Origin of the sequence: Bacillus sp. CD3-5, from assembly GCF_006349665.1 — a bacterium.
Classification (GTDB): domain Bacteria; phylum Bacillota; class Bacilli; order Bacillales; family Bacillaceae_G; genus Bacillus_A; species Bacillus_A paranthracis.
Genome location: NZ_VEPX01000001.1, coordinates 519,043 through 576,713, shown reverse-complemented (window position 1 = coordinate 576,713; position 57,671 = coordinate 519,043). Strand labels below are relative to the sequence as shown.

General features: G+C 35.3%; 47 protein-coding genes, 2 pseudogenes and 4 other annotated features (1 of these 53 running past the window's edge). Of the genes and pseudogenes, 15 read left to right on the top strand and 34 right to left on the bottom strand.

Annotated features, from left to right (window positions below; genetic code table 11):
* The first annotated feature begins 24 nt into the window (after positions 1–24).
* Both FH036_RS02910 and FH036_RS02905 read left to right on the top strand, forming a co-directional pair.
* Entirely contained in the window at positions 25–687 is a 663-nt protein-coding gene (locus tag FH036_RS02910) for a DUF3841 domain-containing protein (RefSeq protein ID WP_138321829.1), read from the top strand.
* Between the two features lie 110 nt (positions 688–797).
* Positions 798–1,472, top strand: a complete 675-nt coding sequence (locus FH036_RS02905) for a TerC family protein (RefSeq protein WP_000346926.1) — start codon at positions 798–800, stop codon at positions 1,470–1,472.
* A gap of 56 nt (positions 1,473–1,528) precedes the next feature.
* Here FH036_RS02905 and ltaS read toward each other — a convergent pair whose 3' ends face one another.
* From ltaS to FH036_RS02835, 12 genes and pseudogenes are all read right to left on the bottom strand, one after another.
* Positions 1,529–3,502: a lipoteichoic acid synthase gene (gene ltaS, locus FH036_RS02900; RefSeq protein ID WP_139895314.1), complete on the bottom strand. Its 1,974-nt coding sequence runs from the start codon at positions 3,500–3,502 to the stop codon at positions 1,529–1,531.
* A gap of 530 nt (positions 3,503–4,032) precedes the next feature.
* Complete coding sequence (locus FH036_RS02890; RefSeq protein ID WP_000633868.1) at positions 4,033–5,658, bottom strand: ABC-F family ATP-binding cassette domain-containing protein; 1,626 nt, start codon at positions 5,656–5,658, stop codon at positions 4,033–4,035.
* Between the two features lie 377 nt (positions 5,659–6,035).
* Positions 6,036–6,497, bottom strand: a pseudogene (locus FH036_RS02885) (P-loop NTPase family protein); the annotation flags it as partial.
* 86 nt (positions 6,498–6,583) lie between these two features.
* Positions 6,584–9,700 (bottom strand): MMPL family transporter, encoded by a 3,117-nt coding sequence (locus FH036_RS02880; RefSeq protein WP_139895313.1) that lies wholly within the window; start codon positions 9,698–9,700, stop codon positions 6,584–6,586.
* A 250-nt stretch (positions 9,701–9,950) separates the two neighbouring features.
* Positions 9,951–10,517, bottom strand: a complete 567-nt coding sequence (locus FH036_RS02875; protein ID WP_001107302.1) for a TetR/AcrR family transcriptional regulator — start codon at positions 10,515–10,517, stop codon at positions 9,951–9,953.
* Between the two features lie 299 nt (positions 10,518–10,816).
* Entirely contained in the window at positions 10,817–11,974 is a 1,158-nt protein-coding gene (locus tag FH036_RS02870) for a GNAT family N-acetyltransferase (RefSeq protein WP_044793567.1), read from the bottom strand.
* A gap of 287 nt (positions 11,975–12,261) precedes the next feature.
* Entirely contained in the window at positions 12,262–13,551 is a 1,290-nt protein-coding gene (gene aroA / locus FH036_RS02860) for a 3-phosphoshikimate 1-carboxyvinyltransferase (protein WP_139895312.1), read from the bottom strand.
* A gap of 16 nt (positions 13,552–13,567) precedes the next feature.
* The gene (gene tyrA / locus FH036_RS02855) at positions 13,568–14,668 is read right to left on the bottom strand and encodes a prephenate dehydrogenase (protein WP_001228143.1); all 1,101 of its coding nucleotides are present in this window, start codon (positions 14,666–14,668) and stop codon (positions 13,568–13,570) included.
* Positions 14,661–15,761 carry a histidinol-phosphate transaminase gene (gene hisC / locus FH036_RS02850; RefSeq protein ID WP_139895311.1) on the bottom strand — a complete coding sequence of 367 codons (1,101 nt, stop codon included), beginning with the start codon at positions 15,759–15,761 and terminating at the stop codon, positions 14,661–14,663. Before hisC ends, tyrA begins: the two co-directional genes overlap by 8 nt.
* A gap of 18 nt (positions 15,762–15,779) precedes the next feature.
* On the bottom strand, positions 15,780–16,952 hold the full coding sequence (gene aroC / locus FH036_RS02845; protein WP_001269400.1) for a chorismate synthase: 1,173 nt from the start codon (positions 16,950–16,952) through the stop codon (positions 15,780–15,782).
* 53 nt (positions 16,953–17,005) lie between these two features.
* Positions 17,006–17,225 (bottom strand) — a binding site (T-box leader).
* A 9-nt stretch (positions 17,226–17,234) separates the two neighbouring features.
* Positions 17,235–18,311 carry a bifunctional 3-deoxy-7-phosphoheptulonate synthase/chorismate mutase gene (locus tag FH036_RS02840; RefSeq protein ID WP_001273582.1) on the bottom strand — a complete coding sequence of 359 codons (1,077 nt, stop codon included), beginning with the start codon at positions 18,309–18,311 and terminating at the stop codon, positions 17,235–17,237.
* Between the two features lie 195 nt (positions 18,312–18,506).
* Positions 18,507–18,743 (bottom strand) — a binding site (T-box leader).
* 54 nt (positions 18,744–18,797) lie between these two features.
* Positions 18,798–19,034, bottom strand: a binding site (T-box leader).
* 108 nt (positions 19,035–19,142) lie between these two features.
* Positions 19,143–22,655 (bottom strand): DUF4020 domain-containing protein, encoded by a 3,513-nt coding sequence (locus tag FH036_RS02835; protein WP_139895310.1) that lies wholly within the window; start codon positions 22,653–22,655, stop codon positions 19,143–19,145.
* A 151-nt stretch (positions 22,656–22,806) separates the two neighbouring features.
* Here FH036_RS02835 and FH036_RS02830 point away from each other — a divergent pair, with 151 nt between their 5' ends.
* The gene (locus tag FH036_RS02830; protein WP_000997708.1) at positions 22,807–23,244 is read left to right on the top strand and encodes a YndM family protein; all 438 of its coding nucleotides are present in this window, start codon (positions 22,807–22,809) and stop codon (positions 23,242–23,244) included.
* Positions 23,245–23,433: 189 nt separating this feature from the next.
* Here FH036_RS02830 and FH036_RS02820 read toward each other — a convergent pair whose 3' ends face one another.
* Genes FH036_RS02820 through FH036_RS02805 form a run of 4 tightly spaced genes read right to left on the bottom strand, consistent with a single transcriptional unit; the run spans position 23,434 to position 25,382 of the window.
* Positions 23,434–23,964: a cysteine hydrolase family protein gene (locus FH036_RS02820; RefSeq protein ID WP_139895309.1), complete on the bottom strand. Its 531-nt coding sequence runs from the start codon at positions 23,962–23,964 to the stop codon at positions 23,434–23,436.
* Positions 23,961–24,509: an isochorismatase family protein gene (locus FH036_RS02815; RefSeq protein WP_139895308.1), complete on the bottom strand. Its 549-nt coding sequence runs from the start codon at positions 24,507–24,509 to the stop codon at positions 23,961–23,963. Before FH036_RS02815 ends, FH036_RS02820 begins: the two co-directional genes overlap by 4 nt.
* A gap of 5 nt (positions 24,510–24,514) precedes the next feature.
* On the bottom strand, positions 24,515–25,063 hold the full coding sequence (locus FH036_RS02810) for a GNAT family N-acetyltransferase (RefSeq protein ID WP_139895307.1): 549 nt from the start codon (positions 25,061–25,063) through the stop codon (positions 24,515–24,517).
* 13 nt (positions 25,064–25,076) lie between these two features.
* Positions 25,077–25,382, bottom strand: a complete 306-nt coding sequence (locus FH036_RS02805) for a YfzA family protein (RefSeq protein WP_139895306.1) — start codon at positions 25,380–25,382, stop codon at positions 25,077–25,079.
* Positions 25,383–25,482: 100 nt separating this feature from the next.
* Here FH036_RS02805 and FH036_RS02800 point away from each other — a divergent pair, with 100 nt between their 5' ends.
* A complete protein-coding gene (locus FH036_RS02800; protein WP_139895305.1) occupies positions 25,483–26,001 on the top strand; it encodes a kinase in 519 nt (172 codons plus the stop codon).
* A gap of 51 nt (positions 26,002–26,052) precedes the next feature.
* On the opposite strand, the gene entB is transcribed toward FH036_RS02800, so the two are convergent.
* Complete coding sequence (gene entB, locus FH036_RS02795; RefSeq protein ID WP_139895304.1) at positions 26,053–27,447, bottom strand: cell wall-binding protein EntB; 1,395 nt, start codon at positions 27,445–27,447, stop codon at positions 26,053–26,055.
* Positions 27,448–27,925: 478 nt separating this feature from the next.
* Between entB and FH036_RS02790 the strand changes: the two are divergent.
* Positions 27,926–28,024, top strand: a pseudogene (locus tag FH036_RS02790) (GNAT family N-acetyltransferase); the annotation flags it as partial.
* Positions 28,025–28,080: 56 nt separating this feature from the next.
* Here FH036_RS02790 and FH036_RS02785 read toward each other — a convergent pair.
* The 3 genes from FH036_RS02785 to FH036_RS02775 form a co-directional block, all read right to left on the bottom strand.
* Positions 28,081–29,616, bottom strand: coding sequence for an MFS transporter (locus tag FH036_RS02785; RefSeq protein ID WP_139895303.1), 1,536 nt, complete (start codon positions 29,614–29,616; stop codon positions 28,081–28,083).
* A 20-nt stretch (positions 29,617–29,636) separates the two neighbouring features.
* Entirely contained in the window at positions 29,637–30,212 is a 576-nt protein-coding gene (locus tag FH036_RS02780) for a TetR/AcrR family transcriptional regulator (protein ID WP_139895302.1), read from the bottom strand.
* Positions 30,213–30,346: 134 nt separating this feature from the next.
* Positions 30,347–31,393, bottom strand: a complete 1,047-nt coding sequence (locus FH036_RS02775; protein WP_139895301.1) for a DUF2332 domain-containing protein — start codon at positions 31,391–31,393, stop codon at positions 30,347–30,349.
* Between the two features lie 381 nt (positions 31,394–31,774).
* Here FH036_RS02775 and FH036_RS02765 point away from each other — a divergent pair, with 381 nt between their 5' ends.
* Positions 31,775–33,277 carry a malate:quinone oxidoreductase gene (locus FH036_RS02765; RefSeq protein WP_000069168.1) on the top strand — a complete coding sequence of 501 codons (1,503 nt, stop codon included), beginning with the start codon at positions 31,775–31,777 and terminating at the stop codon, positions 33,275–33,277.
* A 43-nt stretch (positions 33,278–33,320) separates the two neighbouring features.
* Here FH036_RS02765 and lsrB read toward each other — a convergent pair whose 3' ends face one another.
* From lsrB to FH036_RS02745, 4 genes are read right to left on the bottom strand one after another with little or no spacing between them, the layout of a single operon-like run.
* A complete protein-coding gene (gene lsrB / locus FH036_RS02760) occupies positions 33,321–34,364 on the bottom strand; it encodes an autoinducer 2 ABC transporter substrate-binding protein LsrB (protein ID WP_000823631.1) in 1,044 nt (347 codons plus the stop codon).
* The gene (locus FH036_RS02755) at positions 34,361–35,350 is read right to left on the bottom strand and encodes an ABC transporter permease (RefSeq protein ID WP_000878519.1); all 990 of its coding nucleotides are present in this window, start codon (positions 35,348–35,350) and stop codon (positions 34,361–34,363) included. Before FH036_RS02755 ends, lsrB begins: the two co-directional genes overlap by 4 nt.
* Complete coding sequence (locus FH036_RS02750) at positions 35,347–36,300, bottom strand: ABC transporter permease subunit (RefSeq protein ID WP_000827503.1); 954 nt, start codon at positions 36,298–36,300, stop codon at positions 35,347–35,349. Before FH036_RS02750 ends, FH036_RS02755 begins: the two co-directional genes overlap by 4 nt.
* Positions 36,297–37,778 (bottom strand): sugar ABC transporter ATP-binding protein, encoded by a 1,482-nt coding sequence (locus FH036_RS02745; protein WP_000426488.1) that lies wholly within the window; start codon positions 37,776–37,778, stop codon positions 36,297–36,299. Before FH036_RS02745 ends, FH036_RS02750 begins: the two co-directional genes overlap by 4 nt.
* Positions 37,779–37,975: 197 nt before the next feature.
* Here FH036_RS02745 and FH036_RS02740 point away from each other — a divergent pair, with 197 nt between their 5' ends.
* From FH036_RS02740 to lsrF, 4 genes are read left to right on the top strand one after another with little or no spacing between them, the layout of a single operon-like run.
* Positions 37,976–38,908 carry a sugar-binding transcriptional regulator gene (locus FH036_RS02740; RefSeq protein WP_000192724.1) on the top strand — a complete coding sequence of 311 codons (933 nt, stop codon included), beginning with the start codon at positions 37,976–37,978 and terminating at the stop codon, positions 38,906–38,908.
* On the top strand, positions 38,908–40,470 hold the full coding sequence (gene lsrK, locus FH036_RS02735) for an autoinducer-2 kinase (RefSeq protein WP_139895299.1): 1,563 nt from the start codon (positions 38,908–38,910) through the stop codon (positions 40,468–40,470). Before FH036_RS02740 ends, lsrK begins: the two co-directional genes overlap by 1 nt.
* Before the next feature lie 25 nt (positions 40,471–40,495).
* The gene (locus FH036_RS02730) at positions 40,496–40,858 is read left to right on the top strand and encodes a cupin domain-containing protein (protein WP_000909989.1); all 363 of its coding nucleotides are present in this window, start codon (positions 40,496–40,498) and stop codon (positions 40,856–40,858) included.
* Between the two features lie 6 nt (positions 40,859–40,864).
* The gene (gene lsrF, locus FH036_RS02725) at positions 40,865–41,647 is read left to right on the top strand and encodes a 3-hydroxy-5-phosphonooxypentane-2,4-dione thiolase (protein WP_139895298.1); all 783 of its coding nucleotides are present in this window, start codon (positions 40,865–40,867) and stop codon (positions 41,645–41,647) included.
* Positions 41,648–41,769: 122 nt separating this feature from the next.
* On the opposite strand, the gene FH036_RS02720 is transcribed toward lsrF, so the two are convergent.
* Positions 41,770–42,273, bottom strand: a complete 504-nt coding sequence (locus FH036_RS02720) for a GNAT family N-acetyltransferase (protein WP_139895297.1) — start codon at positions 42,271–42,273, stop codon at positions 41,770–41,772.
* A 255-nt stretch (positions 42,274–42,528) separates the two neighbouring features.
* Between FH036_RS02720 and FH036_RS02715 the strand changes: the two genes are divergently transcribed.
* Entirely contained in the window at positions 42,529–43,131 is a 603-nt protein-coding gene (locus tag FH036_RS02715) for a hypothetical protein (RefSeq protein WP_044792865.1), read from the top strand.
* A gap of 145 nt (positions 43,132–43,276) precedes the next feature.
* Here the strand turns inward: FH036_RS02715 and FH036_RS02710 are convergent, their stop codons facing one another.
* The 4 genes from FH036_RS02710 to FH036_RS02695 all read right to left on the bottom strand — a co-directional run bounded on the left by FH036_RS02710 (position 43,277) and on the right by FH036_RS02695 (position 46,857).
* Entirely contained in the window at positions 43,277–43,969 is a 693-nt protein-coding gene (locus FH036_RS02710) for a nucleotidyltransferase domain-containing protein (RefSeq protein WP_139895296.1), read from the bottom strand.
* Positions 43,970–44,118: 149 nt separating this feature from the next.
* The gene (hmoA, locus tag FH036_RS02705) at positions 44,119–44,445 is read right to left on the bottom strand and encodes a heme-degrading monooxygenase HmoA (protein ID WP_000469503.1); all 327 of its coding nucleotides are present in this window, start codon (positions 44,443–44,445) and stop codon (positions 44,119–44,121) included.
* Positions 44,446–44,541: 96 nt separating this feature from the next.
* Positions 44,542–45,756: an MFS transporter gene (locus tag FH036_RS02700; RefSeq protein WP_180358369.1), complete on the bottom strand. Its 1,215-nt coding sequence runs from the start codon at positions 45,754–45,756 to the stop codon at positions 44,542–44,544.
* Positions 45,757–45,813: 57 nt separating this feature from the next.
* A complete protein-coding gene (locus FH036_RS02695; RefSeq protein WP_138321798.1) occupies positions 45,814–46,857 on the bottom strand; it encodes an ArsR/SmtB family transcription factor in 1,044 nt (347 codons plus the stop codon).
* A gap of 273 nt (positions 46,858–47,130) precedes the next feature.
* Between FH036_RS02695 and FH036_RS02690 the strand changes: the two genes are divergently transcribed.
* The gene (locus tag FH036_RS02690) at positions 47,131–47,622 is read left to right on the top strand and encodes a DinB family protein (RefSeq protein WP_078418059.1); all 492 of its coding nucleotides are present in this window, start codon (positions 47,131–47,133) and stop codon (positions 47,620–47,622) included.
* Between the two features lie 213 nt (positions 47,623–47,835).
* On the top strand, positions 47,836–49,029 hold the full coding sequence (locus FH036_RS02685; protein ID WP_139895294.1) for a NupC/NupG family nucleoside CNT transporter: 1,194 nt from the start codon (positions 47,836–47,838) through the stop codon (positions 49,027–49,029).
* 49 nt (positions 49,030–49,078) lie between these two features.
* On the opposite strand, the gene proA is transcribed toward FH036_RS02685, so the two are convergent.
* Together proA and proB are read right to left on the bottom strand one after the other, a co-directional pair.
* Positions 49,079–50,326: a gamma-glutamyl phosphate reductase gene (gene proA, locus FH036_RS02680; protein ID WP_001006658.1), complete on the bottom strand. Its 1,248-nt coding sequence runs from the start codon at positions 50,324–50,326 to the stop codon at positions 49,079–49,081.
* A 31-nt stretch (positions 50,327–50,357) separates the two neighbouring features.
* Complete coding sequence (proB, locus tag FH036_RS02675; RefSeq protein WP_139895293.1) at positions 50,358–51,461, bottom strand: glutamate 5-kinase; 1,104 nt, start codon at positions 51,459–51,461, stop codon at positions 50,358–50,360.
* Positions 51,462–51,606: 145 nt separating this feature from the next.
* Positions 51,607–51,817: a binding site (T-box leader), on the bottom strand.
* A gap of 338 nt (positions 51,818–52,155) precedes the next feature.
* On the opposite strand from proB, the gene proC reads away from it, so the two are divergent.
* Positions 52,156–52,974 (top strand): pyrroline-5-carboxylate reductase, encoded by an 819-nt coding sequence (proC, locus tag FH036_RS02670; protein WP_139895292.1) that lies wholly within the window; start codon positions 52,156–52,158, stop codon positions 52,972–52,974.
* A 126-nt stretch (positions 52,975–53,100) separates the two neighbouring features.
* Here proC and FH036_RS02665 read toward each other — a convergent pair whose 3' ends face one another.
* Together FH036_RS02665 and FH036_RS02660 are read right to left on the bottom strand one after the other, a co-directional pair.
* Positions 53,101–54,741 (bottom strand): M20/M25/M40 family metallo-hydrolase, encoded by a 1,641-nt coding sequence (locus FH036_RS02665; protein WP_139895291.1) that lies wholly within the window; start codon positions 54,739–54,741, stop codon positions 53,101–53,103.
* 75 nt (positions 54,742–54,816) lie between these two features.
* Complete coding sequence (locus FH036_RS02660) at positions 54,817–55,566, bottom strand: IclR family transcriptional regulator (protein ID WP_139895290.1); 750 nt, start codon at positions 55,564–55,566, stop codon at positions 54,817–54,819.
* A gap of 267 nt (positions 55,567–55,833) precedes the next feature.
* Here FH036_RS02660 and FH036_RS02650 point away from each other — a divergent pair, with 267 nt between their 5' ends.
* Positions 55,834–57,258, top strand: a complete 1,425-nt coding sequence (locus tag FH036_RS02650) for an amino acid permease (RefSeq protein WP_139895289.1) — start codon at positions 55,834–55,836, stop codon at positions 57,256–57,258.
* Positions 57,259–57,318: 60 nt separating this feature from the next.
* On the opposite strand, the gene FH036_RS02645 is transcribed toward FH036_RS02650, so the two are convergent.
* A protein-coding gene (locus FH036_RS02645) for an RtcB family protein (RefSeq protein ID WP_139895288.1) crosses the window boundary here: on the bottom strand, positions 57,319–57,671 show its end. Its footprint extends 835 nt past the window's final position; the window shows 353 of its 1,188 coding nt (coding positions 836–1,188); its start codon lies off the right edge, out of view; its stop codon occupies positions 57,319–57,321.

The window sequence follows — 57,671 nt, the reverse complement described above, 5'->3', positions numbered from 1 at the left end:
CTATTTTAAATAAGTAGGTGTCATATGATCGTATATACAGTACAAACTGAAGAAGCTTGGAAACAATTTAAGAAACTTGGTTATTTAGAAGGTAATAAAGAATTCATCGATCTAGACAATTTATATTCATATAACTGGATGGTGCGCGCTGCTAAAACAAGGTTGCCTCATTACGATGGTAACTACCCTATTTGGGTCTGGGAAGCAAATAATTACCCAAATCGAAATCATAAAGCTTGGGGTAGAGAAAATTCAAAAATGGTAATTTTAACACTAGATGTACCGAAAGAATGGGTACTATGGAGCTACTTTGACTATTGGTGCTGCGCTATGACTGATGGATCAATATATTTACATACAAAAAACAAGTGTACTTTAGATGAATGGTATACCTATATGGATAAAGAATACGGGATAATATTCGATTTCGACTATTTATTATCTCATCCTGATTGGTGTCTAGGTAAAGAGGATTCGTTAGAAAAACAAGGTGTTATCGGCAAAATACCCCTTTCCTTCGTGAAAAAAGTAAGACGTTTTCGTGCTAAGACAGATAAGTCTATTAGTAAAATCAGAAGTGATAACTGGGATAATAAAAAAGAAAACCGCATTAAAAAGATGAATCGAAAATTAAGAAAGCGAAACGATAAACAAAAAAGAGTACAAAAGCGACTTATACGAAATTAAAACATATATCAAAATACAGTAAGAAATTATGGATTGAATATACAAATTCAATCCTATTTTTTATATTATCAACACTTTAGCACATATTACTCTTAAGGAGTGATGTGTATATGGATTTTCTTTCAGCCGAATATTTGTCCGCCCTACTTGCCATCATTGTAATTGATTTAGTGTTAGCCGGTGATAATGCCATTGTAATTGGATTAGCAGCAAGGCGATTACCGAAAGATCAGCAAAAGAAAGTTATTATATGGGGAACTATCGGGGCAATCGCGATTAGAGCCCTTGCTACCTTAGTTGTCGTTTGGTTGTTAAAAATACCAGGGCTACTTCTAATTGGTGGTGCACTCCTTATATGGATCGCTTACAAATTAATTGCTGAAGGCAAAGATCACGATATTAAGGCAGAAGAAGGTTTCTGGTCTGCTATTAAAACCATTATCATTGCTGATGCATTGATGGGAATTGATAACGTTCTCGCTGTTGCTGGAGCTGCGCATGGCAACTTTTCTTTAGTAATCATCGGGCTATTAGTTTCAATTCCAGTAGTAGTTTGGGGCAGTACATTAATTTTAAAATGGGTTGACCGTTATCCTATCATCATTACGATTGGAGCAGCTGTTTTAGCTTATACCGCTGCGAAAATGATTGTAGACGAGAAATGGTTCGCTGCATTTTTCGAAAGTAATCCTTTCATAAAATGGGCATTCATCATTATCATCATTGCCGGTGTAGTTTTCTTCGGAAAGGCAAAACAGAAAGCAACAGATGGTTCTATCTCATGATGATGTTTTATTTACAAACAAAAGGCACTATTCATAGGAATAGTGCCTTTTGTTATTTATTTAGCTTCCCCTTCCGGAGTCGTTTTTACTTTCGTTTTGTTTTTATCACGATTGTTATAGTTATACTTCGAACGATCTATCGGTGTAAATCCTTCCGGTGTGTAGAATCGTAATAAGTCACCATTTACGACTTGGTCAGAGTATTTTAACGAGTTTTGAACCATTTGTTCATTTTGTTTTATTTCATCTGTAAATTCTACTGGTTTTCCAGTCGTTGTATCATAGTATTTGCCGTTTAATGCAGTAACTGTTGGGCTTACGAAGTTGCCGTTACGGAACGCAACAACTTGTTTATGATCTGGTGATAATAAATCTGAACCAAATTGAACATAATTTTTTGTATCTGTTCCTAGTAAGTGTAAAAGAGTTGGAAGAACATCAATTTCACCACCATATTGATGTTGTACGCCACCTTTCACACCTGGTACACGAACGATAAATGGTACACGTTGTAACTGTGCATTTTCAAATGAGTTAATTTCTTTACCCATTACTTTTGACATTGCTGCATTATGATTATCTGAAATACCGTAATGGTCTCCGTACATAACGATAATAGAATTATCGTATAAACCAGATTGTTTCAAGTAATCGATGAAACCTTTTACAGATTCGTCTAAATAACGTGCTGTTTGGAAATACGTATCTACAGACGAGTCACCTGTGTTTGCTGGTTCAATTGTCGCTTCCTCTTTATCAATCGGATACGGGAAGTGATTCGATAACGTAATAAACTTCGTATAGAACGGTTGTTTCAATGTTTCTAATAACGGAATGGATTCATTGAAGAATGGTTTATCTTTTAATCCATAGTTTACTACATCTTTTTCGTTCATATCATAGTATGAAGCATCAAAGAATTTATTAAAACCAAATGATTTATAAATATCGTCACGGTTCCAAAATGTTTTATAGTTACCATGGAATACAGCTGATGTGTATCCTTGTTGTCCTAAAATTGCTGGTGCTGATTGATACGTATTATGAGATTTCGTTGTAAATACAGACCCTTGTGGTAAACCAAACATAGAATTCTCTAACATAAACTCCGCATCAGATGTTTTCCCTTGTCCTGTTTGATGGAAGAAGTTATCAAAATAAAGCGTATTCGCATCTTTTGTAAATGAGTTTAAGAACGGCGTAACTTCTTGACCGTTTAATTTATAATCAATTAAGAAGTTTTGGAATGACTCTAAATGAATATAAATTACGTTCATTCCCTTACCTTTACCGAAATACTCAGGATTCGGACTAGCATAAGTTGATGTTAAATAATTTCTTACTTCTGTCATATTATCTCCATCAGCTAACGCTCTTTCCGTTGATGCTTTCGCACTTTGAATTCCATCATAAATTGTGTAGTTATACGCCCCTAAATATTTCACAATATAATTCCGGTCAAACGTTCTTGTTAATAATTCAGGACGGTCAGATTCTGCAAGTCCTAAGTTAACACTGAATAATAAAATACCTGCTACAAATACTAGTGATACTTTATGCTTCGCAACACGAATTGATTTTGGATTTGCAAATTTCGTTGCAACTAACACAATTAAAATAATTGTATCTAAAAAGTATAGCGGATCATAAAGATGTAGCAACGCAACAATACTACCACCTAAATCTCCAAAGTTATTCGTTTGTGTCAACGTCGGGAACGTAATAAAGTCACTGAAAAAGCGATAGTATACGACGTTTGCATATAAAAGAATCGACAATAAGAAGTTGATAACAATTAACCAAATATAAGATCGTTTCCCTTTTGCAAATAATGCAAGTCCTAAAAATAGCACTGCTGAACTAAGCGGGTTGAAAAACAGCAAGAATTTTTGGATTGTATTTGAAATACCTAAATTAAATTCCGTTACATAAGCCGCATATGTTTTGAGCCAAAATAAAATAACGGCAAACAGAAAGAATCCAAAATGATTGCTTAGCACGCTTTTGCTCTTTAATAAGAATTGTTTCATTTCTCCACCTCTTTTGATCATCCAAGGCTTATTTTTTATAAGTCTGTCTCTCTATTCAATTTTTTATCTTCAAATAGATTCTATTTATTTAACTATATGAAGAATACTAGTAATTATAATTTGAAGCTAGTATTTATTCAACTATTTCTTTCTATACATTTTGACCTTGGTTTCTATTTAACAAAATAAATTTGTAACATTTTCTGTTTTCTCCCAAGATTCATCCACTAATTATGACATCACATACTATATACCTTTATTCCCTACTTCGCAAATAAATATGTCTCCAGTTCTGGAACATTAATGTAATATAATTAAATTCACAATAGATAGCATTAGTTTTTTTCAGTGTATATTACATCCTTTCATATATTTCAACTTTATTCATGCTGCAACCATTTCTCAATATGCAATATCAAAATATCAATTTCATCTCTAAAGTTATCCTTGTATAATTATTCATAACACATAAAATCATTGATTAAAAAAAAAACTCGCTCTCAAAACAAGAGCGAGGTTTTCATCATTTATTATTGACCTTTGTACATTGCATCTACTTGTTTTTGAAGTTCTTCATTTTCTAAGAACTCATCGTAAGTAGCCTCTTTATCGATTACACCGTTTGGCGTTACTTCGATAATGCGGTTTGCAATTGTTTGTACGAACTGATGGTCATGTGATGTGAATAAAATTGTACCTTTAAATGCAATTAAACCATTGTTTAATGCAGTGATAGACTCAAGGTCTAAGTGGTTCGTTGGGTCGTCAAGTGTAATAACGTTTGCACCACTTAACATCATTTTAGATAACATACAACGAACTTTTTCGCCTCCAGATAGTACAGAAACGTTCTTCTTAACTTCTTCGCCTGAGAATAACATACGGCCTAAGAAACCACGTAAGAAGCTTTCTGACTCATCTTGTGGAGAGAATTGACGTAACCATTCAACTAAATTGTAGTCACTGTTCTCAAAGTATTTAGAGTTATCTCTTGGGAAGTACGATTGAGATGTTGTAACGCCCCATTTAAATGAACCACTATCTGGCTCCATTTCACCCATAAGGATTTTAAATAATGTCGTCATTGCAATATCGTTACGACCGATAAATGCAACTTTATCACCTTTATTTAAAGTGAAGTACACATTATCTAACACTTTTTCACCATCAATTGTTTTAGAAAGACCTTCAACAGTTAATAAGTCATTTCCTACTTCACGTTCTGGTGTGAAGCCAACGAACGGGTAACGACGAGATGATGGCTTAATATCATCTAATGTAATTTTATCTAATAATTTTTTACGAGAAGTTGCTTGTTTCGCTTTAGATGCGTTTGAGCTAAAGCGCGCAATGAAGTTCTGTAACTCTTTTACTTTCTCTTCTTTTTTCTTATTAGCATCTTGTGTTAATTTTAAAGCTAATTGGCTTGACTCATACCAGAAGTCATAGTTACCAACATAAAGTTGAATTTTACCGAAATCAAGATCAGCCATGTGCGTACATACTTTATTTAAGAAGTGACGGTCATGGGATACAACGATAACTGTATTTTCAAAGTTCATTAAGAAGTTTTCTAACCATTGAATCGCTTTTAAGTCCAAGTGGTTGGTAGGCTCATCTAGTAATAGAATATCAGGTTGACCGAATAAAGCTTGAGCAAGTAATACTTTTACTTTCTCTGCACCAGTTAACTCAGACATTTTCTTATCATGAAGGTCTTCACCAATACCTAAACCTTTAAGAAGGATTGCAGCTTCTGACTCAGCTTCCCAACCGTTCAGCTCAGCAAACTCACCTTCAAGTTCTGCAGCACGCATACCATCTTCATCACTAAAGTCTTCTTTCATGTAAATGGCATTTTTCTCTTGCATTACTTTGTAAAGACGAGTATGACCCATAATTACAGTTTCTAATACCGGAAACTCTTCATATTCAAAGTGGTTCTGTTTTAATACTGCTAGACGCTCGCCTGGCGTAATATGTATGTCACCTGTTGATGGTTCGATTTCTCCAGATAAAATCTTTAGAAACGTTGATTTACCAGCACCGTTTGCTCCGATTAAACCGTAGCAGTTACCTGGCGTGAATTTTATGTTAACATCTTCAAACAATTTGCGATCCGCGAAACGCAAACTAACGTTACTTACTGTAATCATTTGTGTCCTCCTACTAATACCGCTTATTTCAGCGTTTTCTCACCGATTGTCTTAAAAAATCGCATATTACGACTCAATTATTGTAGACTATAGCTATTATATAGTAGAAGCTGGATGAATAGCAACGGTTGATTGCTATTCCTTTCTTTCCAAACTCGAATAAAACCTTTGTTTTTAATTATATTAAAGTTACATACACGTTTTAAAGAGGATTCATTTTGAAAAAACATTTATAATTGGAGCATTATGTTTATCAATTGAAATAATACAATAATTTGTATGCATTTCGCATTATAAATAGCAAACTAAAACGCTCAGAAAATATTCTGAGCGTTTTTATTTCTTTCTCCAACTAAAGCACCAGTTAGTGTAAAAAGCTATTTCACCATTTGTATTGTTAATTTATCTTTTAACATTGATCTATATGAGTCAATTTCATATTTTGTATTATTGATTTTTTCTTTTTTCATTTTTAACATATCGAATATTTCTAACTCTAAATTCCTTCTAGCTTCAAGAACTTTTATCGCTCCTTCTACCCCTGAATGGTTATGTTCTTTCCCATAGACCTGATTCGTGTAATAGTCGACAATTCCTGTGGACCATTCTGGATTTCTTTCTTTTAATGCCTTCCTAAATGAAAATTCAAGATCATCTTGTTCTACATAGAATAACATTGGATTTAGATTCTCTATGATTTTTGCAACTTTCATTACATAATTTATTATTTTTTCTTTTTGTTCACCGTATTTAATCATCCCAATCGTTAATGGATTTTGTATGAAACAACATTCAAAAATATAAACCTTATCATCTTCTAGAGCAATTTCAGCAAAATCATATGTGACTTTGCATCCCTAATTTGTGTGTTATTTTATATTTTCTATCCTATAACGGAACCAGTTACTTTTAAAAGTGGATTCTTTTATTTCCTTTCACTTAATTTCTTTGCATAATCCTTCATTTTACTCGTTACCCCTATTAAAGCAGGTAACAATATTGGCATTACAATAATAGCTAATAGTAACAGTGCAACACCAACAACGGATGCTACTTGTATAAGCGTTAATACACCTGAAGGGATCAATGCAGCAAATGTACCACCTAAAATTAGTGCTGCTGATAATACGACTCCTCCAATATGACGAGAAGCAGTTACAATTTTCGTCGCTGGGTCCCCTTCTAACTCATTGTATCTCATCATTACAAAAATACTATAATCCACTCCTAAAGCGACTATCATTATGAAACTAAAGAACGGAACATTCCAGCTTAATGAATCTACATGTAAAACATGCGTACTAATTTGTTCACTTATCCCTAATGATGCAAAGTACGCTAATAGTAACGATCCAATAATAAAGATGGTGTTTAATAATGAACGTGTAATGACGATTAGTACGATCGCAATTCCAATTAACATAATTGTAGCTGTACGTAAGAAATCTTGACCTGTTACTTCTTTTAGATCAACGTTTCTAGCTGTTGTACCTCCGATTGCTTTTTTCGCTGATTTTAATTCTGTACCATTTAACGTACCGTCTATCGTTTTATTAATTTCTTCAATAACTGGCATCGCTTCTTTTGAATACGGATTTACGTCTAAAATGATTGTCATTTTAGCAGTCTTTCTATCATGTGACATGTACGTATTCAAAGCTTTTTGGAAATCTTCTCCCTCCAAAACTTCTTTTGGAATATAAAATTTCTCAGAGCTTTTTGATTCATTTAGTTCTCCTAAATATTTCTGAGCATCCCCTAGGCCGTTACTTACCTTTTCAAGGCCTTCTGTACTTTTAGATAGTCCTGATTGTAATTGTCCCATCTGTTCTTGCAAGTCTTTCAGTCCGGTTAATAGCTGACCTTGCCCATCATTTATTTTCGTTAATCCGGTTTGTAACTCAGATGACTTGTTTGCAATTTGTTTTGAACCTGTTGCTCCTTCATTTAATCCATTTTTAAGATCAGCTGCTCCTTTTTGTAACTTAGTAACTCCGTTGCTCATTTCTTTTAAGCCGTTATCCACTTTCAATAACGACTGATTTGCTTCTTTAAATGAGCCCATTGCAGCTTTATGCTGCGTTGCTAATTGATTTAATTCATTTGAAAGCCCACCTAATTGCTTTTGAGCCTCTTTAGCAATTCCTATCGTCTGCAGAATGTTAGGATCATTTGCTAATTCTGGTTTCGTTTGGATGAAATTGGTCATTAACATTTCAATTTGTTCATAACCTTTCTTCGCACCGTCAACCGCTTGAGAAATACTTTCGAAGTATTGATCGTAAGAACTTAAACCTTTTTCTAACTGCGTATAGCCAGCATGAAGTTGTGAAGCTGCATGAGATAATATACTTATATTTTCATTTACTGAAGTTAACCCACTCTCAATTTGCTGCGCACCTTTTGCTCCATCATTTATGCCATTAGATAGTTGATTTAAAGCTGTTCCTAATGCCGATACACCATTCTTCGCTTCATTTGTTCCATCAATTAACTTTTGAACGTTTGCAAGAGTATTTGAGTCCTTATTACCCATCTTATCTTTCGCAGTAGTTAATCCATCATTAATTTCCTTTATACCACCATTGGCATCCCCTAAACCTGTATTTAGTTCACCCGCTTGTTTATTTATATATAGTTCTTTAATCCTATCACCAGTTGGACGTGTCGGCGCATATACTTCTGAAACACCTTTCACTTTCAAAATCTTATCAGTTAGTTCATCTAAAGTTTGAAGCGAACTCGCCTCATCTAACTTGTTATTCGATTGAATGACTAACGTACTTGGTGAAGAAAAACCAGGTGGAAAATGTTCTTCTATTACGTTAATCCCCATTTTCGACTCATATTTATTGTCTACTTCAAATAAATCATTGTAATTAAGTGTATTAGAATACTTTAATATGAAAGGAATCGATATCACAAATACAATAATTAAAGCTACAAATGGTCTTACTACTGAGTTTTTCGCAAAGAATCCCCATAGACGACTGTCTTCATGACCTTTAAATGTTTTAACGGGATAAAACATCCCTTTTCCTAAAAGCACCATGAAAAACGGATTTAACGTAGTTAATACTAGTAATAAAACTGCGACACCGATTGCTACCGCTGAAGTAGATTGATATAATTTAAAACTCGCTAAAGCAAGAGATGCAAAACCAATTAGTACTGCTATCCCGCTATATAAAACGGTTTTCCCTGCCGATTTAAATGTTTCTTTCGTAGCCAAAAATGCGTTTTCTTGTTTACTTAATTCTTCTTTAAATCTCGTAAATAATAAAATGTTATAGTCCGTTCCTACCCCAAACAGGACAACAACTACAAACACTTGTGTAAAGTTAGAAAACGGAAAATTAAATTGATCTACAAGATGAGCAATAATCCCCATTGAAACTAAATATGATACCCCAACAGTAAGAAGAGAAACAATGGGAACAATAGGTGAACGGAATACAATGATTAATATTACAAGAATGAAAATAATTGAAATAACTTCAGTCTTTTTCACTCCCTCTTGAGAAGATGTAAGAAAATCACCCGCGATTAAGTCACTTCCTGTTAAGTACGTTTTTACCCCTTTCGTTTTCACTTTATTATGAAGATTATTTGAAACTTTCGATATTTCACCATGTTTTTTATCTATCGATATTTGCGTTAAAATAGTCGTATTATCTTTAGAAACGAATTGTTTCTCTAATTCTTTATTATCTAAATGTGAAACAACTTCTTTAATTCCTAATTGTTCTTTTTCATTTTGCAAAGCATTGATTGTTTTTGTTATTTCCTCTTTTTGTTCAGTCGTTAAAGCTGTTTTACTACCACTATTAAAAACTGCTATAATGTCATACTTTTCTGTCCCGTCTTTATTCATTTCTTTTATCATTTTGTCAGCAATACTACTTTGTTCTGTATTAGGAATCGTAATGTGCCCTTTTTCTTTCACTAATTTATCCATATTAGGCATCGTAACGATCATTGTAATGGTAATAACTATCCACAATAGAAAAGATAAACTTCTCCAATTTCTCAGCTTGCTCATTTGCATCATCTCCCGCGATTAAAATTTCATGTTAGTTTCGGAATGAATATTCATTCCTATAGTTTTGAAAACACTTTTCGGAATGAACGTTCATTCCTATCGTTCTATTATTTCTTTATAAATTCTATTAAACTATCCTTCCCGGAATGAATGTTCATTCCTTTAATTGTAAAGATTAATCATGTTCTGTTTTTCTTTTTATATCATTCTCGGAATGAATATTCATTCCTGTCCTTATAAAGCTATAGAATCAAATGATTCTAATAGCGTTCCAAGAGCTTTCTTCCAATTCTTTTACTAATTCTTTTGAGTACTCTAATTGCCCTGTTGCAATTACTTTCGTTAATTTTTCAAGTGGTTGATATACAATAATAATTAAAGCAACTGGAGGCAATGGACGAAGAAAACCTTTTGCGATTCCATCTTCAATAATATTCATAAAGAAACCTATAAAATCGTCAAATATTTGCTTACTCTGTTCGTCAAGAAAATAACTATCGCAGTGAGAATTTGTAAATAAAAAAGCATCTACATTGTTTCTCGCAAATTCAAATAAACGGTTGTACGTATGACTAAACTGTTCACGAATATTTGCTTCAACAGGAAAATCCGTTTTTATCATTTCAGAAAGCTCTAACATACTTTTTGAAAATAATGAGTTAACAAGCGCCTCTTTATTTTCAAAATAGCGATAAATAGTACCCGCACCGACTTTTGCCTTTTCAGCGATCATTGGAATTGTCGTACCATCATAACCACGCTCTGCAAAAAGTTGCATCGCAGCATCAAAAATATCCTCTTGTTTGTTTTTAGCCATTTTTTCCACCTCTATTTTCAGGAATGAAAATTCATTCCGTTTTTAATTATAAATTACATGGAGTAAAAGTCAAGTGTTTGGCAAGTATCATTGCGTTCTTAATCCCTTGTTTGTGAATAAATTTATATCAGCGATTATTAGAATATATCAGCGCAAGTCTAATTTTATCAGCGATTTTCAGAATATATCGGCGCATCTCCAATTATATCAGCGATTTTCAAAATATATCGACTTACCGACAAAAACTGACAACCAAAGAGAAAGCTGTCCCAAAATTTGATTTTGAGCAGCCCTATTTTTTAAAAGAAATCATAAATAAATGCATCTCGTACTGGAACTATTTTCTCAAACGCTTGTATTTCCTCTTCGCTTCCGCTAATTAATTCTAATTCATTTAGTTCTAATGGGCGTTTGTATCCAAGCAATATTGCAGATAGTGCATTTATATCTAGCTTGATCCCTTTATCCATTGGTTCTTCTATAATTGTTATTTCATAATTTACAAGTCTCACCGATACATTATTCCACGGTGCAAATGAATCTGTAATGTGTAAAATGACTTCTTGTTGTACATTGTTCCAGTTTAACTCATACTGTTTTAAGAACTGCTCTACATCTACAATTCTTCCCATAAAATATGGTTTTATTTCTGTCTTCACACGTGGCTCTTGCAATGTATATAACAACGGTTCGTTTTCATTTACTGTCATTTCAAGTTCTTTAATCATAGAATCATGCTGGCAAATAAAGTTCCATAGACCATTTCGTGCTTCATTATGCAGTGGTACAAATTCTTCTACAGTCATTTTAGATTTTTCTATTTTATATAACATGTAGCCAGCTGCCGTTTTATTTTCATCGTAATAAATCGCTAATGTTAAGTCATCATAAACAGCCTGTAACCACCATTTTTCATTGCGAACAAGCATACCAGAAAAACGTTCTGCAAATGTTTCATAAAGCTTCTCGACCTCTTCTGGGTGATTTTCTTTATTGAAACGTTTCACAGTACCATTCACTTGTTTTTTCATAACTAAATCACTCTTTGTCAAATGACATACGAGAAGATTCGCACAAAGTTCCCAGCCGTATTTACGGTAAAATGTAACAGCAAATGGATGTAACATTGATACTGTATATCCGTCTTTTTTCATCGTTTGAAGAGAATGTTGAAGCAATTCTTTCACATAACCGCTTCTTCTGTATTCTGGATACGTCGCTACCCCTGCAACGCCACCCATTTTAAATTTTTCTTCTCCTATGTAAATATGAAACGGAATAAGGTGTAGTTTTGCCGCTAAGTCCTCACCTTCCATAATACCGTATACTTCATGACTTTCCTTCATTTTTGTAAGTTGTTGCTGCATTCTTTCTTCTTCTACTTTATATTGAAAAGCGTATTCTGATAAGCGTAGTGCTTCTCTAAATTTATCTTCTTTTAATCGTATAACGTTCATATGTTTCTCCTCCCTCCTTCATTTGAATTGTACCATAATTTAAAATATTAAAGTGCGGTGAATGAAATTATAATGACTTAACGACACAAATTCAATATAAAAAAGCAGATACATCCTGTATCTGCTTCTCATTACTTTATCCCGCTTTAACGGGCAGTAAGACCCCCACCTCAAAATTCAGCGAAAGCAAAGAATTTAGGTAGGGGATCAACTGCCCGTAAAAGTCCGATTGGTTCAACTAATAATCAGTGGGGGATGAAGAACCCCCCACTGATTAAAGTTTCACTTTATTTAGCTAACTTTTGAAGTTCTTCGAAGAATGTAGGGTATGATACACCTACTGCTTCTGCGTCTTCAATTGTTGTTTTACCTTCTGCTAGACAGCCGGCAATCGCAAGCATCATTCCGATGCGGTGATCACCATAACTATTAACTGTATTTCCTTTTAAAACTGATTTCCCGTAAATAATCATCCCGTCTTCAGTTGCTTCTATACGAGCACCAAGTTTCGTTAATTCCGCTACGACTGTATCAATACGGTTTGTTTCTTTTACTTTTAATTCGTGTGCATCTTTAATAACTGTAATTCCTTCTGCTTGCGTTGCCGCTAATGCAATTACAGGAATTTCATCGATTAATCTTGGGATAATATCTCCGCCGATTTCGATTCCTTTTAATGAAGATGTTTCAATTGTAATGTTTGCAGCTGGTTCTGATGCTTCTTCGTTAATTGGCTCTACAGTGAACGTAGCACCCATTTTCTCTAAAACATCAATAATACCTGTACGTGTTGGATTCATGCCTACATTTTGTAATACTAGTTTACTATTTGGAATAATTGCACCTGCTACTAAGAAAAAGGCAGCTGATGATACGTCACCTGGTACTTGAACATCTGTCGCTGTTAACTTTTGTCCACCTGCTAGTTTCACTGTCTTTCCTTCGCGAGTCACTTTAACGCCAAATGCTTCAAGCATTCTTTCCGTATGATCACGTGAAATATGTGGTTCTGTAACAGCTGTTACACCTTCTGCACGAAGCCCTGCAAGTAAAATAGCTGACTTTACTTGTGCGCTTGCTACCGGCGAAGTGTATTGGATTGCTTTTAAATCTCCACCACGTATTGTTAACGGTGTAAACGTTCCTTCTTCGCGCCCATCAATGTTCGCACCCATTTTTTTTAATGGATTTGTTACACGTTTCATCGGCCTTTTTGCGATAGACGCATCACCTTGTACGCAAGAGAAAAATGGTGTATTTGCCAAAATTCCTGACATTAAACGTATAGTTGTACCCGAATTACCAACATCTAATACAGCTTTCGGTTCTTGTAAACCTTCTAATCCTTTACCAACTACAGTGACTTCATCACCGTTTTGCACGATATCTACTCCCATTTCTTTAAAACAAGAAATTGTACTTAAACAATCTGCACCGGGCAAGAAACCTTTAATTGTTGTTTTTCCTTCTGCAATCGCACCGAACATGACAGCACGGTGAGAAATCGATTTATCTCCTGGAATTGTAATGTTGCCATTTAATCCGTTATTAACAGGTTGAATTGTTCTTTCCTTCACGTTTTCACCTTCTCATTTAAATTGTTTCATAAGTTTGGTATTTTTCTTCTCCAAGCGCGAGTTTCGCTTGCATACGATCTTCTTCTCTTTGGAAGCTAATACGTAATACCCCAAGCAACCCTTCACGCGCTTCTAATATTTGCAAGTTCGTAATACTAATTTCTTCGCGCGCTAAAATACTTGTAATGTGAGCCAATGCCCCTACTTTATCTAAAACATCGACGTATAAGTCGTGATAGGCAGGAATCGCCCCTCTCTTTCTTACCGGTAAAGAGTCACGGTATTCTTTCGCATCCGCAAAATAGTTTTGAATCTCGCCTGCATCTCCGGCAGAAACTGTATCATATAAATCTTCCATTTCAGAGATCCACTCTTTTAATAATACCATTAAATGCTCTCGATTTTGCTTAACAATATCACTCCACATTTTCGGACTACTAGATGCGATACGTGTAATGTCTTTGAAACCTCCAGCAGCTAGCTGATGAATAAGTGGATTATCTCCTGCATGTTTCTCCACTTGCTTTACTAATCCAGCTGCAATAAGATGCGGGAAATGACTTACAATCCCTGTTACATAATCATGTTCTTCTGTATTTAAAACAAGGAAATGTGATCTTGTTCCTTTTAACCAATCTTTTAACTCTTCCACATGTTCATTTGGCACGTGATGCATCGGTGTTAAAATGTAAAATGCATTTTCAAATAAATGCGCTTTTGCACTTTCAACTCCCGTTTTATGAGAACCTGCCATTGGATGTCCACCAATGAAAGAAATTTCCTTTGAAAATAAAGCTTCCGCTTCGTTCATAATAGACCCTTTTGTACTACCAACATCAGTCACTATAACATCTTTTCGTAAATGGAATGAAGCAAGTTTGTGTAATAACTTCTTCGTTTCTTCAACTGGAGAAGCAAAAACAATGAAATGCGCCTCTTCACATGCATGTTGTAAATTTACTGCTATTTCATCTACTACGTGTAATTCTTTTGCACGCTCTACTTGTTCTTGAAATATATCATAACCTGTTATCGTTACATCGTGCTCTTTCTTAATTGCTAATGCGAGAGAGCCTCCGATTAAACCAGTTCCAATTAATACTACCTTCTTACGCATTTGCCTCATCTCGAGACTTTCTTTTTTTATTTTCAAAGTGTTGTTGTAACACTGAAATCACTCCTTCATTTTGCTCCCTTGTTCCGACTGTAATACGGACTCCATTTGGGAACGGACGAATAATAAATCCTGCGTGTGCACAAGCTTCATAAATCTCTCCAGCATTCTCAACTGGCAAGAAGATGAAATTTGTTTGCGATGGATAAAATGGAATATCATGTTCCTTACAAAAGCTCTCGTATTGTTGTAATCCCTCTGTATTTACACGAACTATTTCCTCAATAAACTCCTCATCACCAAAAGCAATCGTAGCTGCTTTTTGCGCTAATGAAGATACGTTAAATGGCAAACGTACGACATTTAATTTTTCGATTAACTCTTCCTGTCCAATTGCATATCCTACGCGGAAAGAAGCTAATCCGTACGCTTTAGAAAACGTTCTAAGTACAAGAATGTTTTTATGTTTTTGTAAAAGCGGTAATGTCTCTGGGAAATCTTTTGCTGTTACGTATTCATAGTACGCTTCATCAATGACAATTAACGTATTTTCACTAATCCCTTCAATGAATTGAGTCAATTTTCGGTCATTCACATATGTGCCTGTCGGATTATTCGGATTACAAATCCATACGATTTTTGTATTGTTATCTACTACTGAAGAAATTTCGTCTAAGTCGTATACACCGTTATTTAACGCAACTTCCTTCACTTCGCAACCTTCTATAATTGCATGATGACGGTACTGCGGGAATGTTGCCCCAGCCGTTACGATGTTATCTCCTGCTTTAAGTACTGCACGGCTTATGATTTGAATGACTTCATCTAAACCACTACCGCAAAGTACTTGTTCCATTTGCACATGTAACTTATTTGCAATTGTTTGACGGAGTGTTGTAGCACCTCCGTCAGGATATAAAGCATGATCCAACCACGATTTTTGCAACTCATCTAAAACACGTGGCGAACAGCCGAATGGATTTTCATTCGATGCTAATTTCACAAACGAATGATCTCCGTACACTTCTTTCATTTGTTCAGGTGATTTACCTGGTTTATATGGTTGTAATGATAATAGTTGATCTTTTACTTGCATGTTAAAACCACCTTTTTATTAAAATTCTTTTGCGTATTTATTATGTTGCGTAATGTTTTGTTGAATTAATTCCATACGATCTTTTCCGAATTGTTCGACTAGTGCATGTGCAAGTTCCCATGCTACAACAGATTCAGCTACTACACCTGCTGCTGGTACTGCACAGCTATCAGATCTTTCAATACTCGCTTGGAATGCTTCTTTCGTATCAATATCAACACTTGCTAACGGTTTGTATAATGTAGGTATTGGTTTCATTACACCTCTTACGACAATTGGCATTCCCGTTGTCATACCGCCTTCTAAACCGCCGGCATTATTCGTTTTTCTCGTGTATCCTTGTTCCTCATCCCATAAAATTTCATCATGCACTTTACTACCTGGCTGTCTTGCCGCTTCAAAACCAACGCCGATTTCAGCACCTTTAAATGCATTAATACTCATAATCGCACCAGCAAGTTTTGCATCTAATTTACGATCGTAATGAACGTAACTACCAACGCCAATCGGCATTCCTTCTGCAATGACTTCAACAATGCCGCCGATTGAATCTCCACTACTTTTAGCGTTATCTATCGCATCCATCATCTCTTGTTCTACTGTTTTATCTAAACATCGAACTGGTGAGTTTTCAGTAATTGTTTGAATTTCTTCAATTGACAAGTTTGAAATATGTTTTGCTTTTACTCCACCGATTTCAAGTACATGCCCTGCAATTTCTACGCCTAATTCTTTTAAAATTTGTTTCGCAACTGCTCCAGCTGCAACCCTTACTGTCGTTTCTCTTGCAGATGAGCGCTCTAGTACGTTTCTTATATCACGGTGACCGTATTTAATTGCCCCGTTTAAATCCGCATGTCCTGGACGTGGTTTCGTAATTGTACGTTTCATTTCTTTACTTTCTTTTTCCGAAATTGGATCTGCACCCATTACTTTCGTCCAATGTTTGAAATCATCATTTTTTACGATTAACGTAATGGGTGAGCCAAGTGTCATCCCATGACGAACACCACTTACAATTTCAACTGTATCCGTTTCAATTTGCATACGTCTTCCGCGTCCGTGTCCTTTTTGTCTTCTTAATAATTCTTTATTAATATGTTCCGCTGCCAGCGTTAAACCTGCTGGTACACCTTCTAAAATAACTGTTAACTGCGGTCCATGTGATTCTCCAGCTGTAATGTATCTCATTTCTCTTGCCCCTTTACTATTTTTTTGTACAAAAAAGTCCCTACTGAGCGCTCAGTAGGGACGATGTTCATCGCGGTACCACCCTAGTTGTAGACTTCTTTCGTCTACCTCTCTTCTTCTTTAACGATCATTAGACCGTCTTTCCCATCAAAACTTGACGAAAAAGATGCTCCAAGGCTGTAATTCATGCTTATCTTTGTACTGATTCACACCGACCATCAGCTCTCTTTAACAGTGAGATAAGCACTACTGTTTCCTCTTCAGCGCATATATAATATGGAATTAAGATAATTTATTTTTGAAACCTTTTAACTCTTCCATGAATCTATGGAATTCCGGAATATCCATTTGTTGTGCAGAATCTGATAATGCAACTGCTGGGTCTGGATGTACTTCAGCCATTACTGCATCTGCACCAATTGCAAGAGCCGCTTTCGCTGTTGGTAATAATAAATCTCTACGTCCAGTTGAATGCGTTACGTCAACAACAACTGGTAAATGTGTTTCTTTCTTTAAAATCGGTACAGCAGAAATGTCTAATGTGTTACGTGTCGCTCTTTCGTATGTGCGGATACCACGCTCACATAGAATAATTTGGTCGTTACCTTGTGCAATAATGTATTCTGCTGCGTTAATGAACTCATCAATTGTTGCTGCTAATCCACGTTTTAATAATACCGGCTTGTTAACTTTACCTACAGCTCGTAGTAAATCGAAGTTTTGCATGTTACGTGCACCAACTTGAATTACATCAACGTAGTCTAATGCCATTTCAACATCGTTTGGATTTAAAATTTCACTAATGATCGCTAAATCGAACTCATCTGCTACTTGGCGTAAAATTTGTAATCCTTCTACTCCTAAACCTTGGAAATCGTATGGAGATGTTCTCGGTTTGAAAGCACCACCGCGCATTAATTTTAAGCCTTGGTCCTTCATCGCTTGCCCTACTTGGCGAACTTGCTCTAAGCTTTCGACCGCACAAGGTCCCATAATGAACGTTTGTGTACCGTTACCAATCAATTCACCTTTTACATCAACAATTGTGTTTTCTTGTTTCTTTTTACGTGATACTAATAATGCTTTACGGTTATCATCTTCTTGTAATTCTAAGCTAGCTTTGAAGATTGTTTTGAAAATATGTTGAACCGTTGACGTTTCGAATGGTCCTTCGTTATTCTCTGCAATCATATCAAGCACTTCACGCTCACGTACTGGATCAAAACGTTTTGTACCTTGTACTTGCTTTTGTTCCCCAATTTTTTGAACGATTTCACCGCGTTTGTTTAAAAGGTGTAATAATTGTAAGTTAATTTCATCTACCTGTTTACGTAATTGATCTAATTCATGATTTGCCATTTGGAAATCCTCCTCTAATGTTTTAAAAGTATAGTAAGAGAATGAAAAATTCTCTATTTTCTGAACTGGTCAATTATACAAATTTAAAGTGGAATCGATACCTCTTCTTATTTTAAACTAATAATTAGTACAAAGACACTATCCACTAGTTAAAAACCCACTTTTTTTGTACAAAAAATCCCTACTGATCCAATCAGTAGGGACGATATTTATCGCGGTACCACCCTAGTTGTAGACTTCTTTCGTCTACCTCTCTTCATTGTTAACGATCATCTGACCGTCTTTCCCTTCATAAAGATTTATACTATCTTTACTACGAAAAAGATGCTCTAGGACTGTAATTCGCTCTTGTTTTTGTACTGGTTCACACCAACCACCAGCTCTCTGTTACAGGGAAACAACAACTACTGCTTTTCCTTTCAACGCATACATATTTAATTTTCAAGTTGGGCCACTAAAATACAAAAAGTCCCTACTGAATAAATCAGTAGGGACGATATTTATCGCGGTACCACCCTAGTTGTAGACTAACTTTCCGTCTACCTCTCTTCACTGTTAACGATCAATTGACCGCTTTTTCTTCATAAAGACAATACTATCTTTACTACGAAAAAGATGCTCCAAGACTGTAATTCATGATTATCCCTGTACTGGTTCACACCAACCACCAGCTCTCTGTTACAGTAAGACTAACCACTACTGTGATCTCTTCATTGCACTTTGTTTATTCAAATGTTTTTTGAAATTGAATAAGTATGATTCGTATTATAGAACGCTTTTCAAAACACTGTCAACAACTTTTTATATATTTTTTAAAATTCCACTTTCGCCCTACATTTCTTCTTGTAAATTCTCCATAACAATTCCGATGCGAATTATCTCATTATCTATTGCATTTATTACACATTTTTCTACCCTATACCCGATTAATAATTCTTTTATTTGAATGATTTCCGTTTCAAGTAAATCCGCTTCCTGAAGCGTTTGCAGTAAAGTAAAAAATACGTTTGCATACAACTCTTTATACATTTTTATACTCTCTGTCTTCTCAAGTATTTCATTAAATAACTGTTTTAACTCCGTTTGATTTCCCTTTCCACCTACGTCCGAAAATGATTTACAAATTATCGATAACCCTCTTTCTACTATTTCATCCATAAATAAAATAATACGTAAAAGCATTACATATTCTCTAGCTGTGATTTCACCCATTTTCGGTCGTTCTCGCAAAAATATACTGAGCCAAGCTGCCCAAAATTTTTGTTGCTCTTTTGCGCTTAACGTTTTGACGTAATAGCATAAAAATTGCATAAACTTAATTTTATTTTCTTCATTTTCTCGTATAAGTAAAGGGTATAACCAGTCTGTTTTTTGCTCCCAATACAGTACACATTTAATAAATACAAAACTGAGCCATTTTAAGAAAGCTTCCCTCGTATGCGGATGTAATATTTCCAAATGTTCTACCGCGTACTTAATAAATCGCTTCATTTCTGTAAATAAAGGTAAATTGATTTGCGTGTAACACAAGCCGGCCCATGCATATTTCGTGATCTCATTTTCCTTCTTTAACTCTAAGTACGGTAACAAATATTTTCGGCACCATTGCTTCTCAATATGATAAAGAAATGTAATATCTGCTACTAAACGCGCTAACATAAAATTTGTTCGTTCTGTACTAATTCTTACTTGTTCTTCAAATAAAAATAAATATTCATACACATTGCGATCGTATAAATGATCATATGATAACAGTTTTAATAGTACAGCTGTCATTTTCCCAACAGGATGCTGAATCGATTCATTGTAAAAATCTTGTTTTCCAAGCTTAAAATCCGTATCACTTTTCATTACTTGAGGGAATACCGAAAAAGCAAACCGTTTCACATTGCGTATACTATTTTCCTCTAACTCTTCTAATCGATTACTAATTTCATATAGAAAACTACTAATTAACCAATGAAAAGCAGTATTTCTAACAAATTTCTGCAATAGAGGAATAACTTTTTGTATTTGTTCATTTGTCAGTCCTCTGTTATTTCGCCACTCTCTAATACAAACAAACCAAACTTCATTACTTATTTCATGCATACCTACTAATTGATAAGCAAATGAAATACTCCATTCTGTATTCAATTTACATGCTTTCGATAACATCTCTAAAAAATGACGTTGTTCAAACACACCGTCTTGAGAAAATTGGCGAACTTGTTTCATAATTTCCTCATCTTTTAGCTGCAATAATCCATCGGCAGTTACATTACAAGTAATACTTTGTTCTGCGACCTCTTTCTTTTGTACACTGTATCGATCAGAATGAAAGTGAGGATGTTTTTGCTTCATTAACTCATAACCTTTTGCTGTAGATGGACTATTTGTATCACAATTGAATAATAAATCTAAAACGAAACAAACATCAAATGCCCTCTCCTCTGCAAGATCCTTCAGTACAATTTGAATGACTTCTTCTTTTGTTTTTTCTAAAGAGAGTGCGTAATGATTTTTTATAAGTTGAAAAACTTCTTGTTTATACGTGACATCTAAAAGAATCCCTTCCTGTAACAACCATTTTATTTTCTCATCGGCGCTAACAAATATATTTTTATTCATCGCATCAATTGCAATTCGGTTTTGAAGTATGCTGTTTGCTTCTATCATTTCTGTAATATAATAATTTGCTTTTTTCTCATCGTTTTCACATAAATAGGCTAAACATTCTTTTACAATTTGAATTAAAAATGCAAGATCATTTTGCCGAAACTCTTTTTCCACATTTTCCTTATCCCTTTTTTTCAATGCCGTTTGCCTTAGTGATAACATCCGCATCTTCTCTATTCCCATCATCATAATTGGAACGGCGTAATAAGAAATATGCGGTTTCATCTTTTCATTCCAAATTTGCTCCACAAAAGAAAATGTAGACACGGGTAACCGACTCGATTCCTCAAGTTCTATTGATTCCCCGGTATCATTTCCCCATTTTCTTTCACGCTTCAACTTAAGTTTGCCGTCCAAAATAAACGTTAGTAACAATAAAGCAATTTCTTTATGCTCAGGAAAAGAACATTTTTGCAGTAAGTAAGAAATTGTTTCGATCGATTTACTATCTTTTTCAGCTGTTTCTAATAAAAGGAGTGTCCACCTTGCAAACAACAAAGGGTCCATTTTCATTTTCGTTTCGTTTAAGTAGCTACAAATTGTTCTCCATAATAATGGAGATAGTTTAGAATGATTTTTAAAAATTAATTGAAATAATTCTTTTTGATGACTAAAAAGAAATTGTTCCACTAACCATTTTGCCAGTAATTCATCTACCTCGTTATAGTTTGATGTAATTAAAAATAAATTTTGTAATTTCCCTTCCGCTTCAAGCCATTCCACCCATTCATAATCGTGAGCAAATTCAACAAAGTAGCGGACTGTTTCAATTTTTTTTATAGATTGTTTTATGTATGATAATTGTTCCTGCTCTACTGACGGCGGAACTGTTACTATGTCACGAATTCGCATTCGTTTCGTAATATAATTATCCCCCATTAACTCCGCCCATCGTTTTACTGCTTTAACGAGAGATTGATGATTATTACCTTTATTCGGATATACAATCGGCCGTATTCCTAAATGCTCCCAGTGGTACGTATTTTCCCCTTGTGCGACAAATGCATAACGTCTTGTACTTGGTGGTAAACCAGTTGCTAAATATTTCATTACTGGGTCATTATGGCTATATCCAACGAATAAAACGGTATAATTCGAGAATAAATCAACTAAAAATCTTCTTGCCCATCCTTCTGTCAAGTAAGCCCTTCCAAAATCACCATCTGTTAAAATTAACGCTTCTTTTTCTTGTTCTATATTGCCATGTATGTAAGCGAGTCCTTTAAACGCTCTACCTGTAGGTAACGCAGGTGCGTAATATACGTTTAATTCTCTATTCATTTCTTTCATTGCAGTTGTAAAATGTCGATCAAAATTTGTTGTTACAATACGGACTTCTGTATCTAAAGGAAACAACCTCGGAATCGCATAATGAAGCGGATTCGGCTTTGACTTTTCAATATGAACTAAATCTCTTGCAACTTGATGTACATCTTTTGTTTTCGCAATTTTACCAAGATAATAATCATGCGGTTCTGTTATTTCACGTTTTTCGACATATAACGTCTTTGCAATTTCATCAACTAAATCATCAAAATTCGGTAAGTTTGATTTCCCTTTCATAGAAACTCCCGCTCCAACAAATAGTACTAACTTTCCTTTTTCAAGATGATCAATTAACTCGTCTGGAATTTCTACTTCTGAAGTAATCCACACCGAGGATTCCCCCTTACCTAAAAATGTCATATACTCTCATTTTACTATAACATTTTTTTGTTATTTTTATAATATTTAGACTAACTTTCAAACATGAAAAAGTTTTATGTAAATATGCCCGTTGCAATGTATGAACTCCAGAATTTATTGCAAAACTATGGATAAAACGGAGGTGTAAATTTTGAATGATTTCACAGTAGTGCTTATCAAGTTTATATCGTGCATTATCGCATTTAGTATCGGACTCGCTTTATTTTTCCCAGCAACGTTCGTCCAAATTATTTCGTTCAGTCTCTTCGTTACAATCGTATCTTATATGTTCGTTGATAAAATTATTTTAAATCGAATTGGCAATACTGGTGCCATTATGTCGGATTTTTTACTAACATATTTAAGCGTATGGATTTTCGGTAATATTTTATTAGACAACTATATGCAAATTGCATGGGGAAGCATCCTTTCCGCGATTGTCTTTACATTATCAGAAGTAATCGTTCATCGCTTCTCTAGCTCCCGCACAAGGCACCACAACGATAATATTCATATTAATCGCCGCTTTGCATATGGTACGGAATTTGCGGAAGAGCAGAATATATTGGATAAAGATAAAAAGAAGTAATATTTTGATGCAGGAGCGCCCTTTTTAATTTCGTGGTGCTCCTTTTTTGTGTTTTTATTATGGTACGTGAAATTATATTGACGATCTTTCAAATATATTTATCGTAACTTGAAATATATGAACGATTATTTCAATATATCGACTTACCGACATTATTTGACGCCATTTCTTCTAATAAAAAACTGCCTCTTATTTAGAGACAGTTTCTTTCAAATCTTTTAATGTAACAACATCAGCAAATGCTCCAAACACTACATTATGATGTTTCACAATGTCTTCCGCACGTAACACGTCTGTATGAAACGTACTATGTGCATCACTCACTAACGTAATTTTATATCCTTCACTAAACGCTCTTCGCGTTGTCGTATCTACACAGTACTCTGTTTGCATACCTGAAATGATAACATGTTCAATTCCTTTTTCTTGTAATACTTCGTTTAAGTTCGTCTTATGGAATGAATCTGGTGTCGTCTTTTCAACGATACGATCCCCTTTTTGCGGAGCGATCGCATCATGCACTTTCCAGCCCTCTGTACCTTTTTCTAACGGATGATCTTTTGGTCCGTTATGTTGTACATAAATAACTGGAATATCATTAGAACGACACTCCCCAATAAGTTCTTGCAATATTTCTAAAAACTTTTCCCCGTTATGTACTGGCATTCCCGCTGTGTACATACCTGCTTGCACATCAATTACTAATAAAGCTTTTTTCATTTCGCGCAGCTCCCTTTGTTTGTATATGTCTCTATATATACATCATAATACAAAACTTCAATTACATTAGACCAATTCAAAACTGATCCAATAAAATCTTTTATATCAAGCCCAGGCATTTCATATACTTCTTCATCGTTAGCAGTTCCTGTCGCATCTTCAATGAGCGTAACTTTATAGCCTTTTTCAAAAGCAGCGATACTTGTAAATAAACAACAAAATTCCGTATTAAATCCAACGATTATGACATGATCAACTTTATGTTTTGTTAATACTTCTTCAACACTTGTTCCTTTAAAAGCACTAGGTGTTGTCTTCTCAACTACATAATCCGCAAACTCGGCATATTCTTCTACTAATTCACTGCCGGCTGCTTCAAAATACAACGTACTTTCTGGATTATTATCTTGGTGTTTTAAGAAAATAATAGGTTCATTTTCCACTTTAAATCGTTTTAAAAGATTTGTGATTAACTCTTTTTCAACAGAAAAATCTTTACACTCTAAAATCGCCTTCTGCATATCTAATACAAGTAGCGCCTTCATTTATATCACCTATCCCATATAGTTTTATATTCCACCATCCAACAATCTTCTAATTTCCCCTCATGTAGCTCATGTTCCTTTAGCATCTTCACCTTTTTAAATCCGCATTTTTCATAACAGTTTATCGCGCGTTCATTATTAACTTTCGGATCCATTGCGATTGCTTCTGCTCCCGTGTTCTCCATAATATATGTAATTGCTGCCTGAACGAGTTTCGTCCCAATTCCTTTTTCCCAATAAGTTGGCTCACCGATAAATTGATCCATTCCCCATACATTTTGAGATTCTTCATAGCCATATAATGCTTTCCACTCAGAATCAACTGGATACATTTGAATATAACCAATCGGCATATCATTCAACTCTATTACACATCTTTTTTCATAACTATTGGGATTATGTATGAAATGATTCAGTACCATCTCTACAGATTGCGGATTATCTCGCCCTTCGTAATACTGCAGTACTTCTGGGTCCGTTAACCATTTTGAAATGACCTGTGCATCCTCTTCTTTTACGTACCGTACCGATACATGATCTTTTTGAAATAGCATATAATACCTCTTTTTAATTATTTATATTTTTCCTTGTTGTGAAATCTTTCATTGCACCTATTAATGCGTATGGTAACAATGTAATCGCAAAAAATGCTGTAAATACATTAAAATGAGGAATTTCATATGGAGTGAACCATTCCGTGAAAAATTCAGAATGTAAAATTCTATTTAAAAACTCTCCACTTGGCTTAAAATTTGGTGCCCATCCTGTAATCTCACAAATAATGAATAGTAATTGAACAATTATAAATGCTCCTAGATAGCGAAACCATGTCCGTTTCCAAATCGGTTGCGCCTTATATAATTCATGTTCCATTTAACTCCCACCTTTTTATTTTCATCCTATTAATTATACGCTTTTTACAGTTTATTTGTTAAAATTTTCTATATAATCATTCATGCTGGGGGAATTCATTATGTCTAATCCTATACTTAAATCAACATTAATCATTCTTAGAGGAAACTCCGCAAGCGGTAAAACAATAATCGCAAAGCAACTACAAGAACATTTCGGACAAGGGACACTTTTAGTATCACAAGATGTTGTACGTAGAGATATGCTTAGAGTACACGACACAATGGGGAATTTATCGCATGATTTACTATTTGAAATTACGAAGTACGGAAAAGGAAAATGTGAGTTTGTTATTTTAGAAGGTATATTAAACAATCGTAGGTATGGTGAGATGTTAAAAGAACTAATTCATTATTTTGATAAAAATGCATTTACATATTACTTTGATTTATCATTAGAGGAAACTATTAGACGACATAACACAAGAGACAAACGACACGAATTTGGTGAAGATTCCCTACAAAAATGGTATAATCCGCACGATACTATTAAGGTTGCCAGAGAAACTATTTTTACAGATAACTTTACGCAAAAAGATATATTTGATGCAATTCTTAATGATGTGATGGTACGAAAATAAGACCGACAGAATATGTCAGTCTTATTTTCATTATGTTATATTCTAGATTTATTATAAAATCTTCACTTTAACTGTTTGTCTTCCCCAATTCATCGCTTTACTTTTTGAACCCATTAATACATCAATGCGATTACCTTTAATTGCACTTCCGGTATCTCCAGCTATTGCTTCTCCATAACCTTCTACCCATACTTTAGATCCTAATGGGATTACTTTCGGATCAACCGCGATAATTCTCATATTCGGATTAGCCGTTAAATCATGCCCCATCGCAGTTAAAACGCGTCCACCATATGTACCATTTTCACTTGGATCAGCAGTATATGCTGTCGCCACCACCGTTAATTCACGTTTAGCAGACTGCGTGTTATTTTTAGACTCTTCTTTTGTCTTTATTGCTTCTCGTGCTTTCGCCTCTTCCTTAGCTTTGGCTATTTCTCGTGCTTTCTCTTCTTCTTTAGCCTTCGCTATTTCTTGCGCTTTTGCTTCTTCTTTAGCCTTTGCTATTTCTTGCGCCTTCGCTTCTTCTTTAGCCTTTGCTATTTCTTGCGCTTTCTCTTCTTCTTTAGTCTTTGCTATTTCTTGCGCTTTCTCTTCTTCTTTAGTCTTTGCTATTTCTTGCGCTTTTGCTTCTTCTTTAGCCTTTGCTATTTCTTGCGCTTTTGCTTCTTCTTTAGCCTTTGCTATTTCTTGCGCTTTCTCTTCTTCTTTAGCTTTGGCTACTTCTTGGACTTTCACTTCTTCCTTAGGCTTTACTACTTCTTGGACTTTCACTTCTTCCTTAGGTTTTACTACTTCTTGGACTTTCACTTCTTCCTTAGGTTTCGCTACTTCTTGGACTTTCACTTCTTCCTTAGGTTTCGCTACTTCTTGGACTTTCACTTCTTCCTTAGGTTTTATTGTTTCTTTTGCCTTTGTTATCTTCTGTGTTTTAGCTTCTTCCTTAGCTTTAACCGTTTTTTGTACTTTCGCTACTTGCTTCGTTTTCTCGCCGGCCTTTTTTTCAATTGGTGCTTTACTTGATAAGAAAGAAACATTTACATAAGCTGTTTTTCCCTTATACTCAAATTGTAGCCATCCGTCTTTTACTTGCTTCGTTGATTCAATTACATCATCTTTTTTCAGTCTGCCAAGAATTTTTGATTCTGTGTTTGATTCAGAACGTACATTTAACAAATCTGCTGTTACATGGTAAATATCTTTAGTAAACTCCGAGCTTACAAATACTTCTTTACCATTTAACTCAATTTTTGACCAGCCATCTTCGGTATTTATGACTTTTAATTCTTCCCCGTTTTTTACTTTTTCGACCACTTTTGATTCCGTAGTCGGTTTTTCACGTACGTTGAGTACATCTGCTGTTACGATCGTTTCTGCAGTAGCAGTTGTAGTAAATGCTCCCAATCCGAAAACAGTTGCTGTTGCTGCGCCAATTACTTTTTTCATATTAACCTCCATTATATTTTTTGAATTCTATCAAATACTCCCATTAAAATAAGAGATTTAATGAAAGCATTCGCAACAGATATATTAATACGACTTAATATACTGTTATTAAAACTCCTTACTCCAATACTATCAAATTCTTATTTCTAATTCTATATATTATAACTTTCTATATCCCCTATAAACGTTTTATCCCCTTCTTCATACTTAATAGTTTTCTTTCAATTACTAAAACATATATAAAACCAACCTATCCTCAATATAGCCAAAAATACATATATGATATGTTACGACTTAGTAATGAGCGTACCAATGAACTTTTAATACATTACAACATTCAGGGAATCTTACATTAGATGGAGCGTGTTTTACTGAAAACAACGGTTATGGTAGTGTAAGTAATAGTGTTAAAGACAATCTTTCTGACGAACAAAAAAAATTTTAGTTTGGAGGAATACTATGCCAAAACTATATTGTAATTATTGATCCGAACAACATCCCCTCGCGCAAAATTTTACTAAATATAAGTTTTACATCCAAGAAAATTTGTGAGATTGATGGATTACCTGGGTTTTGATTAAATACATATCACTATAAAAAGGCTGTGCTCTATATGACGCACAGCCTTTTTCTTTATTCAAACGATCCTCTTCTTTTCTTCTCTAATAAGACTCTTCCTATATTAAAAATAAATGCGATAAAAAATATAGTTGCGCCCATTAAAAATGCTAAATTATAACTACGAATTATTCCTTGCTGATATTCCTCCTTTACTTGTTTGTAAATTTTTCGCTCTCCATCAGATTTTAATATGATTTGCTGTTTTTTATTTATCGCTTGCAGTACTTCCCCCCTTTCTAAATTTGACAAATCACTTTTTTTAATCACAGTTACTACTTCCCTATTTACCTTCTCTTTTTCAACTAATAATTGATGATTCAGAAACATCACAAGTATCGCAACCCCAACAATACTTCCAACTGTTCTTGAAATATTACATATACTTGCAGCAACACCTGATTTTTCAATAGGCACACTTAAAACTGCTGTTGTTGTATATGGCGCTAATGTGCAACCTGTTCCAATCCCAACGATTATTAATCGCCAAATATAATCCCATGTAGTAAAGTTTGAATCTATTTGACTAAATAAATATGATGATATGATAAATGTTAGTAGCCCTACACTACCTATTAATGAACTCCCCTGCTTTGCTGCAATTGGTGTTACTATTGCTGTAACAAGCATTGAAACAATAGCTAGTGTGCTAATGATTAAACCTGACTGTAATTCTGACATACCTCCTACTTGAACGAAATAAAAAGCAAGTATAAACAAAAAGTTCATTAATCCCATTCCAACAAAGAATAAAGAAAGATTCGAGAGTGCGAACTCTTTATTTGTGAATAATTTTAATGGCAACATTGGATTTTCACTTTTCTTTTCAATGATAAAAAACAATTTAAATCCTATGAGTGAGAGCATAAAAAGAAGTATTAAGCTTATCATGCTTAAATGATTTGTATTTACTTGTATGAGTGCATATACGAGTAAGCATAGTGCAGATGCAGAAGTAATCATACCTGCCCAATCTATTTTAGAGCTTGCAGCATGATCATACGATTCCTTAATACAAAGAATCACGAAGATAAGAGATAAAATACCAACTGGTATATTAATAAAAAACACCCAACTCCAATTTAATTTGTCAGTTAAAACGCCTCCAAGTGAAGGGCCAATCGCCGCTGCTAATCCCCCAAAAGCTCCCATGACGCCTCCTATCATACCTTGTTTTTCTTTCGGTACTAAATTAAGGCCTAATGGCATAGCAACTGGTACGATAACTGCGGCAGAAAGTCCTTGTATTACCCTAAAAGCAACTAATGTATGAAAAGAAGTGGCTATACCGCACATAAATGAACTAATAGAAAAAAACAATAAACCAATAATATACAGTTTCTTGCGACCAAACTGATCCGCCAGACGTGCTGCAATTAATAAACACGATACAAAGGCAACATTATAACTATTAGCAACCCAAGAAATTGTATCAATTGAAGTATGAAATGTCTTTGTCATTTCTGGTAATGCGATATTCACAATATTTGAATCTAAAATTGCCATAAAAAAACCTGCAATTAAAGCTATTAATGCAAATATATTCCTCATTTCTGCCACCCTTATTCGTTTTATTTATTTAAAATCCCATTCATAAATAAATTTACACATGTCTCTATATACTCTTCTAACTGAATTTCTTCTTCCGATATACTTACATTCATAATGTATAAAAACAGTTGTCCATAAAACATATTCGCTATCAAACGGTAATTACAGGTGGAAATGTGTCCCTTCTCACCAAGTTGCTTTAAATATTTTTCTAAGTGATTCACTAGATGTGAATTCAACTCATGTAGTAATGCTTTCATTTCACTATTTTGTCTTGATTCTATTAACGCAGCCCAAATGTAATTTAGCTTTGGTAAATTGGTTTGAATATATGTTTCTGCTACTTTTGTAAGGTCCTTATATAAATCACCCGTAAATTGCTCTTCTATTTCCTCTAACAATGCGACTGGTGTCGTCCGCAAAATAATACTCTCCCTAAAAAGATTTTCCTTATTTTTAAAATTACGAAATATCGTTAATTCGCTTACCCCCGCTTTTTCTGCCACTTCACGAATTGTTGTCGCTGTATACCCCTTTTCCCCGAATAATAAAGTAGCAGCTTCCATAACTTTTTCTCGTGCTGTTAATTTCCCCATTTTTATTCCTCCATTCAATATGTAAGTAAGTAATTACTAACATATTATCACAAAAGAAAAATGAAAGTAACTAGTTACTTTCATTTTCTGGAATTTCATTATCTAACTTCTAGAAAATAAAAATTTCTCACATATTAACAAAGCGTCTCATTCCCTAGTTTCCAGCTAAACCATCTCCCATGCCCTTCCGTTTCTCCAACCGTTTCACGATATTCGTTTCCGTTAATATAATAATCAATATGAAGGTCCCGGTCCCACATGTTGTTATAAAGGTGGAATACATCACGTTTTGCGCCAATTTCTTGTATTTGTTTTTCTAACTTATGTTTTACTTGTTCTAGTATTTGATTTGCGACGTGTGTATGGAAAATGCAGATAACAGCATCTTCACTTATTCGTTCAATAATAGCTGGTAATAACTCTACACCGTCTCCTTCTATTAATTGAACTGATTTATTTTTCACTAAAGATGCAGCTTGGTCAAATAGTTCAAGCCTTTCTTTATGTTCTGGCCAAATGAGTGCACGTAGCCATAAATAATCTTCGTCACTATGTAAATCATTTACATGTAAATCTAGTCCGATTCTTTCTAAGACAGGTGGACTTTCTTTTAAAAGCTGAGGCACATTCTCCCCTCTTATTTCAGAAGTTACATGTACATTCGAATTTATATTTCCGTAACTTTCATCTGTACCGTACGAATAGCTATATTGGTCCCAAAATAGTTGTAATCCAGAACTTGTCCCAATTTCTATTAAAGCTAACGGTTTATTCACTTTGTTAAATATGTAATTGAAACTTGGATATAAGTACGCACATCGTCTTACTTCATTCGTTTGAACAAGTTTCGTTTGTAATAAAGTAATGATTTCCTCTCTGTACATTTTACAGAAATCTTTAAAATGAGCAAAAGCTTGATCTAAATCCGTATTAGCACTTTCAACTAAGCTACTATAATACGTTTTCAGATGATGTTCTTTCCCTGCTAGTAATAAATAATGTACGGCACCTAATAATAAGTTTGGGACTGGTTGACCTGCTTGAGCGTAGGAAGATAGTGTAAGTACTTCCTCATCTTCAGCTATTTTTATTGCTAAGTATTCATATAAGTCACTTGACCCTTTACATTCCTTTATTGAAAAATTTCGAAATAAGTTTGCGATTTGTTCTTGTGTACGCATGTGTATCCCTCCTTTTAACTTTCAGAATAATCATACAATAAACAGAGCAAAAAATTCCACAAAAAGGTATCCTTTCTACCCGCTTTTGGATACGTAAGCTTTTTCGAGATAATTTCAAACTGTAATTTTTTTCTATTTATCACCTTAAAAGAGCTTGTTAAATAAGATTTTTTGGCGAATAAAACGTTAAATAGTTTAAAATTATCAGATAACACTAGATATTTTAGTCTATTAATTATTATAATAGAGTATGAGATGGTTATACAATTGAGACAAAAAAGGTAAATACCTAGGTGGGGCCTAGGCGGTGTTTTCTTTTTACGGCTTAGACACAGTAAACACCTACTCTTTTTTGCCAATATAGGGGATGGAGAGATTATCATGAGCAACATGCAGCAAAAAACAGACGTTATCTTAATTGGTGCAGGAATTATGAGTGCAACGTTAGGCTCATTACTAAAAGAATTAGCACCAGAATGGGAAATTAAAGTTTTTGAAAAACTCGCAAGTGCCGGGGAAGAAAGCTCTAATGAATGGAATAATGCAGGTACAGGGCATTCTGCGCTATGCGAACTGAACTATACTTCCGAAAAATCTGACGGATCTATAGATATTAGTAAGGCTGTAAAAGTGAATGAGCAATTCCAGCTTTCAAGACAATTTTGGGCATATCTTGTAAAAAGCAAATTAATTCGTAATCCACAAGATTTTATTATGCCTCTACCTCATATGAGTTTAGTACAAGGTGAAAAAAATGTGCAGTTTCTAAAAAACCGTTTTGAAGCGCTTTCAAAAAATCCACTGTTTCAAGGAATGGAGTTTTCCGATTCTCCTGAAACATTAAAAAAATGGCTTCCACTCATTATGGAAGGTCGTACATCTAATGAGCCTATGGCGGCAACGAAAATTGACTCTGGAACAGATGTTAACTTTGGTGCATTAACACGAATGTTGTTTGATTACTTAAAAACGAAAAATGTCGAGCTAAACTACAAACATAGTGTCGAAAACATTAAACGCACGAAAAATGGTTTGTGGGAAGTGAAAGTACACGATATGAATAGTGGTAAAATTGAGCATCACACTGCTAAATTCGTCTTTATCGGCGGCGGTGGCGGTAGCCTACCCCTACTTCAAAAGACTGGTATCCCTGAATCAAAACATATTGGTGGATTCCCGGTAAGTGGACTATTTATGGTATGTAAAAACCAAAAAGTTGTAGAGCAACATCATGCGAAAGTATACGGTAAAGCTAAAGTTGGCGCTCCGCCAATGTCTGTACCTCACCTTGATACGAGATATATAGACAATAAAAAAGCTTTATTGTTCGGACCGTTCGCAGGGTTCTCACCTAAATTCTTAAAAACTGGCTCAAACCTTGACTTAATCGGTTCTGTAAAGCCGAATAACGTCTTAACGATGTTAGCTGCTGGTGTAAAAGAAATGGGATTAACAAAATACTTAATTCAGCAAGTTATGTTATCACATGAAAAACGTATGGAAGAATTACGCGAATTCATTCCGAACGCAAAAAGTGAAGATTGGGATATTGTAGTTGCTGGTCAGCGTGTACAAGTAATTAAAGATACTGATGCTGGCGGTAAAGGAACACTTCAATTCGGTACAGAAGTTGTTAGTGCGGCTGATGGATCAATCGCAGCGTTACTAGGTGCATCACCGGGTGCTTCTACTGCCGTTCATGTTATGCTTGAAGTATTAGAAAAATGTTTCCCAAGCCGAATGGTAGAATGGGAAGGAAAAATAAAAGAAATGATTCCTTCTTACGGCATTTCATTAACAGAAAATCCAAGATTGTTCCAAGACCTTCACACTTCTACAGGTCGTACACTTGGATTAAATGAAAAAGAAACAGTTCATAATTAATGAAGAAATAAAAACGTCCGAATATATCGGACGTTTTTTGTTACTAAAAATTATATTTATCAATATTATCCTTTGTAAATACGACTCGTTCTGGTAGTACGATAATTCCGTTTCCCTCTGCCTCATAATCATATCCTTGAATGGAGTTTGGCTCTACTTTCACTTTTCCAATTCCTTTTACTTCAAAGCTATCCCCTACTTTTAACTTCTTCCCTTTTACAACAATTTCATTTGCTACATAAGTTGCGAGTGCACCTTGTTGTTTTACGTCCCATAACCCGAATTGTTGTACAGTTCCTCGTTTTACGTAATCACGCATAACATTTGGTGTAGAGAAGCCAGTTACGACAACCTTTTTATCCATTTTTAAATTTTCAGCTGCTTGTGCCATTGCCGGAAGTGCCGTTGCATCTGGACAAATGACTGCATTAATATCAGGATACGTTTTTAAAATATTCTCCCCTACTGACAGAGACTTTTGCGCATTATTTTCACCGTACTGCGTCGTTACAATTTCCCAGTTCGGATATTTCTCTTTAATAATTTCTTTCGCTTTCGTTACCCATTGGTTTTGATCTGTTACTGTTGGGCTAGAATAAAAAAATGCTACTTTCCCTTTATCTCCAATTTGCTTGGAAGTCATTTCAATTAATAAGTTAGCAAGTTGGTCTGGTGTTCCTTGGCTTATATAAAAGGAACGATCTTTCGGATTTACATCAGAATCCCAAGTTAACACAGTCATACCTTTTTTCTTAGCACGTTGCAGTGATTGCGATAAACCATCAACTGACGTTGAAGAAACCATAAGTGCATCATAGTTTTGGTTAATGAAATTGTTTATATATTTTACTTGCCCAGAAACACTTGCTTCAGAGGGGCCATCATATTTCACTTGTACGCCTAGTTTATCTCCCATCTCTTTTGCTCCTTCACCACCTGATGTAAAGAATCCAACTCCTGTTAGTTTCGGGATAAATGCAAATTTCACATCATCCGCTTTTTTCTTATCTGCGGTTTGACTAGAACAGGCGATTAAACCGATTAAACAAATACATACAATGAATACAATCCCTAGTTTTCTCTTCATGACATTTCCCCCTTATGCAAATTCTTTCTTTTCCCCAGTGTGAATTGATGTAATTTGAAATGTCTCATAATAACTGAAAGAATAAGGATAATACCAATTACTACGTTGGATTGTTCATTTGTTAAACCCGTCATTTGCAAGCCATACTGCATGAGTCCAATGAAAATACTCGCCAGTACAGTACCGATAATGCTTCCTTTTCCCCCTGTAATAAGTGTCCCGCCTAATACGACTGCCGTAATGATTGGTAAAATTGTTTCACTTCCCATATCAGCACGTGCCGAACCGAAATAGGCAGTTAAGAAAGCCCCCCCTAATCCACCTCCTAACCCGGAAAGCATGTAAGCAATGATGACTACTTTCTTCGTCTTAATCCCGGTGTATTTTGCTGCATTTTCGTTCGCACCTGTTAATTTTATATGGCGTCCGTATATAGTTCGGTGAAATAATACAGCACATAAAACTGTTAATACGATCAGTAGCCATAATAAATTCGGTATTCCTATAAAATTACCGCTTGCCAGTTGTACAAATGCGTCAGGTAAACCACTTATCCCTTCATACCCAGAAGCACCTGCTCCTCCTGAAATGACGAGTGCAATTCCTCCGTATAAAAACATCGTGCCGAGTGTAACGACGAGTGGTTCTACATCTGTCATTTTTATAATGAGTCCATTTATAGCGCCTGCTAAACAACTAATTATTAGGGCGATTATGACAGCAAACAAAATAGATATTCCGTTCATCCAAAGTACACCGATTAAGATCGAAGTGAGACCCATTATTGAGCCGACTGATACATCAATTCCTCCTGTTACTATAACGAAAGTCATTGGTATCGCCGCAATTGCGATAAATAGGAAATCATTTGTACTAAAAAGGAGATTACTAATATTAAAGAAATTACTATTTATAAAACTAAAGAGAATAAATTCTAAAAGAAGTAATACGATTAGAACACCTTCCCATCTGTATACATACTTCATAGATTCATCCTCCTTTCTGCCTTCCACTTTTTCATAACGCTATCTAATATGACGATTAGCAATAATAAGAAACCTGAAATAGCATTATTCCAAAATGCTGGTATTTTTAAAAAGACGAGTGAACTGCTTATTGTTTCTAAAAATAATGCTCCTAATGCAGCTCCAAATAAAGATCCTGTTCCTCCTTTTAAATGAATGCCTCCTAGTACAGCGGCTGCGATTACTTGTAATTCTAATCCTGTACCAGTTTGATTTGGAATGAACCCGATATTCATAACAAATATGCAACCAGCGAGTGCAGCACTTATGCCTGAAATTATAAACGCACATATCTTCACTTTATTAACAGGTATACCAATAAGTCTCGCACCATCTTCATTATCACCTACTGCATAAAAGTATCTTCCAAATGGCACTTTCCTTAAAAAGAAGTATAGTAGTAGTAAAATAATAAGAACGAACCATACAGTTATAGGTAAACCAAGAATGACGATAGATGACAGCTGCTTAAAATCGTGTGGAATATCTTCAATCCACTTCCCGCCTGTGAAAATTAACATGGCACCTCTAATAATTCCTAACATGCCTAATGTCATAATAATGGCTGGTACCCGAAACTTCGCAACGCCAACCCCGTTTACGAAACCGATAATAGTGCCAAGTGTAATAGCAGCAAATATCGACAAGGATGCACTATACTCATTCGTTAGCAACATTCCGCAAACTGCTGCGCTTAATCCCATAATTGAACCAACTGATACATCTATATTTTTCGTAAATAAGACGAACGATTGGCCAATTGCTAGCACGACTAAAATAACGCTTGATTTCATCAGTAAAGATAACGAGTTAAATTGAATAAAACTAGGGTTTATTATTCCTACAATAGCTATATACATTAGTAGTAACAGTATGATAGACGTTTCATGCATTTTTAACATGCGTTTCATTCCGCTACACCTCCGTATGCAAGGCGTGTAACTTCATTCACACTTAGTTGTTCTTTTTCCATATGAGAAACAAATCGTCCATTTCTCATTACATATACACGGTTTACTAATTGAACAATTTCTTCAACATCTGAAGAGATTAATAAAATTGCGAGTCCTTCCCTTTTCATTTTTTCGATCGTCTCATACACTTCAATCCTTGCTTTCGCATCAATTCCACGAGTCGGCTCATCCAGAATAATAACTTTAGGCTTGCATGCGAGATACTTTGCAAGCACGACCTTCTGCTGATTACCTCCTGATAAAGATGCCAGTTCTTCATTCATATCCTGTACAACAATTCGGAACTGTTCTATAAACGAATTAACTAAAGCGCTTTCTTTTTCTTGATTTATAAAAAAGCGATTATTTTGCTGTAAACTTGCTGCTGCAATATTTTCTTTAACAGAAGCCATTGAGAAAATTCCATTCCTCGCCCTATCCTCCGGCACATAAACTAATCCTTCGCCTAGCCTTTTATGCAAAGAACATGTATCAATTGATTTCCCATCTAATAAAATAGACCCTGTTTTTACAGTTTTCAATCCAAATATCGCTTCTGCTAATTCCGTTCTGCCCGATCCAACAATGCCAGCAATACCTACAATCTCACCAGCATGTATAGTGAATGATATATTTTCGAATGCGTGACCATTTATATCAATCACTTCTAATATTTTTTTCATCCTTGTGGTCTCTTGAACTACTTCTATTTTCTCTTTCTGTTTATACCCTTTTGGCAATAGTCCCTCCATCAGCATGTCATATGTATAGTCACATACATCTCCTTGACTTACAATCATTCCATCTCGTAATATTGCTACTTTGTTGGCAATTTCAAAGATTTCTGGAAAACGATGCGTAATATAAATCATCCCAATTCCTTTTTCTTGTAAACTTTTCATCAACACAAAAAGACTCTTAATTTCGTGAGTTGTTAATGTCGATGTTGGCTCATCTAGAATAAGAATCTCAGCTTCTCGTATTAATCCTCTAACAATTTCTACTAACTGTTGTTGCGCAATCGATAATGATCCTCCTAGTTCATTAAGGTCAATATCCCATCCTAGGCTGCTAATCAATTGCTGAATCTGTACTCTTAATTTCTTTTTCTTTTCTTTTAACCCGATACATATATTTTCTTCAATAGTCATATGCGGAAAAATGAGTGGTTCTTGCGGTATTAAATACATACCTTTTCGGTGTGCTTCTGACGGATTTGAAAACTGTTGCTTCGTTCCTTTTACATACATTTCTCCATCATCATACGAATATAACCCCGTTAATATTTTCATTAATGTTGATTTCCCGGCACCATTCCCTCCAACTAAAGCGTATATATCTCCGCGCTCTACTTGAATGTTCACTTCTTTTAATACAAGTTGATTTAAAAATGCCTTACTCATTTTTTTTACTTGTAATAAAGGTGCGTTCTCCACATGCTGTCACCTGCCTTTATACAGAACATTTTTTGAGAAAATGATTATTTGTTCTACTTGTTTTGTAGCATTGTATATTCCTTTTTTTATATCTAGAACACTTTTTTCTACGTACTATTAATCGCTTCAACTGGAATAAACAAAATATATGGTACATATGTTTAAGCTGTGGTCAATTGTTGAAAGGGATGAAGAGTATGACACAGCTGAACTTTGAAGAAAATTTATTAACGAAAGTAGCTTGGTACTATTACAAAGACCAATTAACACAACAAGAGATTGCTTCACTTCTTCACATTTCAAGAAATAAAGTTGTTCGGTTATTAGAGAAGGCGCGGAGTGAAGGTATCGTTACATTTCACGTAAAAGGGACTGGTTTGCACTGTTTAAGTATTGAGCGTGACTTAATGAAAAAATTCCACTTAAAAGATGCTTTTATTATCCCGACCCCAGTAAACAATTATCACGATTCTCTCGGAAAAGCTGCTGCACAATATTTAGAAACTCAGCTCCAGCAAGGAGATTTACTCGGTATTGGCTGGGGAGAAACAATTAGCAAAATGCTAGAAAACATTCATTTCGAAAGTTCTATTAATCTCTCAATCGTAACGTTAACAGGCGGAGTAAATCACTATCTCCCGAGAAAACAAAACTATTTACATTACATGCAAGGCGATCTTCACATTATCCCTACGCCGTTTCTAGCGTCTACAACCGAAATGGCGCAAAGTATTCTATCAGAACCGAGCGTAAAAGATATGCTTCATGTCGCTTCACTTGCTCATACGGCTGTTGTTGGGATTGGTGGGCTATCTCAAGACGCTACGATTGTAAAAAAAGAAAAATTAACTTTACGTGAGATGACATATATTCGTAGTCAAAACGGTGCTGGCGATATTTTAGGACAGTTTTATGATACAAATGGCGATTTATTAGAGCTCTCGCATCACAATCGTCTAATTGGCACGTCCCTCTCTGTTTTGCGCAATATGAAGCATGTCGTCGGTGTTGCTGGAGGTACTGAAAAGATAGATGCAATTTATGGTGCCTTAAAAGGAAAGTTTATTCATACATTAATTACCGATGAGGAAACTGCCCTCTCCTTATTACGAAAGGATGGTGATTGTTAATGTCCAATTTATTAGCTTTCGATGCTGGTACGGGAAGCATACGAGCAGTTCTTTTTGATTTACAGGGTAATCAAATTGCAGTAAGTCAAAGAGAATGGATTCATAAATCTGACCCTCGTTATTCAGGCTCTATGAACTTTGATGTAATAGAAAATTGGAAGCTTGTACAACAATGCACGAAAGAAGTTTTACAAAGAAGTAATATCTCGCCCTCTTCCATTCAAGCTATTAGCGCTACTAGTATGCGAGAAGGTTTTGTTTTATATGATAAAAATGGGCAAGAAATATGGGCGTGTGCAAATGTTGATGGGCGTGCATCCGCGGAGGTTAGTGAACTAAAAGAAATTCGGTCACATCTTGAAAAAGATTTATATACAAAGTCTCGGCAAACTTTTTCATTAGGTGCTTTACCTCGCCTACTTTGGATAAAAAAACATGAACCCGACGTCTATAATTCTATTCACTCTTTTACAATGTTAAACGATTGGATTTTATATAAACTAAGCGGCGTGCTGCAAATTGATCCTTCAAACGGTTGTACGTCTGGAATCTTTGATTTACAAAATAGAAATTGGGATAACGATGTAGCTAAAGAGTGTGGTATAACTTTACTATTTTCACCAAAAGTAAATGAAGCTGGCACTGTGATTGGTAATGTTACAAAAGAATGTGCAGCATTAACTGGATTACGTGAAGGAATTCCTGTCGTAGCCGGGGGCGGAGATGCTCAAATGGCATCACTCGGAACTGGAGTCGTGAAACCGAATCAAACATTAATATGCGGAGGTAGTTTTTGGCAACAAGAAGTGAATGTTACTGAGCCAATACCAGATCCACAAGCTGCGATTCGTATAAATTGTCACGTCGTACGTAACCTATGGCAATACGAAACGATTGCCTTTTTCCCAGGCCTCGTTATGCGCTGGTTTCGAGACGCTTTTTGCCAAGAGGAAAAGAAACTTGCTGACAAACTCGGTGTAGATGCTTATGAATTATTAGAAGAACAAGCGAAAGACGTACCTGTCGGCTCACATGGCATTATCCCTACTTTTTCAAACGTTATGAACTACATTTCTTGGCGTCATGCCGCACCTTCTTTTTTAAATTTAAGTTTAGATGCAGACAAATGCGGAAAAAAAGAACTGTTCCGTGCTATTGAGGAAAATGCTGCCTTCGTTACACTTGGCAATTTAAAATTAATAGAAAATCTCACAGGAACATTCCCTTCTGAAGTCATTTTTGCTGGTGGTGCCGCTAAAGGAAAACTATGGCCACAAATTTTATCAGACGTCCTTGGTATTCCTGTAAAAGTACCTGTTGTGAAAGAAGCAGCTGCTTTAGGAACTGCGATTGCTGCAGGAGTTGGTGCTGGCATATATGCATCTATGGAAGAGACTGCCGAAGAGTTTGTACAGTGGGAGCAAACATTCGAACCAGTTACTGAAAATCACGAACTATATAAAGAGTTCTATGAAACATGGAAAACTGTATATGACAGTCAGCTCGCTTTAGCTGATAAAGGGCTCACTTCACATATGTGGATTGCGCCTGGTGCACTGTAACACATTACATAAAGGAGTGGAATGTATGTTAAAAGCGAATGAAAATGACTTCTCCTATCGCTTCGGTGATAACGGGCCGAAATATTTAATACAAGGTCCGAATATTGATCTTGGCCTTGTTGTTATTCAGCCTGGTCAGGAGTTTCAAAACCATTATCATACGACGTGCGAAGAGGTCTTCTATGCATTAGAAGGTGAAATAGATTTCTATGTAAATAACGAAAGAGTTCCAATGAAACAAGGTGATGTCCTGCAAGTTCGTCCTCATGAATCTCACTATCTTATTAACCATTCTGACAAACCTTTTAAAGCGGTTTTTATAAAGTCACCACATTTACCAAATAAAGATACCGTTCAAACGGAAAATCCAACATTAACGAAGGAGTGATTTTGAATGACTTGGGGATTTAAAAATCGATTAAATACAATTTTACCTGATGGCAGAGCGGTTATGTTAGCGATAGATCACGGCTACTTTTTAGGACCAATTCACGGGCTTGAACAACCACTTGAAACAGTTAAAAACTTGCTTCCTTATACGGATTCTCTCTTTTTAACGCGAGGTGTACTTAGCTCATGCATTCCTGAAAATTGCAGTACACCGATGGTTATGCGTGTATCAGGCGGAGCTACTGTCGTCGGTAAAGACTTAGCGAATGAAACAATTGTTACCCCTGTAAAAGAAGCAGTAAAACAAAATGCAATTGGCGTCGGTGTATCTGTTTTCGTCGGATCAGACTATGAAACACAAACAGTTACAAATCTCGCAAATGTAGTTTCAGAAGCACACAATTATGGTCTGCCAGTACTCGGCATTACCGCAGTTGCAAAAGAACTGCAAAAACGTGAAGCTCGCTTTTTAGCACTTGCTTCCCGTGTATGCGTTGAAATGGGTGCTGACATTATTAAAACGTATTACTGCGAAGGATTCGAAAAAATTACAAGCACTTGCCCTGCCCCAGTCGTCATTGCTGGTGGACCAAAACTAGATTCAATTGAAGACGCATTAAACATTACGTACAACGCACTGCAAGAAGGTGCAATCGGCGTAGATATGGGCCGCAACATATGGCAATCCGAACATCCAGCTGCGATGATTCAAGCGATACATGGTATCGTGAAAAATGGATTGAATGTGAAAGAGGCATTGGAATTATATAATGATGTGAAAAATTAAGATGCGAGATAGACTATTACACTTAAATAAATAAAAAATCAAGATTTACTATAAGGAAAAGCCCATACCTAACATATGGGCTTTCTTTGACATTTCTTATTATTTCAAATTTGGCCAGGTCTCTACAGATCGCGCACATTCCAAACAATCTCACCGCGTTCGCCAAACGTACGATGATGCCGCTTAAATCCTAACTTCTCTAACACCCGAAAAGACGCAGTATTCCAAGCGCCTACAGTAGACCATAGTCTTTTGCGCCCCGTAGCAATCGCAGCCTCCAATACCGCTGATGCTGCCTCTGTCGCATAACCCATGCGATGAGCACTACGGAACAACTCGTATGCAATCTCCGGCTCTTCAAGCGTGGAACGACCGATAATTAAGCCACAGTAACCGATGAAATCTCCTTCGTCTCGTCTACGAATAGTGAGAAGAGAAATGCCATTTTCAACTGCTATCTTGCGCTTCTCAATAAGATCGTTACGAACAGATTCAACGGTTGGCATTTCCACTCCACGTTCACCAATTAGTTCTCTAAGCCAGACTGCATCGGATTCCTCCCACATATTCAGGTCGAGTCGTTCCGTTCTTAGCTGGAACGCCATATCTTTAAAAACAGCTGTCATAGCGGTAACCTCCTATTAATTTCACTGTACTACTAATAGTTTCGTACTTTACCATATGGGATACCTGCTTGATTCATACATTATTATTATTTTATGCATAAGCAATTTCTTTGCAAAATAGAACTTGTTTTCAAACTTCATTTTAAGTCTACAATATTTGATTTATAAATGATTTTAAATTAACACTTAATACTTATATTTAAAAATGTATTGCCCTTTCTTTTTTTGTTAAAATAAAGAAAAGGAGGAATGATTATGCAACGAATGAATTTTGAACGCCCTACTGATTATTACGATGAAAGATTATATACTATCGATGAAAAAATTTGTGCCCTATTAAAAGAACGGAAAGAACTTTCAGGTGGTGATCCAGGTTTTCCACATGATGAAGCTATTTATAAATGGGCAAAGCAATACGGATTTTATCCAGATTATCTAAATTCACTTTTCTCATCCATGATGGACGAAGGGGAATTTAAACCTCGCGTTGAACCAACTGCATTCCAAAAACATATACCGGTTTTTAAAACATATGAACATAATGGTATCATGTATACGGTAACTTTTATTCGGCAATACGCAAATGCTAGTGTAGTTTATTTATATAGCGATTGGGATTCCACTGATGAAGTTTTCAATGAAAATAAGCCTCATAGTTTCTTCCAATTATCAATAGATAATACATATGACTGCTGGCCAGAAGGTGGTGGCGGCACTGATGGACATTTTAGTCATCATTTCGTTATATCTCCTGCCCTTCCTGAGAATTCGTCTGGAATAAGCTTACGATTTAAAGAACTCAATATGCCGTTTAGGAAAGATCAAGCTGTGCTTGAATTTGAGATTCAATTGGATTAAAAAGAGCGTAATCTAGCTGGAAATTAGACTAGATTACGCTCTTTTAGTTGCTAGTTATGTAGTATATGAAATTTATATCAACGATTTTCCCAATATATAGGCTCTTAGAAACGAGATATCGATTTACCAACAACATTAGACACTATTATTTATGTAACACCCACTCCATTAACACGATTGCCGATTCAATACGTTCTTTCGTATCCCCTAAAAATAATTTATGAAGGAATGCTTTCAAATGAATTGGCTTATTCGGCAGCGTTTGAATATACCTTAAAACAGATCCCGCTGGCGGTGTAGGTTTATTATTAATAGCCCATATCCCTTCTAACAATGTCCAAGTTGAAGTATGAACGATGTATGAAGCTTTTAACTCATCATTTGCTTTCAAAGCAGACTGAATTTTAATGAGCGAACTATGTAACCAATGAGAAATACTTTTCACTTTGTCGCTAGAAACACGATAGTTTTCAAATTCATATGCAGCTATTTCCTTTAACTTTTTTAGCTCACCGCTTTTATCAAACAAAATTTCCCCTTCTAAAAATGAGTATAGTTCCATCGGATTGTTTTGAAAGTTTACTAGTATTTGATTAACACCCGCATACTTATATTCAACTAAAATTTCTTCTCTCGTTTCAGAATGAAACTTCTTCTTTTGTCCGTCTTCTAAAAGAATATATAAGTCTAAATCCGAATCAGGATATGCATCACCTCTTGCGACAGAACCGATAAGCATACATCCAGTTACCTTATCTATTGATAAGATTTCAGCTACTATTGTTTGCACTAATTTTTTATGTTGTTCATGTTTAATAGATGTCTGTGCTTCTAACATTTGTAACCTCCAAACATTTTTTTCACTTCATTTACCTCCATTTAACGAAACAATAAAACATATATCACATCCATATTTTACTATAAATCAAAAAAGAGGATATTTGTTTATTCCTAAACAAATATCCTCTACCTTTACATACATATATATTACGACTGTTGATAAGCCGCTTTCGATGATTTTACATAATAAACTGCGTGATCAACGTTAATGATATGATCTGGTTTTGGTTTCCCACGACTCGCTCTATGCCCTGCTAAATGTTCTTCGCTTGTTTCCCAGTTTTTCCATGCTTCTTCAGATTCCCAGCGAATCATAACGACAACTTCTTCGTCGCCGCGTCTTACTTTTTTCACAAGAACACTCAAGTCGATGAAGCCTTCAAATTTTTCAATAATACCTTCGCCAGTGAAACGTTCTACAACTATATTTGATGTACCTTCTTTGACTGTAAATGTTTTCGTTTCGATAAACATATATTCCACTCCCTCTTTTTAATACGAATACTAGTATTCTTCTATTATAGTTGATTATGATAATTATTTTCAATTAAAAAGTTTTAATTGTTTGAATTATGCTATTTTCTCTTCAACAGCTTCATCTAAAAATTTGAAATATGGAAGGAATATTCCTATTAAAGAAGTAACACATATAATCGCACCGATGATAAAGTAAAGTGATCTTACTCCCCACATTTCACTTAGTATGCCTCCTAATAACACACCTAACGGCATAGCGGATCGTATGAAAAATAAACGCACTGAAAATATTTGTCCTATCATATTGTTTGGTACTGTTTGTTGGCATATTGTTGTGTTATGAACATTGAAAAATGAAATACAAATCCCTGCTATTACTTCAACTATTATTGCAATGATAATGCTATGATTGAACCCTAGAGAAATGTATGTTAGTCCTCCTATAAACAATCCACCAAGCATGAGTATACGCCGGCTTTTATATGTTACTTTTCCGACTAGTATTGATCCAATTACATAGCCAAACGGGAAACCGGCCATAAAATAACCAAACTCCGCATACCCTGCTGACAGCTCATCTTTTATATAAGGAAGGTTTGTAACTAGCGTAACCCCAACTCCAAATTGCACGAAAGTAAGAAAGACACTGAGCCAAACGATAACTGGTTTTGTGAAAAAATATGTAAAACCGTGAAGAAACTGTTCTAGCCACGTTTTCCGAATGGATTGTGTTGTTCGCTTTTCTTTTATATAAAGTAAAAAAGCGCCACTAACAAATAGACAAATACATACGAAAGATAGTGTAAGTTCTACTCCAATCAAATGAATGGCCACTCCGCCTAATATTGGTCCAAGAAACATCATAAGTCGAGCCATCCCATCAATATATGCATTTGCGTCTTGAAGTTGTTCTTCATTTACAATGCTCGGTGTAATTGCTTGACTTGCAGGTGTATACAGCGGCGTAATAAGCCCGATTATAATTTGTACGATATACACATGCCAAACTTCTATACTACTAGTAAGTAACATGACTAACGGTAGTAAGAAAACGGAAGCTCGCACCCATTGCGAAAATATCATAATCCACTTCCGGCTCCATTTATCAATAAATGGGCCACTTATTAATTGCAATATGAGTGATGGGATGAAATATAATAACCACATACTACTTAAAGCCATTTCTGACCCTGTTAACTCATATACTAGAATTGAATTACACAACGTTCCGAAAGCCCCTCCTAATTCAGAGATTGCACTACCAATCCACATAAAAAAGAACGAACGATTTTTCAATATATTTTTCAATTTCACACACCAACTTTTCTTTTATATTCCTCCCTTTATGTACATTCTCGTTGTTAATTATCTATTCAAAAACATATCTAATTCTTTCGCTAAAGACTGTACTGCTTTCTTTCTTAATACATATTTTCCGTCATGTATATCCACTAACTTCGCCGCACGTAACAATTTCAAATGATGGTGTACAGTAGATTTACCAAGTTGCAGTCTTTCTGTAATTTCCTGCAATGTTCGTTCTTTTTCGAACAACATTTTTACAATTCGTAACCTCGCTTCATCTCCAAGAACTTTATGCTTTTGAACTAAAAAATAATTGGGTTCATATGGATCTTCAGGATGGATACTTTCGTTTGCAACTGGGTAATGAAATACTTTCGTATCTTCAATATCCGCTTCAATATTCCAAGGCCTGTACGTCATTTGCGGGATAAGAAGCACGTAATGAACACTTGGTTCTGGCATATAATGAACGCCACCTGTAGCCCACTCGACAAACTCTTCTGGTTTCATCTTTTTATTCATTTCAACCTTTGCTTCATAATCTCGTTTTAATATAGAACGTATTTCTTCTTCCTTTTTTTGAATAACGCTCTCATACCATCCTGTCATAACAGCAATTAAATGGGCTTTCAGCACTTGTACATCAACATCGCATATAAAACGAATATAAGTAGAGAAAAACTGATGATCTTTTGTCAGTTCCATTAGTTCATGTATTGCATTTACATCTTTACTTGCGGCTAAACGTCTTTTCTCTTCATACTTCTCCCCTAAAAACGGTAAACATATATACTTCAAATCTACTTCTGAAAGTGAATCGATTGTAGTATGAAACTGCGATACATCGTGAAAATCTTCTTCATACAACAACTGAAGCAATGCTTTCCACGTATTATGTTCTTCGACAAATTGTAAGTGCTCTCTCATTTCTTCTGTTAATGATTTCTTAATTTCTTCCCATTCATTTTGGCTCTTTTCAAGAGTATCAATTAACCGCTTATGAGTAATCGCAGCAATGCCAAGCGCACATTCGAAAAGTATCGAATATTTCACTTGAACGTTATAAGTTTCCCTCTTTCTACTCGTTATGTGATAGACCTCCATTTTTATCCCTCCTTGTTTGCTATATATTAAATTCTATTTTTATCGAATTTTGCCTTCTATATTTTTAGAATTATATTAAAATTTTAAAAATACTCTAATCAATAAGCAAATAGAAAAGGTTTATACTCTTTTTCATTCTGACTCAATGAAAATCTTGATTATTAACGGCCCTGTTATACGTTGCATTTCCTTCTCTTGTTCAGCTATTGAGAAGGTTTATTGAAGAGAAAAGAGAATTTATTTTATGAAGAAAATGAACAGGAGGCTATACGGATGGGAAGAAAAGAAATGTTGCAAAATGGAGTCCAACAAGTTTTTTACGAAGAAGAATGGTACCCACCAATATCAGAAGCGTTAAAGAATCTTACGGCTGAACAAGCATGTTGGCAACCAGAAGGTGCTGCTAGTAATACCATTTGGGAAAATGTGAACCATTTATTAGTCTTTAAAGAGCGTTTACTTTCCCGCTTACATGAAGATGACACATTTGTTGCTCCACAAAATAATGATGAGACGTTTATCCAAGGCGGACCTAATGATGATGACGCTTGGCAACAAACAGTGAAACGAACACTTCAAGTACATGATGCCTTACAATCTTCATTAACATCCTTTCAAGAAGCAGAACTAGATCAGCCAAAGCCTTCTCTACCAATTTGGCAACAATATATGAATATCCTTTTGCACGATGCTTATCATACAGGACAAATTATACAACTTCGAAAACTCCAAGGTTCATGGCCAACTCACCGTTCTTATTTATAAGCGATGTTTACATTTGCTGACGTTTAACATGCAACCAAATAATTGAAAATAGCTACTTGTTTTGTAAATACTGCGATTGCTCAAAATAAAGCAAATTAAAATACAGGAATCCCAAACATCATTAACCTTCTTCATAACTTCTAATCATAATCCAAATTTGGAAGAATAGAGGCTTTTTTATATACAAATAATAAGCCTCAAGGAGTTGTTGACATGTATTTCATATTGAATATGTTAGGGATTTTCGTTGTCATATTAATTGTTTACTTATGTTCGCCTAATAAAAAACATATAAAATGGAGACCAATTGTAATTCTCATCATATTGGAGCTTTTTATTACGTGGTTTATGTTAGGCACAAAGCTAGGCAGTATTATCATTAATAAAATTGCTTCATTTTTCAGTTGGCTACTGGCATGTGCAAATGAAGGAATTCGATTTGCATTTCCTTCCGCTATGGAAAATCAAACAATTGATTTCTTCTTTAGCGCATTACTTCCTATCATTTTTGTTATCACGTTCTTTGATATTCTTTCTTATTTTGGAATCTTAACTTGGATTATTGATAAAGTAGGTGCAGTTATTTCAAAGATTTCTCGTTTACCAAAGTTAGAAAGTTTCTTTTCGATTCAAATGATGTTTTTAGGAAACACCGAAGCACTTGCGGTTGTTCGTGATCAATTATCTGTTTTAAAAGAAAATCGATTATTAACTTTTGGGATTATGAGTATGAGTAGCGTTAGCGGATCCATTCTTGGCGCTTATTTATCAATGGTTCCAGCAACTTATATTTTCAGCGCAATCCCATTAAACTGTATTAACGCATTAATTTTAGCCAATGTATTAAATCCTGTGGAAGTTTCGAAAGAAGAAGATGTTGTTTACACGCCTTCCAAACATGAAAAAAAGGATTTCTTTTCTACTATTTCAAACAGTATGTTAGTCGGGATGAATATGGTTATCGTTATTTTAGCTATGGTAATTGGTTATGTAGCTTTAACTGCATGTTTAAATGGGATTTTAGGATTTTTTGTAACGGGGTTAACAATTCAAAAAATCTTCTCCATTATCTTTAGTCCTTTCGCTTTTTTACTCGGTTTATCGGGCAGTGATGCTATGTATGTAGCTGAACTAATGGGGATCAAAATAACGACGAATGAATTTGTTGCAATGATGGATTTAAAATCAAACTTAAAGTCTTTACAACCGCATACGGTTGCGGTTGCCACAACATTTCTAGCTTCTTTTGCTAACTTTAGTACAGTAGGTATGATTTATGGAACTTACAATTCATTATTTGGCAGCGAAAAATCATCAGTCATCGGGAAAAATGTTTGGAAGCTTCTTGTGAGCGGAATGGCTGTTTCCTTATTAAGCGCTATGCTTGTTGGGCTTTTTGTATGGTAAATAATTTTTAAAATAAAAGACACCCAATCCAATTGAGTGTCTTTTATTTTTATTTTCGAATTTGTCCATTTCCACGAATCACATATTTTGTAGAAGTTAATGCAGGAAGCCCCATTGGTCCCCTTACGTGTAGCTTTTGTGTACTGATACCAATTTCTGCTCCAAATCCGAATTCAGATCCATCAGTAAAACGGGTTGATGCATTGTGATACAGCGCAGCAGCATCAACAGATACGAAAAATTTGCTAACGTTTTCCTCGTTTTCTGATATAATCGCTTCAGAATGCATAGATCCATACGTATTTATGTGATGAATCGCTTCTTCTATAGAAGAAACTACTTTAACTGCCAGCGTGAGAGATAAAAATTCTGTCCCCCAATCTTCTTCTGAAGCAAGTACAATTGAAGAATCCAATGCCAATGCTTTTTGATCACCACGTAGCTCCACGCCTCTTTCCTTCAAAGAAGAAAACAACTCGCTACCATATTGCTGTGCCCACTTCTCATGAAGTACAATCGTTTCAATCGCATTACATACAGATGGACGCTGCGTTTTTGCATTTATAATAATATCAATTGCCATTTGCGTATTCGCTGTTTCATCAATAAAAATATGACAATTTCCCGCACCTGTTTCAAGTACTGGAACAGACGCTTCTCTCACAACAGTATCGATTAATTGTTTGCCACCTCTTGGAATAAGAACGTCTAAATAATCATTCATTGTAAACAACTGCTTTGCGCTAACTCGCGTTGTATCTTCTATAAGCTGTACGCTTTCTTGAGGTAAGCTTGTTTGTTTGAGCGCCCTGTGAATAACGGCAACAATCGCCTTATTAGAATGAATAGCAGAAGAACTACCACGTAATATGACTGCGTTTCCAGTTTTTAAACAAATTGTAGCAGCATCCACCGTCACATTCGGTCTTGCCTCATAAATCATGCCAACAACACCAAGTGGTACACGCATTTCCTGAATAGATAATCCATTTGGTCTTTCCCATGCACTTACACATTCTCCTACAGGATCACGTAATTCAATTAGCTGCTTAATCCCCTCTGTCATATCAACAATGCGTTGTTCAGTTAGCATTAGTCGATCAAGGAGTGAATTAGAAAATCCTTTTGCCTTACCTTCTTCGATATCTCGTTTGTTTTCCTCTAAAATATAAGCTGTTTCACTTATTAATTGATTTGCAATTGCATCAAGTGCTTCGTTTTTTTGATGTGTAGATTTTAGTACCAGTTCCCTAGCAACCTCTTTCGCTCTTTTCCCCTTTGCTAACACTTCATTCATTTTTATTTCCTCCTTTTTAACATCACTATTCTTAAAGTGAAACCCAATGATCCCTATGGATGACTTCATAATTATGCCTTTCGCCTCTTGCTTGAATATGTTGGCTTTGCATACCTTTTATCTCTCTTAATTCCTCTGCGCTATATGTGCATTGTCCTTTTCCAATTACGCGCCCTTGTTGCGTCATGACTTCTACAACATCGCCAACTTTGAAAAATCCTGACACATTTGTAACACCCGCAGGAAGAAGACTTTTACCATGCTGAATGATAGCTGTAGTTGCTCCAGCGTCTATTTCAATTTGACCGCTAACAAGCGAATGCAAGGCAATCCATTGCTTGTTCATCTTCATTTCTTTTTGAGGGGCATTTCCGACATACGTCCCGTCACCTTTCCCCTTTAAAACATCAACAAATTTCTCTTGTCCACGTCCTGTACCGATAAATACACTTACCCCAAGAGATAGCGCCGTCTTTGCAGCATCAATTTTTGATTTCATACCGCCAGTCCCAAGTTTTGAGCCAGCATCTCCAGCAAGAGAAGCAATTTCTTCTGTAACTTCAGGAAGGAAATAATATTTTTTCGCATCCTCATTTTTTTGAGGATTTTTATCATATAAACCGTTCACATCTGTAAAAATCATCAGCATATCTGCCGAAACAAGTCCGCTTACTAAAGCTGACAGCATATCATTATCACCGAACGTTAACTCCTCTAAAGAGATGGAATCATTTTCATTAATAATTGGAAGAGCAGAACGGTTTAGTAACTCTCCTAACGTCGCGTAAGCATTACTATATTGTTCTTTTCTAGAAAAATCACTTCTCGTCAGCAATAGTTGCGCAGTAACGATGCCATATTTACGGAATTCCTCCGTGTATGCCTGCATTAATAAACTTTGTCCGACAGCTGCTGCAGCCTGTTTTCCTTTAATTGTTACAGGTCTGCTAGGGTATCCTAGAGCAGAAAAACCTGCAGCAACGGCCCCAGATGTAATTAATAAAACTTCATGCCCTTCCTCTTTCAATCGAGCCAATGCGGCAACATGATCTGAAAGTTGTTCTTTAGAAATGCCTCCATGACTATCCGCCAAAGAACTGCTCCCAATCTTTACAACAATTCGCTGTTTCTTCACTTTTTTATCCCCCAAGTCTAAAATCAAAGTTTTTTATACATTACACTTCTATTCATACAGCTTGCAGCGATTTCTATTCTTATGAGTGCTGCACGTAGCCTATTTAAGAGCAAAATAAAAATGACCGCTTCGCCCTTAATAAAATAAAAAGGACGAAACGGTCATTGTTCCGCGGTACCACCTTAATTGATATACATAGATATCCACTTGGTGCCTATAACGCAGGCGAACGCCTAAACTTTCATTTAAGACTCAGGGATAGGTTCGATATATTCTATACGAGGAATCTTTCAGCCGGTGAATTCCACTCTCTTTCGCAAGAAGACATATGTACTATTTCCCTTCAACGATTTTCGGTTTAATTTTTTTATATTATGCGATATAGTTCGATTTGGTGTCAAGAGGTATTTTTAAAAATACCTAGAGCTGCGAGTTACTTGTATGAAGTTATTGCTCTACTGAATGAAAACACAAATTGATAAAAGTTCAACTCATATTTATAAACATAAACCTTACATTATAGTGTATACATTTACAAAATGTCGAATATAATTAATTTTTATCTTTTCATGTTGCAAAAAGGAATATATTCTCTTAGAATGTTTCTTTATATTGCACAGAGATGTTATTGTTATATTAAGATAATACTTTCGAAATGATATAATTTATTAAAAAGGAGCAAGATTGAATTATTATGGATAAACAAATTGGATTCATCGGATGCGGAAATATGGGGATGGCTATAATTGGCGGGATGCTAAACAAAAAGATAGTGTCTTCAAATCATATCATTTGTTCAGATTTAAACACGACGAATTTAGAAAATGCTAGTGAAAAGTACGGAATATCTATAACTACTGACAACAATGAAGTCGCTAAAAATGCTGATATTTTAATTTTATCAATTAAACCAGACTTATACCCGTTAGTAATTAACGAAATTAAAGAAGTGATAAAAAACGATGCTATCATCGTTACGATCGCTGCTGGTAAAAGTATTGAAAGTACTGAAAATGCCTTTAATAAAAAATTAAAAGTTGTACGAGTAATGCCTAATACTCCTGCTCTTGTTGGAGAAGGAATGTCAGCATTATGTCCGAATGAAATGGTGACAGAAAAAGATTTAGAAGATGTGCTAAACATTTTCAATAGTTTTGGTCAATCAGAGATTGTAAGTGAAAAATTAATGGATGTTGTAACATCTGTAAGTGGCTCTTCACCAGCATACGTATATATGATAATAGAAGCGATGGCAGATGCTGCTGTACTAGATGGTATGCCAAGAAATCAAGCATATAAATTCGCAGCTCAAGCTGTATTAGGATCTGCAAAGATGGTACTAGAAACAGGAATACATCCAGGTGAATTGAAAGATATGGTTTGTTCCCCTGGCGGAACAACTATAGAAGCTGTAGCAACTTTAGAGGAAAAAGGCTTACGAACAGCCATCATTTCAGCTATGCAACGTTGTACACAAAAGTCTGTCGAACTATCTGGTCAAACGAAAAAGTAAAACTATAACTTCACATGAATGTAATTAGAAATGCACTACATGATAAACGGCCAAACTCGAATTTACTTGAGTTTGGCCGTTTTAGTTATTAATTATATTGAAATAATTTCATTTTCCCCTTCCCTACTATACTTGTGTAATTTTATTAGAAACAAGTAATTTTTCAATGCAAATCGGTAACATGTCTAATAGCGTTTCAAATGCGTAATTTACATCTAGACGTTCTGTCCATTGATGTGCATCTTTTCCTACCGGTCCCATATTTAAAACTGGAACATCAAATTCTTCTAGTTCCTGAAGTGGAATTGAGTAACCTTTATCCCATAATGGCATATTGTCTACAAGTGAACTCATTGAATGTAATGGATTTTGTAAGCCCACATAACTCAAATCTGAAATTCCTCCAAAATAGTTTTGGTTTTCAAATGAAATATTATGATTGAAGTTTGCATACTTTTCCATCTCTCCAACTACCTCTTTAATTAATTGGTTGTTGCGTGAACTTACAGCTGGATAATATGGCGGAGCAAAGAAAAGTACAATCATCGGTGCTTTTTCTTTACATAAGATGGCTAATTTATCTACTAAATCAATCGTTACCGCACGATCATCTTTATCTTCTCTATTTTTAATAACACTAGATTGAATATCATCTATTTTCTCTTGCCCATGTTGTTCAATTGCATAAGCGATAAGCTCTTCATATGTTAATACATTTACTTTGGGGTTAGGTGGTATAAATGGATTATATTTAGAAAAACGATAAGCTTGCTTCTCATATGATTCTTCTATTTTCTCTGCTACTTTCGTTACTTTTTGACGTAACAATGAAACGACATCTGTCATTGATTTTTCTAGTAAAAACAAATTAAATAATGTGACTGCACGATGCGGAATTTGTACAGAGTAATCCTCCTTTAAGTCCCTTTGAAGTAAATTAGTTGGCGGAGGACTCGCTTCCCCTTCTACAATATCACAAAGGTCTGTATTCAACTCTAATTCTGCTGTTATTAATGAAGCCATATAACTCCCATTTAGGCCCGCAAAAGGTTCACCTACATGTGTCTCTTTTCCGTAGCAAAGAAAACCAGGTAACACTTTACCAATAGAACCAGTGTAAATATATTTCTTTTGGTCACCAGGATGCCTTGAAAACATAGGCTCTGAATTTAGTACCGTTTTATACTCTAAATCATGTTCTCTTGCTAACTCTAGTAATCTTGGAACAGCAGCTCTCATCCCTACAGAGTTTACTTCTTCATCTGGTACAGCCAATAAAAGAACATTCCCATCAAACCTTCCTTCGCAAGCTTGCTCAATCATTGCCATTTGTAACGTGAGGCCGCATTTCATATCCATTGTTCCTCTACCAAACAGCCAATCTCCATGTTCTATATCTTCACGTACATGGTCTGGTAATTCATCTTTATGAGAATAAAACATAGACGTTAACTTTTTAGGATTGAATGCATCTTCTTTCCACACTCCATAATCTTGTACATCTACAACATCAAAGTGACTTACTAAAATTACGGTATTTTTTGTACGATCGCTTTTCTTTACTAGTGCTGTAACAAAATGTCGTCCATCGCCCGTCGGATTTTTTTGCAAATGGTGCGGATTTTCTTTGAAGTACTGTAAATCAGATAATTGTTCCACAACGAAGTCTGGCAATATCACTTCAGCTTCTGTACCTGTAATACTAGGAATTTCAACAAGACTGCTTAATAATTGAATCAATTGTTCTTTTGATTGCCACTTTGACATATAAATCCCCCTATTTTTCCGCATTATGAAAATGAATTCCAGTATATGAATAAAAAATGACGACAGTTATCAAAATTATAGTTCTGATGTACTGCCGATTTTTATTGATATTTCATGTGCTGCTTGTTTTACCTTACTAATAAGAAAAGAAAGTCGATCATCATTAATGCGATGACTAATTACCCCAACACTTAATGCTCCTACTACTTTATGATTAAATCCGATAATAGGTGCAGCTACTGAAGCTGTCCCTTCTGTTTTTTCTCCATAACTGACAGCATATCCTTCGTCTCTTATTTGCTTTATTTGATCAAGAAGAATTTGCTTTTGTTCTGGTAAAGCAGAAAGTAGCTGCTCAACAATATATTCCATTTCATTCTGTTTCATATTGGCTAACATCGTTTTATTTGCGGCACCAATTGAAAGTGGAATTTGTTCCCCTAAGTTATCAATCACTCGAATTTTTAAAGGGCTATCCATTCTTTCAATGATAATAGAATGTGTTCCATTTGGAATGTTCAAATACACACTTTCTTCCACTTCAGAGGCTAATCGCTTCATCACTTCTCTTGCCACAGATCTGTAGTCTACTTTCTCCAATTGGCGTAATCCTATTTCCATCCACATGGGCCCAATTTTGTACTGTTTCGTTTCTGAAATTTGCGTAACTAGCCCATGCTCGATTAGAGAGTTAAGTAATCTATGTACTGTACTAACTGGGAGATGTGTTCTGTCCGCTATATCAGAAATAGCCCAATACTCTTTTTCATTAGTAGAATTTAATAACTTTATAATACTTATCGCTCGATCAATGGACTGTACCATAACTCACCTCTACTTCACTTGTAATATGTTAGTACGCTCAATTACCTATCAATTTAACAAAAATCCGAAATGAAATCAATCCATTTATTCAATTTTCTAAAAATAAAAATATACCGCGAACAATAATTTGAAAGCGCAAACAAAAAAATATTGACTTTTCTTTTTAATTATCTGAAAATTATAACAAGATTTCACATCACGGAATACATTCCACAATACGGAAAAACATCAAGCTTTATTCTATCAACTACGAAAGTGAGGAAAACAATGGCGCAAGTAAATAATACAAACAATGAATTAAAACGTACGATGAAAAGTAGACACTTATTCATGATTGCACTCGGTGGCGTGATTGGAACGGGGTTATTTAACGGATCTGGCTTTATTATAAGTCAGGCTGGACCTGGTGGTTCCGTACTTGCCTTTATGGCTGGTGGGTTATTAATGTATTTCGTTATGCTATGTCTTGGTGAGCTTGCTGTAGCCATGCCTGTTTCAGGCTCTTTCCAGGAATATGCCACTAAGTTTATCAATCCTGCAACTGGCTTTACAATCGGATGGTTGTATTGGTTAAGCTGGGCAAATACAACCGGCCTTGAATTTACAACTGCCGGCATTACAATGCAGCGCTGGTTTCCTGATATTCCTGTTTGGGTTTGGTGTTTAATATTTGGCGTTACAATCTTCACGATTAACGCACTATCTGCTCGTAGTTATGCAGAAACAGAATTTTGGTTTTCAAGTATAAAAGTATCTGCCATTATCGCTTTTATTATTCTTGGCGGCGCCGCTATGTTCGGTTTTATTGATTTAAAAGGCGACGAACCAGCTCCGCTATTTTCAAATTTCGTAAATCATGGTGGTTTATTCCCAAATGGACTTGCCGCTATTCTTTTAACAATGGTTACAGTCAATTACTCCTTCCAAGGTACAGAACTTGTCGGAATCGCAGCAGGTGAAAGTGAAGATCCAGCAAAAACTTTACCTCGTTCTATTAGAAATATTATATGGCGTACGATGTTTTTCTTCGTCTTAGCAATCTTTGTTCTTGTTGCTTTAATTCCTTGGGAAGAAGCAGGATTAACAAAAAGCCCGTTCGTTGCTGTATTTGATAATATCGGTATTCCATATGCAGCTGATATTATGAACTTTGTTATTCTTACAGCTGTTCTTTCTGTCGCAAACTCAGGACTTTACGCGGCAACTCGCATGCTTTGGTCATTATCCAAAAATGAAATGGCTCCAGCCTTTTTAAAGAAATTATCATCACGAGGAATACCTCTAAACGCTTTAATTATGACGATTGCTATTTCTGCTTTTTCTCTTTTGACAAGCGTAGTAGCTGCTGAAACTGTTTACTTATGGCTCATTTCCATTTCTGGAGTTATCACAATCATTGTTTGGATGTCAATTTGTGTTTCTCAGTTCTTTTTCCGTAAACATTATGTAGCAGACGGCGGAAAATTAGAAGACTTAAAGTTCAAAACGCCACTTTATCCACTTGTACCAATTCTTGGCTTTGGATTGTATGGCATTATATTAATTAGTCTTATCTTTATCCCTGAACAACGACTTGGAATCTATTGTACTGTACCATTTATTATCTTTTGCTACACTTATTATCACTTAAAAGTTAAGAAAAGAATTTCTACTAACACTAATAGTGAAACTAAAATTAGCGAGACGATGTAATACCCTGCTTATATAAAAGACCGCACATGGCTTTCACTTCATGTGCGGTCTTTTATAATTTTAATTCGCTTTAAAATTATATAATGGCTTAATAATATGCTTTATATCTATTGTCTCTTTCGTATTTTCGATAATTTCATTCATTGGCTTGTATACCATTGGCGCCTCATCAATTGTGCTCTCTGCTACCGATGTAGTCCAAACTTCTGTCATCGTATTTTGGAAGTCCTCTAGACTCAATAATTCTTTAGCCTTCTTACGACTCATGATACGTCCTGCCCCATGCGGACCAGAAAAATTCCAGTCTGGATTACCTTTACCAAATGCAATAATTGAACCATCTCTCATGTTAATTGGAATAATGACTCGTTCATCTTTCTGAGCTGAAATAGCACCTTTTCGTAGAATCATAT

What these genes read in the sequence shown, in the direction of transcription:
- ltaS (WP_139895314.1), bottom strand. Translation starts at nt 3,502, where the DNA reads ATGAAACAATTCTTATTAAAGAGCAAAAGCGTGCTAAGCAATCATTTT.
- FH036_RS02720 (WP_139895297.1), bottom strand. Translation starts at nt 42,273, where the DNA reads ATGACAGCTGTTTTTAAAGATATGGCGTTCCAGCTAAGAACGGAACGA.
- lsrB (WP_000823631.1), bottom strand. Translation starts at nt 34,364, where the DNA reads ATGAAGAGAAAACTAGGGATTGTATTCATTGTATGTATTTGTTTAATC.
- aroC (WP_001269400.1), bottom strand. Translation starts at nt 16,952, where the DNA reads ATGAGATACATTACAGCTGGAGAATCACATGGACCGCAGTTAACAGTT.
- FH036_RS02775 (WP_139895301.1), bottom strand. Translation starts at nt 31,393, where the DNA reads ATGCGTACACAAGAACAAATCGCAAACTTATTTCGAAATTTTTCAATA.
- FH036_RS02905 (WP_000346926.1), top strand. Translation starts at nt 798, where the DNA reads ATGGATTTTCTTTCAGCCGAATATTTGTCCGCCCTACTTGCCATCATT.
- FH036_RS02835 (WP_139895310.1), bottom strand. Translation starts at nt 22,655, where the DNA reads ATGACATTTTTAGGTAAGGGGGAATCCTCGGTGTGGATTACTTCAGAA.
- FH036_RS02875 (WP_001107302.1), bottom strand. Translation starts at nt 10,517, where the DNA reads ATGGCTAAAAACAAACAAGAGGATATTTTTGATGCTGCGATGCAACTT.
- FH036_RS02750 (WP_000827503.1), bottom strand. Translation starts at nt 36,300, where the DNA reads ATGAAACGCATGTTAAAAATGCATGAAACGTCTATCATACTGTTACTA.
- FH036_RS02880 (WP_139895313.1), bottom strand. Translation starts at nt 9,700, where the DNA reads ATGAGCAAGCTGAGAAATTGGAGAAGTTTATCTTTTCTATTGTGGATA.
- entB (WP_139895304.1), bottom strand. Translation starts at nt 27,447, where the DNA reads ATGAAAAAAGTAATTGGCGCAGCAACAGCAACTGTTTTCGGATTGGGA.
- FH036_RS02810 (WP_139895307.1), bottom strand. Translation starts at nt 25,063, where the DNA reads ATGCTATTTCAAAAAGATCATGTATCGGTACGGTACGTAAAAGAAGAG.
- FH036_RS02710 (WP_139895296.1), bottom strand. Translation starts at nt 43,969, where the DNA reads ATGTTAGAAGCACAGACATCTATTAAACATGAACAACATAAAAAATTA.
- FH036_RS02650 (WP_139895289.1), top strand. Translation starts at nt 55,834, where the DNA reads ATGGCGCAAGTAAATAATACAAACAATGAATTAAAACGTACGATGAAA.
- hisC (WP_139895311.1), bottom strand. Translation starts at nt 15,761, where the DNA reads ATGCAAGTAAAAGATCAACTATTATCATTACAACCATATAAACCAGGT.
- FH036_RS02870 (WP_044793567.1), bottom strand. Translation starts at nt 11,974, where the DNA reads ATGAACGTTATACGATTAAAAGAAGATAAATTTAGAGAAGCACTACGC.
- lsrK (WP_139895299.1), top strand. Translation starts at nt 38,908, where the DNA reads ATGTCCAATTTATTAGCTTTCGATGCTGGTACGGGAAGCATACGAGCA.
- FH036_RS02755 (WP_000878519.1), bottom strand. Translation starts at nt 35,350, where the DNA reads ATGAAGTATGTATACAGATGGGAAGGTGTTCTAATCGTATTACTTCTT.
- FH036_RS02740 (WP_000192724.1), top strand. Translation starts at nt 37,976, where the DNA reads ATGACACAGCTGAACTTTGAAGAAAATTTATTAACGAAAGTAGCTTGG.
- FH036_RS02780 (WP_139895302.1), bottom strand. Translation starts at nt 30,212, where the DNA reads ATGGGGAAATTAACAGCACGAGAAAAAGTTATGGAAGCTGCTACTTTA.
- proC (WP_139895292.1), top strand. Translation starts at nt 52,156, where the DNA reads ATGGATAAACAAATTGGATTCATCGGATGCGGAAATATGGGGATGGCT.
- FH036_RS02665 (WP_139895291.1), bottom strand. Translation starts at nt 54,741, where the DNA reads ATGTCAAAGTGGCAATCAAAAGAACAATTGATTCAATTATTAAGCAGT.
- proA (WP_001006658.1), bottom strand. Translation starts at nt 50,326, where the DNA reads ATGAATGAAGTGTTAGCAAAGGGGAAAAGAGCGAAAGAGGTTGCTAGG.
- FH036_RS02840 (WP_001273582.1), bottom strand. Translation starts at nt 18,311, where the DNA reads ATGGCAAATCATGAATTAGATCAATTACGTAAACAGGTAGATGAAATT.
- FH036_RS02685 (WP_139895294.1), top strand. Translation starts at nt 47,836, where the DNA reads ATGTATTTCATATTGAATATGTTAGGGATTTTCGTTGTCATATTAATT.
- FH036_RS02765 (WP_000069168.1), top strand. Translation starts at nt 31,775, where the DNA reads ATGAGCAACATGCAGCAAAAAACAGACGTTATCTTAATTGGTGCAGGA.
- FH036_RS02910 (WP_138321829.1), top strand. Translation starts at nt 25, where the DNA reads ATGATCGTATATACAGTACAAACTGAAGAAGCTTGGAAACAATTTAAG.
- FH036_RS02695 (WP_138321798.1), bottom strand. Translation starts at nt 46,857, where the DNA reads ATGGAGGTCTATCACATAACGAGTAGAAAGAGGGAAACTTATAACGTT.
- hmoA (WP_000469503.1), bottom strand. Translation starts at nt 44,445, where the DNA reads ATGTTTATCGAAACGAAAACATTTACAGTCAAAGAAGGTACATCAAAT.
- FH036_RS02730 (WP_000909989.1), top strand. Translation starts at nt 40,496, where the DNA reads ATGTTAAAAGCGAATGAAAATGACTTCTCCTATCGCTTCGGTGATAAC.
- tyrA (WP_001228143.1), bottom strand. Translation starts at nt 14,668, where the DNA reads ATGCGTAAGAAGGTAGTATTAATTGGAACTGGTTTAATCGGAGGCTCT.
- lsrF (WP_139895298.1), top strand. Translation starts at nt 40,865, where the DNA reads ATGACTTGGGGATTTAAAAATCGATTAAATACAATTTTACCTGATGGC.
- FH036_RS02890 (WP_000633868.1), bottom strand. Translation starts at nt 5,658, where the DNA reads ATGATTACAGTAAGTAACGTTAGTTTGCGTTTCGCGGATCGCAAATTG.
- FH036_RS02690 (WP_078418059.1), top strand. Translation starts at nt 47,131, where the DNA reads ATGGGAAGAAAAGAAATGTTGCAAAATGGAGTCCAACAAGTTTTTTAC.
- FH036_RS02800 (WP_139895305.1), top strand. Translation starts at nt 25,483, where the DNA reads ATGTCTAATCCTATACTTAAATCAACATTAATCATTCTTAGAGGAAAC.
- FH036_RS02815 (WP_139895308.1), bottom strand. Translation starts at nt 24,509, where the DNA reads ATGAAGGCGCTACTTGTATTAGATATGCAGAAGGCGATTTTAGAGTGT.
- FH036_RS02715 (WP_044792865.1), top strand. Translation starts at nt 42,529, where the DNA reads ATGCAACGAATGAATTTTGAACGCCCTACTGATTATTACGATGAAAGA.
- FH036_RS02785 (WP_139895303.1), bottom strand. Translation starts at nt 29,616, where the DNA reads ATGAGGAATATATTTGCATTAATAGCTTTAATTGCAGGTTTTTTTATG.
- FH036_RS02820 (WP_139895309.1), bottom strand. Translation starts at nt 23,964, where the DNA reads ATGAAAAAAGCTTTATTAGTAATTGATGTGCAAGCAGGTATGTACACA.
- FH036_RS02805 (WP_139895306.1), bottom strand. Translation starts at nt 25,382, where the DNA reads ATGGAACATGAATTATATAAGGCGCAACCGATTTGGAAACGGACATGG.
- FH036_RS02660 (WP_139895290.1), bottom strand. Translation starts at nt 55,566, where the DNA reads ATGGTACAGTCCATTGATCGAGCGATAAGTATTATAAAGTTATTAAAT.